This is a genomic window from Paenibacillus sp. EKM206P, from assembly GCF_011066155.1.
Classification (GTDB): Bacteria; Bacillota; Bacilli; order Paenibacillales; family Paenibacillaceae; genus Paenibacillus; species Paenibacillus polymyxa_D.
The window spans coordinates 173,014-213,495 of record NZ_JAAMNQ010000009.1 but is presented as its reverse complement, the minus strand read 5'-3'; the positions used below and the strand labels follow the sequence as shown (position 1 = coordinate 213,495).

The window sequence follows — 40,482 nt, the reverse complement described above, 5'->3', positions numbered from 1 at the left end:
GCGTGGCTGAATGCGAAATTCTACATCGTGGATGCGCACCTGAATCCGGTGCCGGTCGGGGTGCTGGGCGAGCTGGTCATCGGCGGAGTCGGAGTGGCGCGCGGGTACTTGAACCGTCCGGAGCTGACGGAAGAGAAGTTCGTAGACAGCCCGTTCGCCGCGGGCGAGCGGTTGTACCGCACGGGAGACTTGGCGCGGTGGATGGAAGACGGCAACGTGGACTTCATCGGCCGGATCGACAACCAGGCGAAAATCCGGGGGTACCGGATTGAGACGGGCGAAGTCGAAGCGAAGCTGCTGAGTGTAGGTGGCGTGAAGGAAGCGGTCGTCGTCGTCAGGGAAGATCAAGAAGGTCAGAAAGCTTTGTGCGCTTATTATACAGCGGAAGATGGCTTGACGGCGGCGGACCTGAAACGGGCGATTGCCAGCGAGCTGCCGGGGTACATGATCCCGTCATACTTCGTGGAGCTGGAGCGCCTGCCTCTGACGCCGAACGGGAAAATCGACCGGAAGGCGTTGCCGGCACCGGAAGGGGGAGCAGGCGGAGGCCGCGAATACGTGGCGCCGCGCACCGAACTGGAGGCGAAGCTGGCCGCCATTTGGCAGGATGTGCTTGTTCGGGAGAAGGCGGTAGGCGTAACGGACAACTTCTTCGACATCGGCGGCCACTCCCTGCGGGCGACGACGCTTGTCAGCAAAATGCATAAGGAGCTAGGCGTTGAATTCCCGCTTCGCGACGTATTCCGCTACTCAACGGTTGAGGAAATGGCCGCGGCTATGGAGCGGCTGGAGATCGGCTCGTTCACAGCTATTCCGGCTGCGGAACCTAGCGAGTATTATTCGCTCTCTTCCGCTCAGAAACGTCTCTATATCTTGAACCAGCTGGAAGGAGCCGAGTTGAGCTACAACATACCGGGAGCTATGCTGCTTGAAGGGGAGCTCGACCGGCAGCGGTTTGAAGAAGCGTTCCGCGGGCTCGTAGCTCGTCATGAGACGCTGCGTACCGGCTTTGAGATGGTAAAAGGCGAAGCGGTTCAGCGGATTTACGAAGAAGCCGCCTTCCAGGTGGAATATGTGCAGATCAGCGGGGAGCAGGCGGAAGAAACGGTGCGCCAATTCGTTCGTCCGTTTGATCTAGCGAAGCCGCCACTTCTGCGGGTAGGCCTTGCCGAACTGGCGCCGGACCGGCACATTCTAATGTTCGATACGCATCATATCGTATCCGACGGCGTTTCGATTGACGTACTGATCGAAGAGTTCGTCCGCTTGTACAGCGGGGAACAGTTGGAGCCGCTCAGCATTCAGTACAAAGATTATGCGGTATGGCAGCAATCGGACAAGCAGAAAGCTCAGCTTGCCAAGCAGGAAGCCTACTGGCTCGACATGTTCCGCGGAGAGCTGCCGGTTTTGGAATTGCCGACGGACTATCCGCGCCCATCTATGCAGAGCTACGAGGGCCGCACGCTGCAATTGTTTATGGATAGCGAGAAAAGCGAGGGTCTGAAACGGCTTGCAGCCGAGAATGGCGCAACGCTTTACATGGTTCTGCTTGCTGGTTATACAATATTATTGCATAAGTATACAGGGCAAGAAGACGTGGTGGTCGGTACGCCGATTGCGGGCAGAAATCACAGCGACGTTCAGCCGCTGATCGGGATGTTCGTCAATACCCTGGCCATCCGCAGTTATCCGGCTGCCGGTAAGACGTTCCTTGACTACTTGAAGGAAATCAAGGAGACGACGCTGGGCGCTTTTGAACATCAGAATTATCCGTTTGAGGAACTGGTGGATAAAGTGAACGTGGCTCGCGATTTATCCCGCAATCCGCTGTTCGATACGATGTTTGCTTTGCAAAATACAGAGAATTTGGAAATGCAGCTTCCCGGACTCCATTTGTCGACGTATGCCAGCGAAGAAATTGTTGCTAAATTCGATCTCAGCTTGGACGTCACGGAGATCGAGGAAGGCTTGGAATATCTGTTTGAATATGCCACTGCTCTTTATAAAACCGAAACGGTGGAGAAATTGGCCGCCCACTACTTGCAGCTGCTTGAATCCATTCTCCGCAACCCGTCGGCGACTATTGCCGACCTGGGCATTTTGACACCGGCGGAAAAAGAGCAAATTCTCAGCGCGTTTAACCCGGCGCAGCCGGAAGCGACTCCGGCGGCCGCGTTCCACCGGCTGTTTGAGGAACAGGCGGAGCGCACGCCGGAAGAGGCGGCCGTCGTGTACGAGAACGACCGGCTGACGTATGCGGAGCTGAACGAGCGGGCGAACCGCTTGGCGGCTACGCTGCGCACAAGCGGCATCGGCCGGGAGACGATCGTCGGCATTCTCGCCGAGCGTTCGGTGGACTTGCTGGTGGCCGTGCTGGCCGTCTGGAAAGCAGGCGGGGCGTATGTGCCGCTCGACCCGGATTATCCGGCGGAGCGCGTGCGGTTCATGCTTGAAGACAGCGGAGCGAAGGTGCTGTTGACGCAAACGCCGTTGCGAGAGCGCGCCGAAGCCTGGCTCGGCGAAGAGGAGCTAGCGCTGGCGGCGGTGCTGTACCTCGACGACGAAGCGTCGTACAGCGACGAGCGGACGAATGCCGACAGCTTCCATGAAGCCCGTCCGGAGGATTTGGCGTATGTGATCTACACGTCGGGAACGACGGGCAAGCCGAAGGGCGTGATGATCGAGCACCGCAGCCTGGTGAACACGGCGGCGGGCTACCGGCGGGAATACCGGTTGGATCAGTTCCCGGTGCGGCTGCTGCAGCTGGCCAGCTTCTCGTTCGACGTGTTCGTGGGAGATATCGCGCGGACGCTGTACAACGGAGGCACGATGGTGATTGTGCCGAAGGACGACCGGATCGATCCGTCTCGTCTGCACTACTGGATTGAGCAGGAGCGGGTCACCATCTTCGAATCGACGCCGGCGCTGATCGTGCCGTTCCTGGAGTACGTGCACGAGCAGCAACTGGATATGAGCTGGATGGAGCTGTTGATCACGAGCTCGGACAGCTGTAGCGTGGCGGATTACCGAACCTTGCAGGAACGCTTCGGCTCGTTGTTCCGGATCATCAACGCATACGGTGTGACGGAAGCGGCAATCGACTCCAGTTTCTACGACGAGGAGCTGACGAAGCTGCCGCAGACAGGCCATGTGCCGATCGGCAAAGCGTGGCTGAATGCGAAATTCTACATCGTGGACGCGTACCTGAACCCGGTGCCGGTGGGGGTGCTGGGCGAGCTGGTTATCGGCGGAGTCGGAGTGGCGCGCGGGTACTTGAACCGTCCGGAGCTGACAGAAGAGAAGTTCGTAGACAGTCCGTTCGCCGCGGGCGAGCGGTTGTACCGCACGGGAGACTTGGCGCGGTGGATGGAGGACGGGAACGTGGACTTCATCGGCCGGATCGATAACCAGGCGAAAATCCGGGGGTACCGGATTGAGACGGGTGAAGTCGAAGCGAAGCTGCTGAGTGTAGGTGGCGTGAAGGAAGCGGTCGTCGTCGTCAGGGAAGATCAAGAAGGTCAGAAAGCTTTGTGCGCTTATTATACAGCGGAAGAAGGCTTGACGGCGGCGGACCTGAAGCGGGCGATTGCCAGCGAGCTGCCGGGGTACATGATCCCGTCGTACTTCGTGGAGCTGGAGCACCTGCCTTTGACGCCGAACGGAAAGATCGATCGGAAGGCGCTGCCGGCACCGGAAGGGGGAGCAGGCGGAGGCCGCGAATATGTGGCGCCGCGCACCGAACTGGAGGCGAAACTGGTCGCCATCTGGCAGGACGTGCTGGGGGCGGTCACGATTGGCGTGACGGACAACTTCTTCGACCTCGGCGGTCACTCCCTTCGGGCGACGACACTGGTCAGCAAGGTGCACAAGGAGCTGAGCGTGGACCTGCCGCTGCGCGATGTGTTCCGGCACTCGACCATCGAAGCGATGGCCGAAGCGATCAGCCAATTGGAGCGGCAGGAACACCTCTCCATTCCGGTTCTGGATAAGAGGGATTACTATCCGCTTTCCTCCGTGCAAAAACGGCTGTACATCCAGCAGCAGATGGAAGGCGCCGAGCTTAGCTACAACATGTCCGGCATGACGGTTCTCGTCGGGCGCTTGGAACGGAATCAATTCGAGGCGGCGCTCAAAGAATTGATAGCTCGTCACGAAATTTTGCGAACCGGCTTCGAAATGGTCGACGGCGAACCGGTACAACGGATTTATCCGGACTTGAAGTTTGCCGTCGAGTATACGAAAGCGACGGAAAGTGAAACGAAGAGCATCGTAGACGGCTTTGTGCGCGTCTTTGATTTGGAGCGGCCGCCGCTGCTGCGTGTGGGCTTAGTCGAATGGGAAGCGGAACGGCAACTGCTCATGCTGGACATTCATCATATCGTCACGGATGGCATGTCGATGGGCATCTTTGTCGAAGAGCTGCTGCGCCTGTATAACGGCGAGACTCTGGAACCGCTTCGGATTCAATACAAGGAATTCGCCGCTTGGCAGCAGTCCGAACCTGTAAAAGAGCGACTGAAACGTCAGGAAGCCTACTGGCTGGACGTGCTGGAAGGCGAACTGCCGACGCTTGAACTGCCTACGGACTTTGTCAGACCTGCCGCTCGCAGCTTTGAGGGAGATGTGCTGCCTTTCAGCATCGACAAGCAGATGACCGACAGCTTGCAGCGCATCGCCGATGAGAACGGCGCCACCCTTTATATGGTGTTATTGGCGGCCTATTCAATCCTGCTCAGCAAGTACTCGGGACAAGAAGACTTCATTGTAGGCATGCCGGTTTCGGGCCGCACACATGCCGACCTAGAGCCGCTCATCGGAATGTTTGTCAACACTTTGGCGATTCGCCATTATCCGTCCGGGGAGAAGACGTTCCTCGCTTACTTGAATGAAGTCAAAGAAACGATGCTGGGGGCCTACGACCACCAGGATTATCCGTTCGAGGAGCTTGTGAAAAAGCTGCAGGCGCCGCGAGATCAAAGCCGCAATCCTGTATTCGATGTCATGTTTGTTCTGGAAACCAAGGAAGATAACGTTCAAAGCTTCGGGGATATCAAGATCGAATCTTATCCGGAAACTCATACGGTTTCCCAATTTGATCTTACCTTGGTCATTTCGTTGCTGGATGAGGGAATGAACGGGCAGTTTGAATATGCTACCAAGTTGTTTACGCGCAATCTGATCGACAATTTCGCTCAGGACCTGCTCGTGATCATCACCCAAATTTGCGAACAGCCTTCGGTGCTGTTGAAGGATATTTCCCTGAACGGGCAATCCGAACAGGAGCAAGATGTGCTAGAGGCCATTGATATTATTTTCTAATCCCTTACCCGGCTTGGGTGTATGCCGTATTTTTCTCGGTACGCATCCTGCCGGGTGTTTTTTTCAAAATGAAAGGGAAAAATCCACCACAGGAATCTGACGTCAAGTGCCGCTGAGTAACGATTTCAATTTACTGGAAAATCGACAAAACACAACAGAAATCCGAAAAACGAAAAGAAGTAATGGCCGATCGTTGCAGACGAGTTTAATCTTTTGACTATGACACCAGAAGAACAACAAAAGGCACACGAAGACTACAGGATAAAAAAGGAAACGTGAAGCTCTTGGAGAAGACTTTTGGTATTATGCCGAAACGTTTTTTTCAGTATTACAATCAGGAGGCTGGAATAGTAATCTACCTTCCATAAGTTCACTATTTAAAGAATTAAGTAAAATCAAGCTATCATTCGAACAAAAAAAGAGAATTAATAAACTAGCTAGAGATATAATGGCTTCATTGAAAGAAGTGAATAATGAATTAGTAAGAGATTTGATAGAAGAATCAGTATATTGAGGAAATGGTTATGAAAATTATATTATCGTAATAGTACAAGTTTCCAACTTTCTTTTTATGGTAATTTATGGTGGTTTCAGACTTTTTATTTTTCGTGTTTATCACGTGCTCTGGCAAACGCAGTAAAATCAACAAATTTGGTTCACGACTTTTTTATCACCTGACACTTCCTGTTCAGAAACATTAATGTAGGTAACTACGATTTAGTGTTGGTAACTCAAGATTATTAAAAACACGGCTGCTTTGGTTTAAATAAATATTATGGTAAAGAAATATTAGAAAATTTAAAGACAGGAGAACATATTTATAAGGATTTAACGTACATATTTTTAGAATTTTATTAAAAAATAAAAATCACAAATACTGGATTTTGGTACACAACTTTATTGTTCGAAGAAAGTGTCATAATTAGTGAGAAAATTTACAGATTGAACGAGAAAAATTATCATAATTGATGTTCGAAGAAAATAAAGTTGTAGACTGGAGTTGCTGATTTTACGCGATTGTCCATTTCAAAGGTCGTCAGCTTTTGAGAAATATGTTTTAGACTGATCCGACAAATGCAACCGCGGCAGATAAGGACGCGAAAATAAAATCCTAGACTGGCCGCTGTTGTGGTCAACATTCAACTATCGTGTCCTGTTACCCTAATAACTCTGCAGTTTGTAAGAAAGCGTCTAGCCGCTCCTTTTGAAGAAGATGATGACGGTAATGCATCTCCACCATCGTGAACCATTCGACCGCGTTTAACGCGCCGAAGGCTACGGCCGGATGAGTCGCCTTTCGCTGCAGCCGCTCTGGGTCTATGTTCTGTAGCGATGCCCCAATCTCATGCATGCGGCGCCCTGCTTCCTCCAGCTTGGCGACAAGCTGCTCCTTGCTCTCTGGCGAGGAGGCGTATATTGCAAGTCGGCCGGTACCTGAATGCGAACCGGTGGGAAGCTCCCTTGCTCAAACACGGCATGGCCGCCCTCCTCGCTGCCGCCACCGAGCGCCATGTACTGCTCCGCAAGACGGAGCTGCAAGTTCAGCGTGGAATGAGGCAGATGCAGGTACATTTGCCCAAGCGACCATTCGAGGGTTCAAGAAAAAAGCATATTCGTAGTTTATATCTTTAATACTTTATTTCCCAGTCTAAGACTATATTTTCTAATTACACCGGCCGCCTTCGCTAGCGCGCCGATCGCAAAGCTGGACTTCATTCCGGAGCGCAACTGCAGCCGCGCATGCGGGCCACACGTCGCCAGTCTATAACTTTATTATTCAGTCTAGTTCTTTATTGTTTAGTTTAAAACCTTATTATTCGCTAACAATTGACAATGAAGAAGTAGTACAACTTCTTATTATTTGTATAAATACGCATTTTTAGAGTTGCGTATATTCTCATAAAATTCGAAAAATTAGGGTGGACCGAATAACTTCGAGTCAATGAGTTCTCACTAATTATGAAAATGATCGTTGAATTATCATCAGCAGATTGCAAAGCCGTTTTGGGGTAGCTAAACCAGACCCTATATCGAAACCTAAAACCAAACGGCGACTTTTCCCTGGAATCCACTGGAGAGAAGTCGCCGTATTTGTTATGGAACGTTTTTTTAGTTTTAAAAATGAGATTAATCTATTGTTCTTTATTTCTGATTAGCACGTTGTGAGAGCCACTCTTTTTTCAGTAATGCATATTGATACGTATTCTCGTATTTCGGCGTGCCGTCTTCATATTTAACAAATGAAACGAATTCCATGAAGCAGCCTTCCTGGCGAAAGCCCAGTTTTTCACACAGCTTTTGGGAACGGAAGTTATCGTCCTCGACATAGGCGTACAGTCTTCTTACTTCCTGTTGCGTAAAGAGATATTCTATGAAGGCGTTGGCGCTCTCACTTGCGTACCCTTTCCCTTCAAATCTGGCATTAAAATTCCATCCAATACCATATGTATCCGAATCTCGTTCTTCCTTCATACCGAACAGCTCTCCAATCAGTTCGTTGCTGTCTTTCAGGCAGACCGCGATATGGGAGTCGTCACTGCTTCTTTTTTCGACCTCCAATGTAGCTTCCTCCAACGTCGAAATCTGGTGGTCCATAAAGCAGTTAACTCTTGGATTAGCTGTATACTCCAACAATCCGGCAGCGTCGGTTGCGATAAAATTCCGCAGGATCAATCGGTTGGTTTCAAGTGTTTGCATGAATATACCTCCAGTTGTTATTTAAATAGATGGCTTCATTCTGTAAGATCCTTTTATTCTATCAGAAACCGCTTTTCAATCGTAAACAACTGTCAGCGGACAATAAAGTTGCGTACTAAATATTAATGAAACATAATAAAAGACACTTTTAGTAAAATTAAAAGCCTGATGAACAAGTGTCATCAGGCTTTGTTAAAATCAGGACGGCTGCTTTGGTTTAAATAATAGAGAGCGATATTATGGTAAAGAAATATTAGAAAAGTTAAAGACAGGAGAACATATTGATAAGGATTAATTTGGAGAGACCATATATTATTTGTCTGTCACATGCTAACATCACTAAATGGCAAAATCGTTGGATATTTCTTAGAAGAGAATCGAACGGCATATTTTACTAAAAAATACAAGGGAATTCATGATCGTTACGAATGCCAAGCATGGATTTGCGGCAGGATTACCATGGAGAAACATTTCACTTTTGGAAAAAAATAAATTTAGATCAAGACAACACTCCGACGATCCCTAGAACAGATTACGTAGCGAATCCCAATGCTAAAACCTATGCAGTTGCAGTAGATCCTTTTAGGAAATTAGATGGACAAAAAACATCATTTCTAATGATGATGATCGATTCGGTCATCATATTATAGAAGTACTTTCCGAACAAGCATCGGATGCTCATTTAGCTCATTTGAAAAAGCTAGGTAACTCTTATGTTTTTGGAGGAAAAGAAAGTTTGAATTTCACTGTTGAAGGTTTAATTGATGAGATTAGTTTAGTTTAGTTTTAGTCCCGATAGTAGATGGTGCTTCTAACTCTTTGACGCTATTTGAAACGAGTGCTCATCTTCAAAAAACTAAGCCAGTAAATTTCTTTTTAAAGAGCGTAGAAAAACTGGACGATGGTGGGCTATGGATGAAGTAGGTGATAAATCCTTAAATAGGACTTGAGGCCATCAACTGTCCTCTTATTTGCTATGTTCAAGTTGGAGTGGCAGCCCTGATAGGCTGCCATTATTTTTCGTCCTTGGCTGTCGCTGTTATAACCCCTTGTTTTTCAAAAATGCCGACTTCACGGTAACCCATTTTCGATACAGCATCTGACCGTCTTCAAACTAAAAGGCATGAGCCCGGTACAATACCGAACTCATGCCCAACTGGTTGCATAAAAATATTTGTCTAACTTTAAGGGGGCACTTCATACAGGGCTGCTTTTATACTATGGGCTAATTGCTCGTGTATTTTACCCAATCATATTCAGCGTATAGCGGATTCGCTCCATTATACGAACCTAGCCAGTCGTCAACGCCAGTGCCATTCCATAAATTCATCATAATCTTGCCTGGCGTGCTTGGTATGTTTGTAGTTGCCGTATGCTTTAGAACCCCGTCAACATACCACTTAATGTATCCTGGCTGCCAATCGAAAGCATAGGTGTGAAAGCCTCTTGATGCATCAAAGCCCAGATCAACAACCTTCTCGTGACCACCGACACCGTTTGTATAATAGTTGAATTGCACTTTTGTCGTGTCTTTGCCTAAAAATTCAATATCTATTTCATCCCATTGCGTGCCATCAGTAGGCCCCGTATACGTAAAAAAGGAAGATACGATCCCTGTATTTTTAGCAGGCTTCATACTGACCTCGTATAAGCCGTATCTGTAAGTGTTCGTCGATCGATACTCTCCGCAGTCAAACTTATTGTACGCAGAACTCGTTAAGCCAAGCTTCATTTTGCCATCGTTCGTAAAATTAACATTATTGGCACGCCAAGTGCAATTAAACATGTTCCCATTGGAATATCCATCCGCCTTTTGCCATGCCCCCGAATTGAAACCATTAAGTGGTTCCCAAAAAACATTCCCCGCATAAACGCTTACCGAAAAAAACAGAGAGACAATACCCGTGACCATTAAAGTGAACCAAGACTTCTTCTTCATTTTACACCTCCATAAAAGATTGACCAAACATGAAAGAAATGGCTGGTAATGATACATTATTTCAAGTATTGGCCATCTTACCGGACAAATATAAAACGCTTCCATATTTGGCACCTTTATTGTAGCTTGATATTGAGTCGTCCACAATAGCAAACTTAACGCTTGAGACATAATTTGAAAAAAACTAAATTTTATCAAGTTGTGGTTTAAAAATGTAAGTTATACAATTAGTTGCAATATATGCAAATAAACGTTATAATTTTCCATTAAGGGGGGTGATTTTGCTATAGAATAGACTCAGGAAGCGGATCCACTACATGTTTATACCATTTTATTCTTTTAGCATAATAGTCAATTAATTTTTGAAGAGGAGGCCTTTCTTTGAAAAAATTAGGTATGGTATGTAAAATAGCTCTGATACTTGTATTCTTATTGCCTTTAACACCGGTCTTTGGCCAACATATAGATGCATGGTCAGGTATGCCTATGGGAAAGCTCCATGTCAGGGGCAATCAATTGGTGAACAGCAGTGGAAAACCTGTTGTTTTAAGTGGCTGGCATCAGCCGTCGGGGGCATACTGGACCTATCAAAACAGTAATTATTATCTCAATTTAAATGGTAACAATCGTCATGCAGCAATTTTGGCTTATTTGAAGGATATCACTGACACCTTTGCAGACACCAGACCGAAGTATGGAAGCAACCACGGCTGGTATATGAATCAGGTCCGATTGTTTATTGACCGCCAGGATATGGGAGATGTGGCCGCAGGGTCATACAATTTCTCAGGTTTACAAGCAGCTACACAAAATGTGATTATTCCATACATCAATTATGCGAAAACAAAGGGCATTTATGTTACCCTTGGTCTTGATTTCACTTTGGCTAACGACCAGGCTACAACACAATCCAATCTGGACAAATTCAATCAAATATGGGGGTATCTTGCCTCACAGCCGGCTATTAATAGCGCGGATAACGTCATGTTTGAACTGATCAACGAGCCTATTAAGTCATATGCGAATGGGCATTGGGGAGGCTATCCTGGCGAAAATGATTTTGTTGACCATTGGAATGATCTGAGAAGATTCCAAAACTCTATCATTTCCACGATTCGAAGTAAAGGAGCGAATAATGTCATCTGGGCTGCAGGGCTTGGATACAACCAATTTTACAGCCCGGCGGCAAAACACCCGTTGACCGACCCCTTAAACAACTACGGCTATGCTGTCCACTGGTATCCGGGCTACGGAGCGCATGATAACAAGGACAAGCTACAATCGCAATGGGATTCCAACATTAAGGCGGCAGCTCAAGCCTATCCAATAAATATCACAGAATTTACCTGGTTCAAAACACAGCCCGGCGATTCGGAGTACTGGAATTTGTTTAACGGCTCTAATAATGGATTTGGGCAAAACACGAAGTCCATTTTTACAGCAGCCGGTAATGTCAGCATGACCGCACACATGAATGGCTTTCTGCTGGAAGCTGGAGCAAGGAGTTCATTTGCGGACCCAACAGCCGGGTTAAAGTGGGATGGCGATAACCGACGTCAGGCGATGGCACGCTTCTTGTTTGACTGGTACTATGAGCGTGCACGGACCTATCCGAGAGCACTACTCCAGAACAGTGAATCAGCAACGGATGATGTGCCTGTGGCTGCACCGACCGATGTGCTTACAGATACATACATTAATGCACCGACGGACGCACAATCAGAATGATGTTAATACTTTCAGCTACCGACAGCCTTTCCAATTGGATAGGCTGTCGTATTATCTTATAGAAATGACTAGTGTAAGATTGACGGCCATTATGAGGCCTTCCGTTATGTAAAGTTGTTGAAATGATGGGGAGAGAGTATAGTTTGTATGTATTTATTTTGTACGGGAAGAGGTTCATATGGCGACAATTCATGATGTAGCATTAAAAGCGGGCGTGTCGGTCACTACCGTATCCCGTGTAATGAATAACCGGGGATATATCAGCGAAACTACACGCAAAAAAGTGTTCGACGCAATGGAGGAACTTAATTATCAACCAAATGAAATAGCACGATCTCTGCTACGTAAGCAGTCCAATATTATTGGCCTTATTATTCCCAATGTCTCGCATCCTTTCTTCAGTGAGCTTGCCAATCAGGTTGAGTATTACGCCTATCAGCATGGCTGCAAGGTCCTGCTGTGCAATTCACATATGGATCCCGTGAAAGAGAAAGTGTATATTGATATGTTGAAGCGGAACCGGGTGGATGGCATCATTATGGGTAGCCATACATTAGAAGTAGAAGAGTACCGACATTTGAATTCACCGATCGTGACGTTTGATAGGCAGATTGACCCGTATATTCCTTACATATCCTCGGATAATTATCGCGGAGGCGAGCTGGCTACGGAGCTGCTCATTCGCAAAGGCTGCCGGAAAATTGCCCATATCTGCGGAAATCTGGAGCTGAACATGCTGTCCAATGAGCGGACCAAAGCATTCCGGGATGTGGTGGGTAAGCATAATGTCCAGCATGTGATTGTTCAAACGGACTTGAATGTGTTCGACCAGAAGGAGTACGAGCGGATCATTTCAAAACTCGTTTATGAACATCCAGATGTGGATGGGGTGTTCGCAACAAGTGATATTATTGCTGCTTTTGCGCTGAAGGAATATATTCGCGCTGGAAGGCATGTGCCAGAGAATGTGCGTATTGTAGGCTTCGATGATGTAAGCGTTGCTTCCTGGCTGACGCCAGAACTTACATCGGTAAGACAGCCGATTGCAGAGATCGGCAGGCTGGCGGTCGAGCTGATCCGCAGGCAGGCGGAGGGGGAGCAGGTACAACCTGTCAATCTGTTGCCTGTTGAACTAATTGAGCGTGCAACGACCTGAATGAAAATCTGTTCCTCTAACAAGGGGAACAGATTTTTTTTAGTACATGCTAAGGGAATAACATGTCAAACGATTGACACAGGTTAAACCTTTGACATATAATCCGTTTGTAAGCGTTTTATTTAAGTGTTCAGAGCCATTATATAAATAAGGGGATGACAACAGTGAGTAAATTCAAAAGAGTTCAATGGATGGTAATGCTGCTTCTTTTAGTTATGGTGGTGTCTGCATGTGGTGGCTCCGGTGGAGAAGGTAATTCGGCTTCTGGAGGGGGATCAGGGGATTCGAAAAATGTGAAGATTACGCTTTTGAACTCCAAAGGCGAAATCCTTCCACAGCTGGAGGAAGCCGCTAAGGCCTTCCAGAAAGACAATCCGGGTATTACTGTTGAAATCCAGCCGGTTCCGACTGGTGGGTCGCCTTTTGAGCGTGCCTCCGCTTTGTACGCATCCGGAAACCCGCCGACCATGATCATGCTAGATACAGGTGATGTGGAGAAGTTCAAGGACCGTATCCTCGATCTGAGCGGAGAAAAGTGGAATAAGGACACAGTTGAAAACGCTACCACAGCTACGACGGTTGACGGCAAAAATTACGCGTTTCCGCTGGCTGTTGAAGGCTACGGATTCATTTACAACAAAGCCGTTGTAGATAAAGCGGTAGGCGGAAGCTTTGATCCTACCACAATTAAAACCCGAAATGACCTTGAAAAACTGTTTCAGCAAATTGAGGCATCTGGTAAGAAAGCATTGGTGATTTCACCAATGGACTGGTCTCTGGGCGCTCATTATTTGCCTCTTGCTTATGCAGGCCAGAACAAAGACATGGCTGAAGTGGACAAATTCATGGCGTCACTAAAAACGGGCCAGGCTAGCTTGGCTAATAATCCTGTATTTAACGGACTTATGGATACATTCGACCTCATGATGAAATACAACATCGATCAGGCTTCTCCGCTAGCAGGAGCTTATGAACGCGGACCGGAGCTGCTCGGCAAAGGTGAAGTTGGCATTTGGTTCATGGGCAACTGGGCATGGCCGCAAATCAACAGTTTTGATACGGCTAACAAAGAATATGGTTTCTTGCCTGTACCCATCAGTAACAATGCCGATGACTACGGCAATCAGGAGATTTCGTCCGCTGTATCCAAGCGCATTGTTATTGACAAGGAGAAGACTACTCCGGAACAGCAAGATGCGGCGAAGAAGTTCCTGAACTGGATCGTATATGATGAGAAAGGCCAGGATTTCCTCGTGAACCAAGCGAACATTATCCCGGCGTTCAAAAATATTACACTGCCTGCGGCCGACCCGCTTGGCAAGTCCATCCAGGATTATATTGCAAAAGGCAAGTCAGAGCAGTCGATGAGCATGCTGCCTGCGGACCACTGGTCTAAGACAGGATCTTCCATGCAAAAGTATCTGGCGAAACAGGGAGATCGTGCAACACTGGTTAAAGAAATCGAAAACTACTGGAAAACCGTTAAATAAGGTTGTTTTCAAATTACCTGGAATAGAGAGAGAAACCCGAAACAAAGGAAGGGATCATCATGATTACGGAAAAAGGAGTATGGAACCGGCTGCGGACGCGGCTACTGTTTACGGGCCCAACCTTGTTTGCCTTCATAACGGTAATGATTATTCCATTTTTGTATGGCATCTATCTGACGTTCACAAACTGGGATGGTATTTCCACCACACTATCGCTGGTAGGCATCCAAAACTATCTGGCTGTTTTTAGAGATATCGAGTTTTGGAAGTCATTCGGCTTGACGCTCAAGTATGTGTTTTATACCGTTGTTCTTATCAATGTGATCGCTTTTATGCTGGCTTATGTGCTGACTAAAGGGTTAAAAGGGCAGAGTATTTTCCGGGCAGGATTTTTCCTGCCCAACCTTGTCGGGGGCATCGTACTCGGTTTTATCTGGCAGTTTATATTCAACAACGTGCTTGTCTATTTGGGACAACATGCCAGTATACAGTCGCTCAGCACGACTTGGCTGGCTGATCCCGACAAAGCGTTCTGGGCACTCGTGATTGTAACGGTGTGGCAGAACGCGGGTTACATGATGGTCATTTACATCGCGGGATTGACGGGTGTGCCGAATGATATTATGGAGGCCGCAAGCATTGATGGGGCAAACAGCTGGACCAGACTGCGGAAAATGGTATTGCCCTTGATGGTTCCTTCTTTCATCGTATGTATATTTTTGTCCCTGCAACGCGGATTTATGGTCTATGACGTGAACCTTGCGCTCACGAAAGGTGGGCCGTTCAGCAGTACTCAAATGGTGTCGATGCATGTGTATGAAAAGGCATTCCTTTCCCGTGATTATGGTGTGGGGCAAGCAGAAGCATTCGTGTTGTTCCTGATGGTTGCTCTCATCACTCTGCTTCAGGTTTATTTTAGTAAGAAGTTGGAGGTGGAGGCGTAATGACAAGAAAAAGAGTTGCTTCCTCCGTAATCAAATTCATTGTGCTGACAGTCATACTCATATTGTTCATCGTACCGTTCGTCTTTCTGCTGATCAATTCGTTCAAAGAAAACATGGCCATCACCTCGAATCCGTTATCGCTTCCAGAGAGCTTCAGTATGGTCAATTATATGAATGCATTTGATAAAATGAATTACATCGCTGCCTTCACCAACTCATTGGTCATAACGGTGTTAAGTGTTCTGTTTATCTCACTGTTCGCGGCGATGACGGCTCATTATTTTGTCAGAAACAACACCAAGTTCAACCAATATACATTTATGCTGATGGTTGCATCCATGATCATTCCATTCCAGGCTATCATGATTCCATTGGTGAAAATCTACGGGTCACTTGATCTGCTGAACAGTAAGTGGTCGCTGATTTATATGTATATCGGTTTTGGTAGCTCGCTGGCCGTCTTCATTTATCATGGTTTCGTAAAGAGTATTCCAAAAGAACTGGAGGAAGCGGCGCTAATTGACGGCTGCACGCGGGTTCAAACATTCTTCCGGATCGTGTTTCCGGTACTGATGCCCACGACTGCCACCATTTCCATTCTCAATGTGCTGTGGATCTGGAATGATTTTCTGCTGCCTTCCCTCATTCTGGTCGATCCGGAGCAAAGGACACTTCCGTTGTCCACGTATAACTTTTATGGAACCTATACAGTGGATTATGGTCCATTGATGGCAAGTTTGGTACTGACGATATTTCCGATCATTATCATCTATCTGTTCGCCCAGAAGTATATTATTCAGGGTGTTATGCAAGGTTCGATTAAATAATTGTAGGAGTAGGATGCCTTATCAAACAGACTAGAACGTATACGAGAGAGCGTGCAGATCAATTTATTTCCCAATCGAAGCATATGCTTCGGCCGGATTATCGGCTGAACTACCATTTAATGGCTGAATTCGGCTGGATGAATGATCCGAACGGCTTCATTCAATATAACGGGCAGTATCACTTGTTCTATCAACATTACCCGTATAAATCAGTATGGGGACCGATGCACTGGGGACATGCAGTCAGCCGCGATCTTATGAAGTGGGATTATCTACCGGTCGCTTTGGCACCGGACGGCGAGTTCGACCAGGATGGCTGCTTCTCTGGCAGTGCGATAGAGCAGGACGGGAAGCTTGTCCTGATGTATACCGGACATGTTGTAACCGGGCCTGACAAGGATCAGGATTACAAGCAGTCACAAGGGATTGCAGTATCGGAGGACGGGGTGACATTCGAAAAGTGGGAGGGCAATCCGGTCATCGGTTATGACGCCGTACCGGACACGATCAGCCGTAAAGACTTCCGTGACCCTAAGGTGTTCAGGCACGAAGATCAATATTACGCCGTTCTTGGTTCTAATGATGCCCAAGGGAACGGACTTGTACTGCTTTATCGTTCTGAAGACCTGAAAAGCTGGACGTATGTCAATGTACTAGCCGTGAGTGACGGACGTTTCGGCGATAATTGGGAGTGTCCGGATTTGTTCCCGCTTGGCGGTCGGCACGTATTTATGCTGTCTCCACAGCGCATGCCTGCTCAGGGAGAAGCATACCGCAATCTGCATTCCACCATGTACGGTATAGGTGATTTCAATGCGGAGGCTGGAACATTTACGGCAGAGCGGTATGCTCAGGTAGATCACGGATTCGATTTCTATGCCCCGCAGTCAACCTTGGATGATAAAGGGCGGCGAATCGTCATCGGATGGATGGATATGTGGGAGTCGGAGATGCCGACCCAGCAAGGGCACCATTGGGCGGGTGCAATGAGTCTTCCGCGGGAAGCGGTTATCGACCACGACAGATTGCTGTTCCGTCCGCTTGAAGAGGTGGAAAATTACCGATCCAATCTGTTCGAACAGCGGGATATCTTGCTGACAGGCGAGCAGATCATGGAAACGTTCGGAGATAGCTACGAACTGAAGGCGGTATTTGAGTTCGAAGCCAGTAACACCAATGAATTCGGCTTGAAGCTGCGAGTGGGCGACGAAGAGGAGACTGTACTCTCGTATCGTCCCGATGACGGTCTGTTCCGTTTTAACCGTGAGCGTGCAGGTATAGGCCCGGGCGGAGAGAGAAGAGTGCCTTTAAACTTAAACGAGGGCCGTCTGGAGCTTCGGATTTTTGTCGATAAAAGCTCGGTGGAAATATTCATCGGCGACGGTGAATACGTCCTCACAGGAAGAGTGTATCCGGGAGCAGAATCTACAGGCATTCGAGCGTTCACGAGCGGAAAGTGTACGATGGCTTCGTTTCAGAAGTGGGATATCTCCACATAGAAATGCATGATAAACAGGAACCCGACCCTTGATGGTCAGGGCTCCTGTTTTTTTGTAGAATTGTAATCGTGTGATTTACACAAGCTTATTTTGAAGATAGGCATCAATTTTTGCGAGGGCTTCTTCTGTACCGCCAGATTGCTGGAAGCTATCATTTATTTTTTGTACGCCCTCTTTATACGTTGCGTTCGACAGTACCTCATGTACGGCATCTCTTAACGATTGTACATTGATGTGGTCTTTGGTTATTCGATAGCCAGCTTGAAGTTCTGTTAACCGCTGCGCGACCATGGGCTGATCCTTGTCCTGCGGCAGTACAACCAAGGGTACGTTAAAGTGAATTCCTTCATTTACACTATTCATTCCACCATGAGTAATAAACACATCTGAATGACGTAATACCTCCAATTGGGGAACATAGGGCGAGATGATAAAGTGCTCTGGCGCCGGATTGATTTTCGTAAAGTCAGCTTTCTCGCCAGCTGCAATCACGACGATACCTTCAAAATCGGAAAAAGCTTCAATACAGGTGTTAAAAAAGTCTTCAGTATGGTCCAGAACAGTTCCCATCGAAATATACAAAACCTTTTTATCCTCTAGTCTGTCCAGTGGAAATGAATTTTCCCCTTTACGTTCTGGAAAGCTGGGACCAATAAAGAGATTCTCGTCACCATACTGTTCACCGTCTGGTTGGAAATATCGACTGGTATATACAACATTCAAAGCCCCTGTATTGCTCATAAATTGAACCATATTTTCGGGAGCAACACCGAACCTTTCTTTCATGAGCTGCAGTGAGGTCGTGGCATGTTCATCAAGTTGAAACGGCTCTTTTTCATTAAAGCGAAAGAGATTGGTAGCCATCCGATTCTGTGAAATCAGAAAAGATGGGGAGGAAGCAATACCAGGGATTTTCAAATAGTCTCTAACTAACTCGCCAGCTCCGAATCTATCATAGAATACAAAGTCAAAATCAATGCTTTTAGACAGTTGCTGAGTAATTGCTAATATGTCCAGCGAAGTCTGAATATGAATTTTCATAAATGCACTCAACCCATCCGGAGTATTGGAATCAATAGAAGCGGTCCTGACCAGATCAGAATGCAGGTGAACCTTCGCTCCAACTGCTTCGAGTCTGTCCTTGTATTTCTCAGTTGTAATGTAATGTACTTGGTCCCCTCGTGCTGCAAAGGCTTGCGTCATCCCAATCGTAGGGTTCACATGTCCTTCTGCCGGAAAGTTAACCATTAATATGTTTAACATTCATCATTACTCCTTTTCTCTACAATTAAGATTGCAGTTTTCACTGAATCTCTCAATCCATAATAACAATAATATTTATTTTTTCAAATGATATCCTTTCAAGATCATAAAAAAACATGTTGGCATGAAATATGTATAACAAATATTTACCTCGTGCATAGTAAGGGGGAACTCTACTTAGCAAGGGAGGTTTTTTCTAAGTGAATGTTCAAAGAGCGCAAGAAATAGCGTCTTCTTCCATAATGGCGAATGTGTTGTGTGATGGGCTACCCATTTATATTCAGCATGTGAATGAACAGCGTGAGACGGCACGGATCTATGCGCTGAACAACCCGGAAGAAGAACGGGAAGTACCTTTGTACGCGTTAACAGAACGAGATCAGACCCTTGAATAGAAAGGAGCGACGTGAAAAATGAAACCGAACCAACAGAAAGAGATTGAGGCAGATCATTTGAACTTTCGTGATCAGACGGATGATGTGGTCAGAGAAGTACCGTCCACAACGGATGCCAGCGAAGCTGTTGCAGCAATGACTTCACATATCAATAAATACGATGTACCAGATGAGTTGGAAGAAGAATAGTAAGTGGTCAAGCGCGCACAGGATAACCTGCTGCGTGCTTTTTATATGACGCATAACTTGGATGGTATCAAACAAAAAGTATTCAATGCCCAAACGTACAAGTGAAGCTGCCCATGTGTACGTTTTTTTCTTTTCGTTTTTTTGTAAAATAATATATAAATGATTTCTGTTCAAACTAAATGGACTAGGCCGTCATAGTGCCATTATCTCTATTAAGTCGAAAAGCCGAATTTAGAATTGTAGGAGGGAATTATGAACGATGAATTCAATGTACAGGTCCAGAATGTAGATCCGGAAATAAGTGAAAGTGAAGGTGAATTTGAGAAGAAAGATATTTCAAAAGTATTAACTATAATATGGATTTTTATAATTTATAGTGAGTCTGTCATTCTTCAACATTTGTCTAGTGGTCTAAATCTGCTGCAAAGTGTCTTATTTACTGTAATCGTCATATTACACATCCTCTTGTACTTGCATGCTCAAAGAGTTGCAAAATATTTTTCATGGGCTTATTTTGTTGTGCAAGGGGGATTGATCTTTTCAAGTGCATTTCTTCTACCTGACAGTTTCTCCATTGTGCTGGTTGGGTTAATGCCAATTTTGGTGGGTCAGAGTATAGGTATTTATTACAAGCCGCTTAAGGTCATTCTTGTATTTTTGATCTCTTATGTACTTTTTTGTGTGGCTGTGGTCTGGCATAATGATGGCAGGCAATTTGTATTGTTCATCCCGCTATTTTTTCTAATTGCAGTTGTTATAGTAGCTTATGCCATTCTTTTTCTCAAACAAGTTCAAGCACGAATCCGAACGCAAAACGTTCTTAAAGAACTTGAAATCGCACATCAAAAGGTCGAAGAACTTACAATTGCTAACGAAAGACAACGTATGGCCCGTGATCTTCATGACACGCTGGCGCAGGGGCTTGCTGGGCTAATCATGCAACTTGAAGCCATTGATGCCCATCTGACAAAGGGAAGTACGCAAAGAGCTCAGGAGATCGTCCAACAATCGATGTCACAAGTGCGAAGAACATTGTCTGATTCAAGGCGAGCTATAGACAATCTGCGTTCGAAAACCATCTCGGAAGTTGATTTTGCAGAAGCCGTTGAGGAAGAAATACAGCGATTTACAATGGCTACGAGCATTCGTGTAATCCGCAACATCAAAATTAAAGCTTCGGTTCCCAGACTGGTGTTCGAACATGGATTGTTTATTATAAGCGAGTGTTTAACCAACGTAGCGAAGCATTCACATGCGAATACTGTATGGATAAGTATTTTGGATAACGAAGGCAAGATTGAAATCGAGATTCGTGATGATGGAAAAGGATTTGATACGGATATTATTGCCAAGCAAACAGGGCATTACGGAATAATAGGTATACATGAACGTGTACGGATGCTAGGTGGAAAAATCAATATCAGCAGTATATTTCAAGAAGGTACGGCTATAAAAATAGAGGCGCCTCTTACTAAAGGAGACCTATTATGAAATACAAGGTTTTAATCGTCGATGATCATTGGGTAGTTAGAGAAGGATTAAAGCTGGTGCTGGAGACCCATGACAGCTATGAAGTGATTGGTGAGGCTGGAGAAGGTGTAACGGCTCTTAAATTGATCGAAGAACTTCAGCCGGATGTCATCCTGTTGGATTTATATATGCCGCAAATGAGTGGTTTGGAAACCATGAAGGCCCTCAGAGAAAAACAAAATGAAACGCCAGTCATTATCCTGACGACCTATAACGAAGATGATTTAATGATTAAAGGACTCTCTTTGGGAGCAAAAGGATATTTGTTGAAAGATACCAGTCGGGAAAACCTATTTCGCACGATTGAGTCTGCGCTAAGGGGTGAAACGCTGCTTCAGCCAGAAATAACAGCAAGGGTATTTGCTGCCACGAATAAGAGAGAAGCTGAGGCAAAGTCACATGAAAGAAACTTAGTTCTGACTGATAAGGAAAGACATATATTAAAGTCTGTTGCACATGGTTTTAAAAGTAAGGAAATTGCGTTTGATATGGGAATTTCCGAGCGTACCGTAAAGGCACATTTAACGAATATTTATAACAAGCTTGGTGTTGATTCCAGATCTGAAGCCGTTGCTGTTTCGTTGGAACGTGGTATTTTACAGCTTTAGAAATAATAACTGAAAATATGTTATTTATTTGCCCAGTCGTACATAAGGTGCTTGCCCCTTTGTACGATTTTTTTGTTTGTTCATTGTTATAACATGAAAAAAGGATGAAAAAGTTTACTTGACCCACGGGTTGCTGATAGCACCTTTAGAAGAGAGAATCAGGGAGGATGACATGAAGTTGAAGAAAAAAGGAATTAGGATAATGATTGCAGGGGTTGCATTAGCTATCGTAGCTTCCGGTTGCTCCAGTGCAACGGAGAACTCTGTAACAGAAGCCAGTCACCCGGTGAAAGTGGAGAAACTTGCAATGAAACCTTTGGCCAATGATTTTAATTTGGCGGGGACATTGCAGGCAAGTAATGAGGCCAATGTTTCCTTTGAAGCGGATGGACGTATATTGAGCACTATGGTTGAGGTTGGGGATTCAGTAGAAAAAGGGAGTGTCCTTGCGAAGCTAGATACATCCAATTACCAGTTGCAGCTGGATCGGGCAAAGGCAACCATGGAAAAGGCAAAGGCTGGTGTTAGCCAAGCGGAGGCTTCTGTCCAATCGGCACAAGCGGGCATTCATAGTTCACAATCCCAGGTCAATGCGGCCCAATCGAAATTGCAGGAATTGAACAATGGCGCCAAAAAGCAGGAGATAGCACAGTCTCAAAATGCGGTTACTGTAGCAACTAATAATTATAACAAGAAGAAAGCGGATGCCGCACGCTCCCAAAGTCTATTCCAGGCAGGTGCGGTATCTTTAACGGAAAATGAGAATGCGCAGCTGGAATTAGCAAACGCACAAAAAAGCTTAAGTGATGCGCAAGAGAAATTGTCTCTTTTGCTTGCAGGGGCATCCCAGGAACAGCGTGCCCAAGCTTCGGCCGGCGTAGATCAGGCCAGAGCAGGGCTGGAATCGGCTAGGGCTACTATACAACAAGGGCTAGCCAGTAAAGCTCAGGCACAGGCTACCTATGAGGATGCATTGGCTGCTTATGAACAGTCATCCTTGTCACTGAAAAAAGCGACTTTAACCTCCCCGATCACTGGTGTTGTGATTGAAAAAAAGATATCTGATGGTCAACTGGGCTCCAGTGGAAGTGAGGCATTTGTTGTCGGAAATATCAAGACTTTAAAAGTACTCCTCCCCGTACCAGACAGTGAAATCTTATCGTGGAAGAAAAACCAAAAAGTTAATATATCTCTCTACGATGAAATGAGAACAGGAACCGTCACCCAGATCTATCCATCGACGAACTCCAAAACGGGAAGCATCAATGTGGAAGTTAGCATTCCCAATCCCGAACTGAATTGGAAACCTGGTCAAGTCATCAGCGCATCTAAAAGCATAAATCAAAACGAAGCGCTTTTAGTGCCCGTAGAGGCCGTAATTAGTACGGGAAATGATCCTTATGTCTTTAAAGCTGTAAATGGAAAAGCTGTCAAAACACCGATTAAACTGGGGAAAGTGACTAATAATCAGCTCGAAGTGGTCTCTGGGCTACAGGCAGGAGATCAAATCGTTACGCAAGGAGCAGGAACCTTATTTAATGGTGATTTACTTGGGAATGGTGTACCTGGGAAATCGGAGGAGTCGTCCGAATGATTAAATATATCGTTAAAAAGCAAAAAATTACACTCATTTTCTTCGCCATGTGCATTGTGCTAGGGCTCTACAATTTTACATCGTTACCTAAACAGGAGCAGCCTGATGTTATTCCCTTGTCAGCCAGTGTTACAACCATCTATCCAGGCGCTTCACCCGAAAGAATCGAGCAAACCATTACTAAGGTCATGGAACAGAAAATTAAAGCCGTACAAGGTGTCAAAACGATTTCTTCCACTTCATCTAAAGGACAATCTAGTATAATGATAGATGCTTTTGAAGATGCGGACCCGACAAAGGTGTGGGCTGATCTTCGTACAAAGGTACAGGATGCACAGTCTGAGCTTCCAGCAGATGCGATGCAGCCCATTATTAATGATAGCATGACAAGCTCTTTCATTGGTTCATACGCGATTACTTCTGATAAAAGTGAGAATTTATACGCGTTAAATGAATTGATGAACAAATGGAAAGATCAATTAAAAACGGTCTCGGGTGTTTCGCAAGTTAATATTCAAGGAATACCAGATCAAGAAGTACGAATTAGTTTAGACACACAAAAGATGCAACAATATAACATCTCCTGGGAGCAGGTTGTTCAAGCAATCAAAAATGAGAATGAAAGAGTTCCTACAGGAAGTATGGATTTCAATGAGCGTACTTATCAGCTGACGGTAAATGCCTCTACCGATCCATCCATTCTAAATAACGTCCAGATTTCAAGCAATGACGATGGATTCCCGATATCTCTGAAGGATGTAGGGACAGCCTCACTTGTTTTTAAAAAAGCGACTAGTTATACGTATGTGAATAACAAGCCTGCTATTTCGATCAGTGTGAGCGGAGATACAGGCACAGACGTGCCAACGGTATCTAAGGCGACTACAGCCAAAATCAATGAACTTGTGAGCGGTTTGCCGAAGAATGTACATTTTGAGCTACTTTTTGCGCAAAATGATCGAGTCGATGAAATGTTTGGAAACCTGACCAAAGAGATGATCATCGCTATTATATCGGTCATTGTTATATGTACATTAGGTTTAAATTTGCTGACTTCTGCATTTGTGGCCTTGGCCATTCCTGTTTCCATCGCCATCGGCTTTATTTTCTTACCCACAACAGGAATCACGCTGAATCAAATTTCAGTCATCGGATTAATTATCGTATTAGGGATATTGGTTGATGATGCCGTCGTGGTCAATGACAACATTGAACGCCGACGCTCTGAATTTGGGGAAGATGCTACGGAGGCGGCCATTAAAGGGACGAAAGAGGTATCCTTATCGATCATTACAGCTACGCTAGCTACGGTTGCGGCATTTGCCCCGCTTTTATTCCTGCCGGGCACTATTGGTGACTTTATTAAACCGATACCTACCGTTATTTCGTTAACGATGCTGGCTTCCATGATTATGTCGTTAACAATTATTCCTATTTTCCGTCAATGGTACGATCAACGTCGTAAAGGAAAAGAGAGTAGTAAAACAGTTAAGCCACCTGGACTTCTGGGGAATCAAATACAATCTCTATCCAATGTGTATTCTAAAAACTGGATGCCTAGAATACTGCGACGTCCACTGTTAACAGCGCTTATTGGTCTTATGATGGGTACAGCAGCTTATGGACTACTTGCTGTTGTTCCCATTGAATTATTTCCGGATTCCGATCAAGCGGATGCCACGATTAGCGTAACGATGCCAGAAGGAACGTCGTTGCAGGCAACCAATCAAGTTGTAAACGAGATTGGGAGCTGGGTCAAAAAACAGCCAGAAACAGAGCGGCTGGCGGCAACGGCAGGTGGAGGAGCGCCTCAGCTGTATAGTGATGTTGCAGGCGGTCATGGTTCTGGGGGAGCGGTCAACGGCCAAATTGCTGTCGTTGGAAAAGAGGGGCTATTTGATCTCAAAAAAACAGTAGATAACTGGACCCATACGCTACAAGCTAAATATCCATCTGCATTAATCAGCATTCGTGTTCCCCAATTAGGTATTCCGGTCGGCAGTGCGGTGTCTATCCGTATTAAAGGAGAAGACATTGATAAGCTGCAAAACATGACAACTAAAGTCAAAGAAATGGTTGCGGGGACACCCGGAGCTGTAGATGTGACCGATAATATGGGTATGCAAAGCTATAATCTGAATTTCCAAATCAATCAGCAAGCCTTGGATAAATATCAGGTTAGCTATTCCGATTTAACGCGTACTTTGCTATTAATGGGTGACGGGGTGAATGTAACGGATTTTGATACGGGTAAGGAATTGCTTGATGTCAATATATACATGAACAAACCAAACCAAGATCCTGAGGTATTATTCCAACAATTAAGTGTGAACAATGCGGCACGGGAGCAAATACCTTTATCCCAATTAGCCACGATGAAACCGGACTTTTCCATCCAACAAATCCACCGTTATGATCTGGAACGGACGGTAACGATCTCAGCCAATGGAAATGGGCGTACGGCTACAGAACTCACTAATGATATCCGTAGCAAACTTACAAATACCCAGTTTGAACCAGGCTACACCTGGGAGATGGGAGGGGAAACATCTGCGCAGTCTGATATGTTTAAGGACTTGGGCAAATTAGCTGTTATTGTTATTTTCCTTATTCTCCTCTTGATCACCATGCAGTTTTACTCGGTGTCCACACCGCTCATTATTATGACTACTGTTTATCTGGCAGCGGCAGGGGGAATCCTTGGAAGTTTTATTTCAGGGATGCCCATTGGATTCATGAGTATTATGGGGATCATTTCACTTGCTGGTATCGTCGTGCGTAACGGTATCGTGCTGATAGAGTTTATTGAAGATGCGCGGCGTGAAGGCGCTGATTTAACAGACGCCATTCTAATGGCATGCTCTGCCCGTTTCCGTCCGATCTTGCTTACTTCGCTAACTGCCATTGTGGGTATGATTCCTATTGCCACAATCGGGGAGATCTTGTTCAAACCGTTGGCAACAACCATTATTTTCGGACTGATTTTTTCAACTATTTTAACATTGTTTGTAGTTCCGACGCTGTATATGGTCGTAGCTCATCTGAAGCTGAAACGGAAGCATAAGAAGCAAAAGGCTATAAATAGCGATAGTTCATTGACCTTGTAGGTAAATATATAATACAGGATCGTACATTAGGCGAGAGTCTTAATGTACGGTTTTTTTATTTCATTGACATAGTCCACAAAAATCTTTACTATAATTGTTGCAAAAGTCCACTAAATAGGGGGAGTTATGGTCAATATAGATGCTAATATCATAGCGGATATGAGGCGTTTTAATCGGTTCTATACGAATATACTGGGTGTTTTGGATAGACATGTGCTGGATAGCGGATATTCCTTTACCGAGGCCCGTGTCATTATAGAGATCGGGTTGATCGAGCCATGTATAGCGAATACTTTAGTCGAATCTCTTAAAATTGATCGCAGCTATATGAGTAGGATCATTGCTAAATTTTGCAAAGAGGGCTTTCTTGTTAAGGAAAATTCAACGTTGGATAATAGAACAAATCTGATTCGTTTGACTCCTAAAGGAAAGGCGTTCTTTAACCAACTGAATGAAAGGTCTGATGAACAAATTCTAAAATTAGTTCAAGGACTCTCAGAAGAAGAGATAAAAGAATTACATGCTTCTATGTTGTTAATTCAGAAGAAATTGGATAATTTGGAGAGGATACAGAATGATACGATTTGAATGCGACTATACCGAAGGTGCCCATGAGCGCATATTAAAGCGACTACTGGAGACGAATGATGAACAAACTCCAGGTTATGGTGTGGATGATCATTGTGAAAAAGCTAGAGCATATATTAAAGAAGCATGTGACTCCCCAAATGCGGATGTACACTTTTTGGTTGGAGGTACACAGACCAATACCACTGTTATTTCTTCTATTCTGCGTCCGCATCAAGGCGTCGTTGCGGCAGTGTCGGGACATGTTGCGGTTCATGAAACCGGAGCGATTGAAGCTGTTGGACATAAAATACTTACTTTGCCAAGCGGAGATGGGAAGATCCGGGCCGAGCAGGTACAAGATTTGTATGACGCTCACTGGAATGATGCCGCTCCTGAGCATAGTGTACAGCCCGGGATGGTTTATATTTCCCAACCTACTGAGAATGGAACGATCTATAGCAAAGCAGAGCTGGAAGCATTAAGTAGAGTCTGTCAAGAATGTGGTTTACCACTGTTCATAGATGGAGCCCGATTGGGCTATGGCTTGGTGGCCGAAGATAGCGATGCATCTTTAGCGGATATAGCACAGCTTTGCGATGTGTTTTATATTGGCGGGACAAAAATTGGAGCATTGATGGGAGAAGCCGTAGTCATTCTAAATGATACATTGAAAAAAGATTTCCGATATATGATCAAGCAAAAAGGGGGGCTGCTGGCTAAGGGAAGAATGTTGGGCATTCAATTTGAAACTTTGTTTGAAGACGGTTTATACGTTGAAATCTCCAAACATGCGATAGACATGGCCATGCTGCTTCAAAACGGATTATCTGAGCAAGGTTTTTCTTTTCAATACCGTTCTACAACCAATCAGCAGTTTCCGATTTTACCAGATCGTATACTAAAAGCATTGAGTGAAAAATATACTTACTCCTTTTGGGAAAAGGTTGATGATACACATAGTGCAGTTCGATTCTGTACCAGTTGGGCTACGAAGAAAGAAAATGTTGAATTGCTGATTCAGGATATTAAAGCGTTGCAATAATGGTCATAGAAAGAGTAATTTATAATTTTAAAGATGTAAAATGACTATGTAATAGCCATACTTCGGTGCACGCATTGCAGCGAAGTATGGTTTTTTTGTGCATTTTACTTATTCCAACGCGGCTTGTATTTAGTTCCATGAAAGAGCAAGTGGATATAAAAATGGAAAAACAAGACAAGAGCGGAGGTATAAAATTGGCGTCTAATTCTTTACACTGAATATCTACCGAACCTGCTTGCGGTACTGAAGAGGAGAGAGCCCAGTTATTTTTTTAAAGATTTTATTAAAGTGGGAAGCATGACCGAACCCGACATCCTCTGCAATATGCTGGATTTTGTCTTTGGTGGTTCGAAGTCTGGTTTGGGCCGCCCTGACCCGCACTACGCGGATGTATTCGCTGAAATGAAAACCAGTCAACTTTAGAAAGATACGGCTTAGGTAAGCTGGACTAATGAAAAAGCAGGCAGCCACTTGTTCGAGAGTTAACGGTTCATTGTAATGATCCTGAATAAAAGAAGAAATTTCCGTGATTTTCTGATGCATGGGATGGGAGGAGACAGGTTCACTACGCTCGATCGCTTCCGATCGGTGCACCAGGATCAGCATTTCCAGCAGTAAATGCTGTACGCAACGGTCATGCAGAGGCTGCTTATTCCTGCATTCGGTATTCATCTGTAGGAATAAACGTTCAACTTCCACTTGCTCTCTCGCAGGTAAGCGAAGTAACGCGGATTGCTGGTATGGCGGCAGGTCAAGAATGTCATGATCCTGCTGTGGGAGAAACGTCGGAGAAAAATGAATCAAAATGCGCTCTGTTTCCTGCAATTGCGTACTGGCGGTAGAGTGCAAGTCGTGAGGAAGGATGAATATCAGATCCCCCTTGCGAGCGGTGTATACCTTGCCATTCATAAAATAGATGCGTTCGCCTCGCAGTAAAAGATACAGCTCATAGTTCTCGTGGACATGAGGCCGGGGCATAACTGTGAAACCGGTACGATAGATGTGATGAATGGAGAATTGTTGTTCGCCAATGACATATTTATCTTCTTTCACTTCATTCATGTGCTTCTTCCTTTACAAATTAAGATAAGTAAGCGCATTCATACATCAACAGTATATATGACAACCTGCCAATGATAAAAGCAGAAAAGATTGATGAAAGGAGGTGAAGGCGCTTCTGAACGTCTCGGATCGTGTTTTTATAAAAATATGCGCTGATGTGGAAGAAAATCTTAGGGAGGAAACAGAATATGAGCAAGCAGCGTACATGGAAAAAGGTGCTATGTAACGTGGTTGTGGGTTCATTGTTGTTGACCTTGTGCCCGCCACTAATCCAAGCGGAGACTGCGGTAGGAACAGAGAACGCAAAGGGGGCAAAAGTGGCGACGGATATTCCGGCGTTTCCGGGGGCTGAGGGTGGCGGTAAATATGTTACCGGTGGACGCGGAGGTGAAGTGTATGAGGTTACCACGCTGGCAGACTACGGCAAAGGGGAGCAGATCATTCCCGGATCTTTTCGCGCAGCGGTCAGCTCCGATAATCGGACGGTCGTATTCCGGGTGGGTGGAACGATTCATCTCAAGGAGCCACTTAAAATCTTGGGAAACAACCTGACGGTTGCGGGTCAGACAGCTCCTGGCGACGGTATAACTGTAAGCGATTACACAACAGGGATTGAAGCAGATAACGTCATTCTCCGTTACCTGCGTTTCCGATTGACCGACCGTTACCCCAGTGAGGATGACGCATTGGGAGCCAGATACCATAAAAACATAATGATTGATCACTGTTCCTTTAGCTGGTCGGTGGATGAGGTACTGAGCCTGTATGACAACGTCAATACAACGGTACAATGGTCCATTGCGTCCGAAAGTATGCTAATGACTACGCACCAGAAAGGTCGCCACGGCTATGGCGGCATATGGGGTGGACGAAATTCCACCTATCATCATAACTTGTTGGCTCACAATGCAAGCCGTAATCCGCGTTTTCCAACCGATAAAAAACAAATCGACGCTGTGGAAATGACCAATAATGTCATTTATAACTGGGGATTTTTCTCCTCATACGGCGGTGGTGAAGGATCGTATAATGTGCTAAATAACTATTATAAGTATGGCCCTAACACATATGAGGGCGTTCGCGGTCAAATTTTTGTAGACGTGGGTAGTAAAAAATATAAAACACGCATCTTTATTGGTGGTAACTATATGTACGGCAATGACTCGGTTACGAAAGACAACTGGCAGCTTGGCACATCCATTGGGTCCATTATTGATCCGTCCACCCGTTTGGCGGAGCCGATTGAAGTCAGAGGGGAATACGACAACGGAATCTCACCCGATGCGTACGGTCCATATCAAGCGACAGATGCACAAACCGCATATACGGAGGTGCTTGCCGGCTCAGGAGCCACGCTGCCAAGAAGAGATGCGGTGGACGCCCGAATTATGAATGATGTGAAGAATGGAACGGGTGCATTTATTAACTCTCCGCGTGAAGCAGGGTGGATTTATGACGATTCTAACGTAACGACGACGGAGCTTTCTGACAGTGACCATGATGGAATGCCGGATGAATGGGAACGTGCCCATGGGCTGGACCCCAATAATGCAGATGATCGTAACGGTCAGGGGCTTGCCGGCACAGGGGCGTATGCTCATTTTGCCAAGGGTTATACGAATCTGGAGGTCTATTTAAATGATCTTATTGAGAAGCTGTCGAATGGAAATGAGGTGAATAATCCAGAGGCTGTCGTTCAGGTGTCGGATGCAAACGGACGTTCACTAAAGCATAACGATATTTTGGAAGCAGGCCGGGATGCGACCATAACAGCAACAGCCAAGGACAAAGATGGTATTGCTCACGTTGAATTTATCATTGACGGCAAACTTGTTGGTAAAGTAGAGACCGCACCTTATCATCTCGATTGGAATCATGTAACAGACGGTACCCATTATATTATTGTACGGGTGACCGACCGCAAGGGGAATGCTGCATTTTCCAATCCTGTTACCATTCACGTCAATACGACTGCGCCGTCGGGAAGTTGGCTCAGCGAAGAGATTGGCTCTGAGGGCAATGATGGTTATATAAAAGGGCATACTCAGGTCTTAAAAGAAGATGCAAGCGGCAGCAGTATAAGACTGAAGTCAGCGGGAGACGTTGACGGTAAGGCAGATATTTTCCATTATGCTTATCAAAAATGGGAAGGTGACACTGAAATTACAGCCCGTGTGGAACATATTACCCCAGTGGATGATAATGCCGAAGCGGGTGTAATGATTCGTGAATCGCTGAAGCCTGGATCAAAAATGGCTTTTATGTCTTTAGCATTTGTTAAATATGGCAAACAGGGTATTCTTATCAGTCGTGATCAAACGGAGGGTAAGACGAAACGTGCGTCAATGGAGACGTTTATTACAACGCCATATTCGGTTCGTCTGGTACGACAAGGACCAAAGGTTACCGGCTGGGTGTCCGCAGATGGTGTGACGAACTGGGAGAAGGTTGGTGAAACGGTTATAGATGTGCCGGATCATCAACCGCTATTGTTCGGGTTGGCTACTGATGCATCCAAACCACAAAACGATGTATGGAATTACAATACGTCGGAATTCAGCCATGTCACCATCCGCAACCTGACAGACTCAGGAGGAACTCGTCCTACTAGTGTGGTGGTAGCGACCTATGGTCCTGCTGACTTTACATCTCTCCAGGCAGCTATTGACGCAGTCCCTGACGACAGCAATACAAGGACAGTTATCCATCTCAAAAACGGTACGTATCGTGAGAAAATAAAGGTGAATTCCTCTAAGAAAAACCTGAGTATTATCGGAGAAGATCGGGATAAAACGATCATTGCTTTTGATGATACGGCCAAAACCGTGGTGGATGGAAAAGAATTAGGAACAAGCAACAGCTATACCATGCGTGTGCAAAGTCCTGATTTTGTGTTGGAGAATGTCACGGTTGCCAATACAGAAGGAACCGGGCAGGTGCAGGCTGTAGCGTTATATGCCGAAGGCGATCGTGGTAAGTATCACAATGTCAAAATTACCGGCCTACAGGATACGTTGCTTGTGAACCGTGGCAGACAGTATTTCAAGGACAGCTACATCAGTGGCAGTGTAGATTTTATATTTGGCAATGCACCCGCTGTGTTTGATAATTCGATCATACACAGCCTGCGTGCCGGATATGTGACAGCAGCTTCAACAGAAGAGAACAAGCCGGGCTTTGTATTTATTCAATGTCGTCTGACAACAGAAAATGGCTTGACAGGCAAGGTGGATCTCGGACGGCCATGGCGCCCTTACGCTCATGTTACTTTTTTGAAGACCTATATGGATGACCATATCAAGCCGGGCGGCTGGAATAATTGGGGCAAGGAATCCAATGAGCAGACCGCAAGATTTGGAGAGTTTGATAACTTTGGACCAGGTGCAGGAAGTAGCGAACGTGTACCTTGGGCCAAACAGCTTACTGCCGATGAAGCAAGCCAGTACACCGTTGAAGCTGTTCTGAGTGGACCAGATCATTGGGATTGGCGTCTTTAAATTTGATGTTCAGTGGTTAAGCGGGGCAAGCGCTTCTAGCGTTCAGCCTCGCTTATTTCTATCGTTTGAGTGGAGGATACATATTTAATTTTTAGGTATTTAAAATACTTGTTTATATGGTAAATGTTTGCTATGTTAAAAGTGCATTTATTTCAAATTGTAATTTATTTTTGATTTTGGAGGTGTAACGTATGGCACGTGTGTTAGTAGTGATCACGCCTGCTGAAGGCCATGTTAATCCGACACTAGGATTAGTGAAAAGGTTGGTAGACAGTGGGGAGGATGTTGACTATGTGTGTACGGAAGAATATCGTACGAGAATTCAACAGACAGGAGCGCAGATGATCACCTACCCTTTTGTGGATGATGCTTTTTCCAAAGACTCTGATTTAAAGCCAGCAGAATACAAACATCATTATCAATTTGTATACATGATGGTAAAAGGTATGATTCTTCCGATTATTCCAGAGGTTTTGAGAGTTATTGAAAACAGAACCTATGATTATTTAATCTATGATTCTTTGATGGGTTGGGGAGGCACGATTATTGCTGAGAAGCTAGGAATTCCTGCTGTATGCTCTATCGCTTCTTTTGCTTTCGTAGAGCCATTGGGATCGGGGCAAGGCATAAATGACAATGATCCGGAGGTAAAAAAGTTATACACGGCTACGATGCAAATAACGCATCAACTAGCTAATGAGCTTCAGGTTGACGCTCCGGCTATAGAAGAGATTGCTCCTCATGGCGGACACTTAAGAATCGTTTATACAAGCCGCTATTTTCAACCGCAAGCCGAAAAACTGGATCACAGTTTTATTTTTACAGGTCCTTCTATTGTACCGCGTAAAGATGCTCCTTCCTTCCCGTTCGAACAACTTCGTGTTCTGCATCCACAGGCGGTGTACATTTCAATGGGTACTATTTTGAATAAAGACTTGGAATTTTATAAGCTTTGTTTTGCAGCATTTCGCGATTTGCCTGTGCAGTTTGTGCTGTCTTCAGGCAATTATACAGACATGGAGCCATTGGCCTCGTGTATACCTGACAATTTTATAATCAAGCCTTATATTCCGCAATTGGAAATGCTCCAGCATGTGGACGCTTTTGTTACACATGCGGGGATGAACAGTACAAGTGAAGCACTGTATTACAATGTGCCGCAGGTCATGATTCCTTTAACATCGGATCAGCCCATCGTAGCTAGTCGGGTGCAGGAACTGGGAGCGGGTGTTGTTGTGGATAAAAATGAGCTTACACCCGCTAGTTTGAGAGCTGCCTTATTAGAGGTATTGAGTCATCCAACCTATAAAGAACAGGCTCATGTGATTGGCGAATCATTACGCCAGGCTAGTGGGTACAGTCATGCGGCAGATACAATCATGAGCCATTTCTCCACCATAGAAAAATAAGCGGCAGTCTATATACTGTGATTCCTTTCTTTTAAAGTAGCAGATTTTTCAAACTCTAGTTTCTTTGAAATCGCCAGAAGACCAAGGGAGCAGATGATTAGGGCCAAACAGACCCAATAGGTATTTCGGTAACCAATCCATTGAGCGGTTAATCCGCCCATCAAGCTCCCCACCAGTCTTCCGATGGTTGTCGCATTGGAATATAGCGTCGATGCGTACCCTGGAAGAGAGGGCAACAAATCCTGCATGTAACTAATGCCAATGGCAGAAATCACTGCAACAAAGAAGGCTAGAAGAAGCTGCCCCACGAATAGCTGCCACATCTCCGTAGACATAAGGACAAGGAGATAATAGACAACTCCTGTTAATGCTCCTAAAAATATAAGCAAACGGTTGGAGTATTTAGCTGCTAGTACGCCTAGCATGAGCATCAAGGGTATTTCTACAATTGCGCAAATACTGGATACTAGAGCAACGTCACTCGTGTCGCCTTGTAAATTGTGAATGATGAACAAGGAAATATTCAAATTATTCATCCAGTGAGACGTATAGAGCAGAGTAAGAACGGAAAAGGGAATCAGAATCTCAATATTTTTATGTAATGTAATGTGATGAAGTGAAAGTTGATTGTTATGTTTAAGTTGAGCGGGAGGCTGCTTGATAAAAAAGAATAGAAGCACAGCAATGAGAACAAAAATAGAGGTCGTTCCCATAAAGATACCCTTAAAGCCCGTATGTGCAATCAAAAAGGAACCAAAAAGCGGCCCGGTAATAAAGCCAAGAGAAAACATAGACCGAAGCGTTGAATTCGCAAAGGCGTGATCCGCAGATTTACTGCGATTTACTGCTTCACGTGCACTGGCAAATAACTGCGGCATCCCAGGAGCACCAATGGCCGTAAAGATCGTCATATAAACAAAAAGCACATAAAAATTTTGGATTACAAGATATCCTGCAAAGGCTACGGCATTAAATAACGTACAAATCACCAAAATTTGTTTGCGATCTAAGCCGGTATCAGAACGTTTAGCAATCAGAGAGCTTATCCATATGCCACAAATCAAAGTCACAGCTGTAAATACACCAAAGGTTCCCACAGATACGCCAAGTGTACTTGTAAAATATACAGCCAAAAAAGGCGCGCTGATGGATATAGCCATACCTTGTAATAACATACAGATCATGAATAGCGGGTAGTTAGGGATAACGAAAAGATTTTGAATACGCTTTAGCATTTCATTTTTACACCCCTTCAGATTTAGAAGCAGAATAATACATACCTATCCCATCTAAACTACATATGACTTTAGCATAATTTGTATATTTACATAGTGTAAAATATTATATATTATTTTTCACTTATTTGAGCAGGTCATATGCAAGGTCATATACAGGCAAAGATACAGTATCAGGAGTGGGGTGTAGATGTGTATGCGGAATTCTCCTGTAGAATTTGCCTTAAAGACTGAAGCGATCTACGAACTGCTTAATCAGTTCATTCAATGATCCGGCGGCCTTCGTAGGAAGGCGGTGATCGACTTTTTCAATGAAAACAAGCTCACTCTTCGGTAATTGTTGATGCAATATTTTGGCATAGGGATGAAAGTGCTTATCCTCTTCACCATAAACGAGCAGGACAGGAAGGTGGATTTCTCCGAGCCGTGAGGTACAATTGTACTTCAAGCTGTAACGGTAATATTGTTCGACATTCCTAGGATTTCCCTGTTTCGCATCGTTGAATAACTTACGGAACAAAGATAGCTGTTTCGTTTGTGACCAAGCATTAGAGAGCGCAATCGTACCGACTGCGCCGATCTTGGAAAGAGCAATGCCCAAAGAAATTTTGTTTTTTAGCCGCCATTCGTTGACTTCCGACATTCCACTAATAACAATGCCTCCCCATGCCCGATCCGGATAAGTCAAGAGAAATTCAAGTACTATCGAACCTCCGGTAGAATATCCACATAAAAACACTTTATCCAGGCTCAACCGGTCCATCAAATGTTTAATATCCTGGGCGATGAGAGGATAAGTAACCGTTTGTTCGGAAGGCTGACTTTTACCGTGTCCTCTGATGTCAAAAGCTATGGTTCGAAAATGGGGCGATAGCCCTTGGATTTGGTATGTGAAATTTAAGCTAGTGAGTACCGGAGGGTGAATGAATAGGATGGCCATTCCTTCACCGGAATCCATATAATGCATGGAGTATTCGTTTATGTTTGTAGTCGTCATGGTTATGTTCCCTCCCTGAATGGTTTGATCTTAAATTTGGCCTATTAGATCCAAAAAATTCATGGAGGTGTATCTTTAATTGCTTGTATGAGATACCTTTGTCCCGATGATCCAATGCAGGAATAATTTTTTTAGTACAAGAAAAAAATAAGTGGATCAAGTTTTTCTAAGAAAGGGACACATACATGGGCATGAAGAATAAAGTTACCATAGCACTAGTGCTAGGTTTATTGTTGTTGGTCTTGGGGTGTAGAGCGGACTCCAGTCAACAGCTAAAACAACAAAGTGTGAAGCCACCTATCACAGTAAATCAAATGGGCAAAAAACCTGTCATTGTGATCTTGATTGATTCTTTAATGGATAAGCCTTTGCAAGAAGCAATTCAAGAAGGCCGTGCACCCGCAATGCAATATCTCTTAAATCAAGGGCAATATTTTCCGCATGTAGTGAGTTCATTTCCCACGATGTCTGTGACAATCGACAGTACATTATTAACGGGAACGTATGCAGACCAACATCATGTGCCCGGACTCGTTTGGTACAGCAACCAAAAGAAACGCATGATTCTCTACGGCAATGGTGCCAAAGAAGCCTTAAAGATAGACCAACTACAAGTATTCTTAGACGCAATTTACCAATTAAACCAAGTCCATTTGAACAAAAAAACGAAAACCATACATGAGGAATTGGCTGACAAAGGAAAAGAATCCGCGTCCATCAATGCTATTGTCTTTAGAGGGAAAACGAAACATGCCTTAAAAGTGCCTGACTTCATAGCGAATAGCAACAGGGTGCCAGAAAAAATGATAGTAACAGGGCCTAAATGGTTATCTTATGCAGCTCTGGCACAATTGAATCCGAAAAATAACTGGAATACTCCTTTGTGGAAAAAATTTGGGATGAACGATGAATTTTCCGCAAAAGATGCCGCTTTTCTAATCAGCCAGAAGAAACTTCCAGACGTAACCATCACATACTTTCCTGAGAATGATAATTTGGCGCATAGAAAGGGCCCGACTCAACTGAAGGGAATCGAAAAAGCAGATCAAGCACTGCAAACTGTGTTGAACGCATATGGTTCGTGGGAACAGGCTGTAAACAATGCGATATGGATTGTCATGGGTGACAGTGGACAGAGTGCGGTTTATGATGATCGACAGGCAGCAACGGTTGATATAAGGCCTCTTTTGAATCATTACCGCATTGCAAAATTAAATCAACCCGTAAGAACTGAAGACCAAATCGTGATTGCCGCTAATGAACGAATGGCGTATATCTATGCGATTAACGATAAGGTGGAGTTGTCTGACGTGGTGAAGTTTTTACAAAATGAGGACAAGCTCGACATTATCGCTATGAAAGATGGTAAAAACAATATTCATGTTACAAAGGGGAAAACGGGTAAGCTGTTTTCTTATCATCCCGGTGGAAAATTCATTGATGAATATGGACAATCGTGGACCTTGTCGGGCGAAGAGGACCTTGTGGATATTAAGGTGAATAACAACCGGATCAAGTATGGAAAATATCCAGACGTTTTGGCGAGGTTACACGGGGCAATGAATTCACATGAAGGAAGATATGTTGTCGTCACGGTCCAACCCGGATATGAACTCGTCGGTGAAAGTTCTCCCACTCACATCGGTGGAGGTGCTCATGGATCGCTGCATGAAAAGGATTCCCTTGTCCCATTAATTATTTCCGGAACGAATACACGCCCCAAAACACTGCGAATCGTTGATATAAAAGACTGGATTCTGCAATTGGTAAACGAATAAGTATTATTCGGTTCTTGATATTAAGATTGAACTCCATTAGCACATAAGCATGTAGTTATATAAGCGGAAGGAGGTCACACATTGGAGCAACTTGGTTATGTAGCCGATCATTTAAAGCTACTGGGGGATAAAACCCGGTTGGCCATGCTTTCCCTGCTAAGACAAAGAGAATGGTGTGTTTGCGAATTTGTAGATATCTTTGATATGTCGCAGCCAGCAATTAGCCAACATTTGAGAAAATTAAAGTCGCAAGGGATTGTAAAAGAAGAACGACGAAGTCAGTGGGTATACTATTCCTTAAATGTAGACGATAAGCCGCATATTCAAGCTGTTCTTGAGCGTATGCCAGACTCCAAGCAAATTTTAAAATGGCTGAATAAGGAGGAGCCGATCACATTTTGTGAACCGGATTCCTCAGCTTGTTCATCCTAAAGACTGTTCCGTGTATCTCCTTAAGGGATAACGGTGCTATTATGTAAGTATATGTTTATAAGGTAATGTAATGGAGGGGTTTAGAACATTGATTTTGTTGGCATGCATTATATTTTTAGCTACTTTAGTATTGGTGATCTGGCAGCCTAAAAATCTGTCCATCGGATGGTCTGCCTGCGGCGGTGCCATACTCGCCTTGCTGGTGGGTGTCGTCGATTTGCATGATGTTTGGGAAGTTACTCATATTGTCTGGAATGCGACACTGGCTTTTGTAGCCATTATTCTGATTTCGTTGGTGCTTGATAAAATCGGCTTTTTCGAATGGGCGGCGCTTCACATGGCACGAGCTGCGCGAGGAAGCGGAACCCGGATGTTTGTTTATGTGACCATTCTTGGCGCCGTTGTTTCTGCCTTTTTTGCAAATGATGGTGCGGCCTTAATACTGACACCGATTGTACTGGCGATGGTTCGGGCATTGAAATTGGATGAGAAAATGGTTTTTCCTTTTATCATAGCGAGTGGCTTTATTTCAGACACGACGTCGCTTCCGCTTGTGGTCAGCAACCTGGTCAACATTGTGTCAGCCGATTTCTTTAGGATCACCTTTATGGAATATGCGAGTCGCATGATTGTACCTAATTTATTTTCTTTAGGAGCAAGTATAGGGGTACTGTATCTTTTTTTTCGCAAAAGGATTCCTAAAACGTTTGATGCGACACAATTAATCAGGCCTGCGGAAGCGATTAAAGATCCAAAGATGTTCCGTATGTCCTGGATCGTTCTCGCGGTTTTGTTCGTTGGCTACTTTGCATGCGAATTTTTTAATATTCCCGTTTCGGTTGTGGCCGGTATTATTGCTATCTTTTTCTTATTGATGGCGCGAAGAAGCCCTGCAGTGCCGATGAAAGAAGTCATTAAGGGCGCTCCATGGGCTATCGTATTTTTCTCCATCGGGATGTATGTTGTGGTGTATGGTCTACGTAATGCCGGTTTGACGGATCTGCTGTCCCATGTGATTCAAGCGGCTGCCGATCAAGGTATGTTTGTGGCCACCATGGGCATGGGTTTTATTGCGGCGATTATCTCGTCGGTCATGAATAACATGCCTACGGTCATGATTAATGCGCTTGCCATTGATGCCACCCATACAACCAGTATGGTCAAAGAGGCGTTGATTTATGCTAACGTCATTGGTTCTGATCAGGGGCCGAAAATAACTCCGATCGGTTCATTAGCCACGTTGTTGTGGCTGCATGTGCTCCGTTCGAAAAACGTAAAAATTTCTTGGGGGACTTATTTTAAGACAGGCATTGTCTTAACTATTCCTACACTTTTTATGACCCTACTGGGCTTATATTTATGGTTAATCATTTCATAATTCCTTAGGGGCTCGTATTCGAAAATTTTCGGAGACTGGTGAATAAACAAGGTGCACATCTTAGGTATAGTATTTCAAACAAGCACGCCTCCTTAATGAGGTGGTGCTTGTTTAGCGCTTTTTTCCTTCACAGAATACTCTTCCAACACCTTTGTTTTATCTCCATAGATCCTATCCAAGTGATCTTCTCCCCATAAGCAAAAACGATCAAGCAAATCTTTAAAATCCCAGCCATATTCACTAAGCTCGTACTCCACTTTGGGTGGAACCTGGTTATAAATGATGCGGTGGATGATTCCATCCTTTTCAAGCTCTCTAAGCTGTTGAGTGAGCACTTTTTGGGTGATTTTCGGAATGAGTTGACGAAGTTCGTATGTACGTTTTCTGCCGCTGGTTAAATGGTGTAGGATAATGCCTTTCCACTTTCCACTGATGACCTCCAAAGTTGCCTCGATCCCAAGCATATAGGTTTTGGCTTTGTCTTCCATAGACTTTTCCCCCTCTCCGACCTGTAGTACAAAAGGCACTAAGGAACCTTAAAGTACCTACAGTACATTGAAGTGCGTACTTCACACTTTAATGTATAACATCCATAATAGCATCTGTAGACAGGGTTCACCAATTATGAGGAGAAAGAAGGTTACGGATACATGAAAGTTCTATTGGTCGTCACGCACCCTAGAGAAGATTCACTTACCCTTGCGGTCATGAATCGTTTTGTAGAGGGATTGAAAGAGAATAAGCACGAGGTAGATATTTTGGACTTGGATCGGGATGGATACAATCCGGTGTACAGC

Annotated in this window: 28 protein-coding genes and 1 pseudogene (1 of these 29 only partly in view); 21 read left to right on the top strand and 8 right to left on the bottom strand. The window is 44.9% G+C overall.

Going from position 1 to position 40,482, the window contains the following annotated elements:
- Positions 1 to 5,319, top strand: a 5,319-nt coding sequence (locus G9G53_RS18615; protein WP_165149537.1) for an amino acid adenylation domain-containing protein, incomplete at its 5' end; no start/stop codon positions are given.
- A 1,156-nt stretch (positions 5,320 to 6,475) separates the two neighbouring features.
- Here the strand turns inward: G9G53_RS18615 and G9G53_RS26930 are convergent.
- The 3 genes and pseudogenes from G9G53_RS26930 to bglS form a co-directional block, all read right to left on the bottom strand.
- Positions 6,476 to 6,909, bottom strand: a pseudogene (locus tag G9G53_RS26930) (DinB family protein); the annotation flags it as partial.
- A gap of 552 nt (positions 6,910 to 7,461) precedes the next feature.
- Positions 7,462 to 8,016 (bottom strand): GNAT family N-acetyltransferase, encoded by a 555-nt coding sequence (locus G9G53_RS18605; RefSeq protein ID WP_165149533.1) that lies wholly within the window; start codon positions 8,014 to 8,016, stop codon positions 7,462 to 7,464.
- Between the two features lie 1,225 nt (positions 8,017 to 9,241).
- Positions 9,242 to 9,955, bottom strand: a complete 714-nt coding sequence (gene bglS / locus G9G53_RS18600) for a beta-glucanase (protein WP_029519363.1) — start codon at positions 9,953 to 9,955, stop codon at positions 9,242 to 9,244.
- Positions 9,956 to 10,336: 381 nt separating this feature from the next.
- On the opposite strand from bglS, the gene G9G53_RS18595 reads away from it, so the two are divergent.
- From G9G53_RS18595 to G9G53_RS18570, 6 genes are all read left to right on the top strand, one after another.
- Entirely contained in the window at positions 10,337 to 11,683 is a 1,347-nt protein-coding gene (locus tag G9G53_RS18595) for a cellulase family glycosylhydrolase (protein WP_165149531.1), read from the top strand.
- A gap of 178 nt (positions 11,684 to 11,861) precedes the next feature.
- Positions 11,862 to 12,839: a LacI family DNA-binding transcriptional regulator gene (locus tag G9G53_RS18590; protein WP_069011602.1), complete on the top strand. Its 978-nt coding sequence runs from the start codon at positions 11,862 to 11,864 to the stop codon at positions 12,837 to 12,839.
- 164 nt (positions 12,840 to 13,003) lie between these two features.
- Positions 13,004 to 14,329 carry an ABC transporter substrate-binding protein gene (locus G9G53_RS18585; protein ID WP_029519359.1) on the top strand — a complete coding sequence of 442 codons (1,326 nt, stop codon included), beginning with the start codon at positions 13,004 to 13,006 and terminating at the stop codon, positions 14,327 to 14,329.
- 59 nt (positions 14,330 to 14,388) lie between these two features.
- Complete coding sequence (locus tag G9G53_RS18580; RefSeq protein WP_029519358.1) at positions 14,389 to 15,273, top strand: carbohydrate ABC transporter permease; 885 nt, start codon at positions 14,389 to 14,391, stop codon at positions 15,271 to 15,273.
- On the top strand, positions 15,273 to 16,100 hold the full coding sequence (locus G9G53_RS18575; protein WP_029519357.1) for a carbohydrate ABC transporter permease: 828 nt from the start codon (positions 15,273 to 15,275) through the stop codon (positions 16,098 to 16,100). The genes G9G53_RS18580 and G9G53_RS18575 overlap by 1 nt, the downstream gene beginning before the upstream one ends.
- Positions 16,101 to 16,183: 83 nt before the next feature.
- Positions 16,184 to 17,599 (top strand): glycoside hydrolase family 32 protein, encoded by a 1,416-nt coding sequence (locus G9G53_RS18570; RefSeq protein ID WP_165149528.1) that lies wholly within the window; start codon positions 16,184 to 16,186, stop codon positions 17,597 to 17,599.
- Positions 17,600 to 17,674: 75 nt separating this feature from the next.
- Here the strand turns inward: G9G53_RS18570 and G9G53_RS18565 are convergent, their stop codons facing one another.
- Positions 17,675 to 18,862: a macrolide family glycosyltransferase gene (locus tag G9G53_RS18565; protein WP_029519354.1), complete on the bottom strand. Its 1,188-nt coding sequence runs from the start codon at positions 18,860 to 18,862 to the stop codon at positions 17,675 to 17,677.
- A gap of 200 nt (positions 18,863 to 19,062) precedes the next feature.
- Here G9G53_RS18565 and G9G53_RS18560 point away from each other — a divergent pair, with 200 nt between their 5' ends.
- From G9G53_RS18560 to G9G53_RS18525, 8 genes are all read left to right on the top strand, one after another.
- Complete coding sequence (locus G9G53_RS18560; protein ID WP_016820419.1) at positions 19,063 to 19,257, top strand: H-type small acid-soluble spore protein; 195 nt, start codon at positions 19,063 to 19,065, stop codon at positions 19,255 to 19,257.
- Between the two features lie 18 nt (positions 19,258 to 19,275).
- Complete coding sequence (locus tag G9G53_RS18555; RefSeq protein ID WP_165149526.1) at positions 19,276 to 19,446, top strand: hypothetical protein; 171 nt, start codon at positions 19,276 to 19,278, stop codon at positions 19,444 to 19,446.
- Positions 19,447 to 19,698: 252 nt separating this feature from the next.
- A complete protein-coding gene (locus G9G53_RS18550) occupies positions 19,699 to 20,937 on the top strand; it encodes a sensor histidine kinase (protein WP_029519353.1) in 1,239 nt (412 codons plus the stop codon).
- Positions 20,934 to 21,584, top strand: a complete 651-nt coding sequence (locus G9G53_RS18545) for a response regulator (RefSeq protein ID WP_029519352.1) — start codon at positions 20,934 to 20,936, stop codon at positions 21,582 to 21,584. The genes G9G53_RS18550 and G9G53_RS18545 overlap by 4 nt, the downstream gene beginning before the upstream one ends.
- Positions 21,585 to 21,756: 172 nt before the next feature.
- Positions 21,757 to 23,178, top strand: coding sequence for an efflux RND transporter periplasmic adaptor subunit (locus G9G53_RS18540; RefSeq protein ID WP_165149524.1), 1,422 nt, complete (start codon positions 21,757 to 21,759; stop codon positions 23,176 to 23,178).
- Complete coding sequence (locus G9G53_RS18535; RefSeq protein ID WP_069011599.1) at positions 23,175 to 26,285, top strand: efflux RND transporter permease subunit; 3,111 nt, start codon at positions 23,175 to 23,177, stop codon at positions 26,283 to 26,285. The genes G9G53_RS18540 and G9G53_RS18535 overlap by 4 nt, the downstream gene beginning before the upstream one ends.
- A gap of 126 nt (positions 26,286 to 26,411) precedes the next feature.
- On the top strand, positions 26,412 to 26,873 hold the full coding sequence (locus tag G9G53_RS18530; protein ID WP_029519349.1) for a MarR family winged helix-turn-helix transcriptional regulator: 462 nt from the start codon (positions 26,412 to 26,414) through the stop codon (positions 26,871 to 26,873).
- Positions 26,860 to 27,897 carry a threonine aldolase family protein gene (locus G9G53_RS18525; protein WP_029519348.1) on the top strand — a complete coding sequence of 346 codons (1,038 nt, stop codon included), beginning with the start codon at positions 26,860 to 26,862 and terminating at the stop codon, positions 27,895 to 27,897. Before G9G53_RS18530 ends, G9G53_RS18525 begins: the two co-directional genes overlap by 14 nt.
- 222 nt (positions 27,898 to 28,119) lie before the next feature.
- On the opposite strand, the gene G9G53_RS18520 is transcribed toward G9G53_RS18525, so the two are convergent.
- Complete coding sequence (locus tag G9G53_RS18520; protein WP_029519347.1) at positions 28,120 to 28,959, bottom strand: helix-turn-helix transcriptional regulator; 840 nt, start codon at positions 28,957 to 28,959, stop codon at positions 28,120 to 28,122.
- A 188-nt stretch (positions 28,960 to 29,147) separates the two neighbouring features.
- On the opposite strand from G9G53_RS18520, the gene G9G53_RS18515 reads away from it, so the two are divergent.
- Together G9G53_RS18515 and G9G53_RS18510 are read left to right on the top strand one after the other, a co-directional pair.
- Complete coding sequence (locus G9G53_RS18515) at positions 29,148 to 32,456, top strand: pectinesterase family protein (RefSeq protein WP_165149522.1); 3,309 nt, start codon at positions 29,148 to 29,150, stop codon at positions 32,454 to 32,456.
- A gap of 191 nt (positions 32,457 to 32,647) precedes the next feature.
- The gene (locus G9G53_RS18510) at positions 32,648 to 33,865 is read left to right on the top strand and encodes a macrolide family glycosyltransferase (protein ID WP_165149520.1); all 1,218 of its coding nucleotides are present in this window, start codon (positions 32,648 to 32,650) and stop codon (positions 33,863 to 33,865) included.
- 8 nt (positions 33,866 to 33,873) lie between these two features.
- On the opposite strand, the gene G9G53_RS18505 is transcribed toward G9G53_RS18510, so the two are convergent.
- A complete protein-coding gene (locus G9G53_RS18505; RefSeq protein ID WP_029519344.1) occupies positions 33,874 to 35,100 on the bottom strand; it encodes a sugar efflux transporter in 1,227 nt (408 codons plus the stop codon).
- Positions 35,101 to 35,323: 223 nt separating this feature from the next.
- Entirely contained in the window at positions 35,324 to 36,097 is a 774-nt protein-coding gene (locus tag G9G53_RS18500; protein ID WP_165149518.1) for an alpha/beta fold hydrolase, read from the bottom strand.
- Positions 36,098 to 36,282: 185 nt separating this feature from the next.
- On the opposite strand from G9G53_RS18500, the gene G9G53_RS18495 reads away from it, so the two are divergent.
- From G9G53_RS18495 to G9G53_RS18485, 3 genes are all read left to right on the top strand, one after another.
- On the top strand, positions 36,283 to 37,875 hold the full coding sequence (locus tag G9G53_RS18495; RefSeq protein WP_165149516.1) for an alkaline phosphatase family protein: 1,593 nt from the start codon (positions 36,283 to 36,285) through the stop codon (positions 37,873 to 37,875).
- Between the two features lie 81 nt (positions 37,876 to 37,956).
- Positions 37,957 to 38,307 carry an ArsR/SmtB family transcription factor gene (locus G9G53_RS18490; protein ID WP_165149514.1) on the top strand — a complete coding sequence of 117 codons (351 nt, stop codon included), beginning with the start codon at positions 37,957 to 37,959 and terminating at the stop codon, positions 38,305 to 38,307.
- A gap of 88 nt (positions 38,308 to 38,395) precedes the next feature.
- Positions 38,396 to 39,685: an arsenic transporter gene (locus G9G53_RS18485; protein ID WP_274386464.1), complete on the top strand. Its 1,290-nt coding sequence runs from the start codon at positions 38,396 to 38,398 to the stop codon at positions 39,683 to 39,685.
- Positions 39,686 to 39,777: 92 nt separating this feature from the next.
- On the opposite strand, the gene G9G53_RS18480 is transcribed toward G9G53_RS18485, so the two are convergent.
- Positions 39,778 to 40,173, bottom strand: coding sequence for a winged helix-turn-helix transcriptional regulator (locus G9G53_RS18480; protein WP_039273890.1), 396 nt, complete (start codon positions 40,171 to 40,173; stop codon positions 39,778 to 39,780).
- Between the two features lie 162 nt (positions 40,174 to 40,335).
- On the opposite strand from G9G53_RS18480, the gene G9G53_RS18475 reads away from it, so the two are divergent.
- Positions 40,336 to 40,482, top strand: the 5' portion of a protein-coding gene (locus G9G53_RS18475) for an NAD(P)H oxidoreductase (protein ID WP_165149510.1). It continues 414 nt past the right edge of the window; only the first 147 of its 561 coding nucleotides appear in the window; it begins with the start codon at positions 40,336 to 40,338; the stop codon falls past the right edge of the window.

Bases quoted from the DNA above. Each gene is read 5' to 3' on its own strand.
- G9G53_RS18605 (WP_165149533.1), bottom strand. From the start codon at position 8,016: ATGCAAACACTTGAAACCAACCGATTGATCCTGCGGAATTTTATCGCA.
- bglS (WP_029519363.1), bottom strand. From the start codon at position 9,955: ATGAAGAAGAAGTCTTGGTTCACTTTAATGGTCACGGGTATTGTCTCT.
- G9G53_RS18590 (WP_069011602.1), top strand. From the start codon at position 11,862: ATGGCGACAATTCATGATGTAGCATTAAAAGCGGGCGTGTCGGTCACT.
- G9G53_RS18580 (WP_029519358.1), top strand. From the start codon at position 14,389: ATGATTACGGAAAAAGGAGTATGGAACCGGCTGCGGACGCGGCTACTG.
- G9G53_RS18575 (WP_029519357.1), top strand. From the start codon at position 15,273: ATGACAAGAAAAAGAGTTGCTTCCTCCGTAATCAAATTCATTGTGCTG.
- G9G53_RS18570 (WP_165149528.1), top strand. From the start codon at position 16,184: ATGCTTCGGCCGGATTATCGGCTGAACTACCATTTAATGGCTGAATTC.
- G9G53_RS18565 (WP_029519354.1), bottom strand. From the start codon at position 18,862: ATGTTAAACATATTAATGGTTAACTTTCCGGCAGAAGGACATGTGAAC.
- G9G53_RS18555 (WP_165149526.1), top strand. From the start codon at position 19,276: ATGAAACCGAACCAACAGAAAGAGATTGAGGCAGATCATTTGAACTTT.
- G9G53_RS18550 (WP_029519353.1), top strand. From the start codon at position 19,699: ATGAACGATGAATTCAATGTACAGGTCCAGAATGTAGATCCGGAAATA.
- G9G53_RS18545 (WP_029519352.1), top strand. From the start codon at position 20,934: ATGAAATACAAGGTTTTAATCGTCGATGATCATTGGGTAGTTAGAGAA.
- G9G53_RS18540 (WP_165149524.1), top strand. From the start codon at position 21,757: ATGAAGTTGAAGAAAAAAGGAATTAGGATAATGATTGCAGGGGTTGCA.
- G9G53_RS18535 (WP_069011599.1), top strand. From the start codon at position 23,175: ATGATTAAATATATCGTTAAAAAGCAAAAAATTACACTCATTTTCTTC.
- G9G53_RS18530 (WP_029519349.1), top strand. From the start codon at position 26,412: ATGGTCAATATAGATGCTAATATCATAGCGGATATGAGGCGTTTTAAT.
- G9G53_RS18525 (WP_029519348.1), top strand. From the start codon at position 26,860: ATGATACGATTTGAATGCGACTATACCGAAGGTGCCCATGAGCGCATA.
- G9G53_RS18520 (WP_029519347.1), bottom strand. From the start codon at position 28,959: ATGAATGAAGTGAAAGAAGATAAATATGTCATTGGCGAACAACAATTC.
- G9G53_RS18515 (WP_165149522.1), top strand. From the start codon at position 29,148: ATGAGCAAGCAGCGTACATGGAAAAAGGTGCTATGTAACGTGGTTGTG.
- G9G53_RS18510 (WP_165149520.1), top strand. From the start codon at position 32,648: ATGGCACGTGTGTTAGTAGTGATCACGCCTGCTGAAGGCCATGTTAAT.
- G9G53_RS18505 (WP_029519344.1), bottom strand. From the start codon at position 35,100: ATGCTAAAGCGTATTCAAAATCTTTTCGTTATCCCTAACTACCCGCTA.
- G9G53_RS18500 (WP_165149518.1), bottom strand. From the start codon at position 36,097: ATGACGACTACAAACATAAACGAATACTCCATGCATTATATGGATTCC.
- G9G53_RS18495 (WP_165149516.1), top strand. From the start codon at position 36,283: ATGGGCATGAAGAATAAAGTTACCATAGCACTAGTGCTAGGTTTATTG.
- G9G53_RS18480 (WP_039273890.1), bottom strand. From the start codon at position 40,173: ATGGAAGACAAAGCCAAAACCTATATGCTTGGGATCGAGGCAACTTTG.